Source organism: Bacillus sp. FSL H8-0534, assembly GCF_038005885.1.
In the GTDB taxonomy this organism is placed as follows: domain Bacteria; phylum Bacillota; class Bacilli; order Bacillales; family Bacillaceae_G; genus Bacillus_A; species Bacillus_A pseudomycoides.
Window position 1 is genome coordinate 1 of sequence record NZ_JBBOUC010000002.1, and the last position, 57,671, is coordinate 57,671.

The following is a 57,671-nucleotide window of genomic DNA, read 5'->3' on the forward strand; positions in this document are numbered from 1 at the left end:
AGAAAGAAGAAAAGAGAATTAAGCGAATATAAAGCCATTGGAATGATTCAAGACCATCTATACATTCTTTATCAAGCTATACAGCAAAACACCCGAGAAATAACAAAAATTTTAATCCGCCTGTTCCATCTTCTACAGAAGAACGGACGGAAATCTCACAGATATGAGAAGAAAACTGTCTTTGATATTATGGGTGTTGTGTATGAGTATAGTGGATTGAGGAAACAAAAGAAAATTGCATAATTAAAAAAGTGAGACCCGTTAGGGTTTATTTGGTATGCGCATTTTTAAGAATATACTTTTATTTTAACAATGTTTTAATCCGGCTGAACAAGAGTTCAATTTGTTTACACTCTTAAGTTGATGGGCATGGGTCACCATATCATTGCGGGAAAATTGTACGTTTAGACACATTTTAGACACAAAAAAAACAAGTGTGTAAATTTAGATGATGGTTATAATTTCAAAAGTGGATCTGATTTTTTTATTCTGACTAAAAAATCAGATCCACTTATTTGTGTCCTTAAAAATAATCATCTTTGCAAAAAACATTTATTGATTTTTTCAAAGATGATTAATATGTTCTAAACTTTTATTCTATATAAAAGTAATTGTTTACTTTTCAGTGATATTTACAAAATTGACAGCTCTCTTTTCCTCAGTGCCTAAAGCCGTCTGAACTTTCCTTATTTCCGTTGTTAATTCTGGTGCTTTCCCTTGAGAGGCTACATTAAGATTCCCAAAAGATTTATTAAAAGATAGAAATATTCTTGTTTTTTCTTTCCCATTTATTTCTTTAAATACTGTATCATCTACAATTAATAGGATTACGTTGGATCCATCACGATATGGAGATAACCATACATCCCCTTTGTATTGAACATTCATTTTTTTCTCATCAAATGTTATTTCTTTCAAGTCTTTATATTCTTTATTTGCAAATAAAATGGTTTCATCTTTCTTTACTTTTGGTAACGAGTCAATTGAGACTGAAGATGTGAGCCCCCCATTATTATCTCTTTTACGTATAAGTCCCTTCTTGTACATTTTTTCAGCAGTTGTTCTGCTTATAAATAGTAAATTACTAGGAGTATCTGCCCTAGCATCCCCAAACTGTGTCGGGAGCTTTATGTTGAGCTTGTTATTATCTATGCTCCCTTCTTTTATTTTAAATTGATCTTGTGATAGGGTTATATCTTTGTATAGGTCTATTATAGAATTTCTTGTTTGTTCATTTAACTGCTCTACCTCTATTGAAAGCCCATTTGCTGGGGAGTTTTTTGTACCAAATAATGAACATGCTCCTAATAAGGTAATAGAAATGCCTGTTACTATTAATAATCCTAGTCTTTTTTTCACCCTCTATTCTCCTACTTTTTATTATTTTTGAATTAAAAAATAGTTTTATACATTTTTTTCAAGTATTGAGAACGAACAAAGTAAAAGTATATAATTTGCAAAACTAAGAAACAAATCAATACCATAACTGAACTACCCAAAACTGAAAAATTGGCTAACTTTTGTAAGGCCATAAAAGCAACCGTACTATGTGTAATCGCTATTGAAATTGGTAAAAAGAACAACAATGTAAGTTGACGTGACACAATTTTCTTTAATTCCGGTTTGCTTAAACCGACCTTTGCTATCATTTTATATTGCTGCTGATTTCGTTCTAAGTCTGTGTATAATCGGAAATATAAAAAGCTTGCAGCAAACGTAAAGAAAACAATGCCTATTAATACACTCATGATAGATGCAAGTCCAAACCCTTGCCTCATCACTATCCATGTAAGAATTAAAGTCGAAAATGTATATTTTTCGTTGTCTACTATATGCTCATTTATACCTTTATTATCCTTCTGAAAAGCAGCTACAATATTTTCCGCAACTTTTTTTGTTTTCTCCCAATCTTTCACAATAAAACCATTAATAGTGGTTTCAAAATAGTAATTCTCTGGATCCGCTATCATTTGATTATATACAGCGTCTGGTACAATAATTATCGTTACTCTTGTTTCTTGTAATTCTTTCGGAGTAACTATTTTATTTACATGCATATCTTTTTTTATATTTCTATACAACAATTGAAAGTTATTTTGATTAGATTTTGTATTAGCAACTTTTCTTGAAGGTATGACAACACTATCATTTTCATCTTTTAAGCTTTCTTTTTCAAAACCAAATGCCTTAGCTAACTTATTATAATCACTTAATTTTATAACGGTTGATAATAAATTACTGTTATAGAGAGTATCTCGAATTTGTTTTATTGAATAAGTCACCTGTTTGAAATTAAACTCACCATCATGGAGTTCGCTTTCTATTTTTTTTAGATGTTCTTTTTCTAAATGGTTATTATTATAAGACTGATAAGAAAATGCAAAAGGACTTTCCGATTCAGCCATGGATGAGTTGCCTAATCCCATACAAGTCCCCACTGCAGTGAAGGCAACGGTAGAAATAATAGTGACCATAAAAAACATTTTTGCATTATCTTTTAATTGATACACTAAATCTGAGATGGTTAGTATGTTTGTTTTCTTAAAGAAAATATTTTCCCTTTTCTTTAATGCACGTAACACATACACACTGAGCTGGGTAAATAAGAAATACGTTCCAAGTACAACAAAGCTCACCCCTGCCGCCATCATGAAAAATACATAATTCGCACCCTTGTACTGAATTGCGTTAACACTATGGAAGACAGCCGTATATCCTAATCCCATACAAATAAGTGCGAATAAAGATAGCCAAAAGGATGCTTTTGGTTCAGGCTTTGGCTTTTCCTCTGCTTTTATTAATTCTACTAATTGCTCTACATTTACTAGTCGAGAAGTGAAAAGTGAAATAAATAAAAATAGTAAGAAGAAAGCTCCAAATGTTATTCCAATTGCTTTAAAGGGCATGTAAAATGGGAGTCCTTTATCAATTATTAACAGATTGTTGCTCATAATTAAGATAAACTTAGAGAACGCCATTCCAATTGTAATTCCTGTTAAAATAGAAGCGATACCAATTATTATATTTTCAATAAATACTAATTTATTCAACTGTGAACGTGACATCCCATGTAGCATTAGAATTCCAAAATCTTTTTTTCTTGTTTTTAAAAATGCACTTACAGAATATAGGATAAAGAAGAATGAAAAGAAAAATATTAACCCCTGCGATATCTGTAATCCTGACTTTGCAAATGTATTGATTGTTACACTGGTAGCAAGATCGCCTTGTAAATTAGGATGAAATGCAAGTAATGCATAAGTAAAGAAAATCATTATAGCAAACGTACTACTTAAAAAATGGGCCAAATATGTTCTTTTACTTCGAATGATGTTATTAAACGCGAACTGTCGAAAAGTCATATGCATTTCCTCCTAATAATGCTAAAACTTCTAGAATTTTTCGATAGAATACTTTGCGATTATCTCCGCAATAAATCTCATTGTATAACTGTCCATCTTTGATAAACACGATTCGATCACAATAACTCGCAGCCATTGCGTCATGTGTCACTAACATCATCGTTGTGTCATTTTCTTTGTTAAGCCTTGTCAATAATTCCATCACATCACAAGCAGATTTTGAATCCAAATTTCCTGTGGGCTCATCCGCAAGTAATAATTTCGGATTATGAATAGTAGCACGTGCGATTGCTGTTCTTTGAGCTTGTCCACCAGAAATTTCATACGTACGTTTATCTAATATTTCAGTTATCCCCAGTTTTTCAGCAATAGCTTCAACTTTCCCTTCCATTTCTCTAGGGCTTACACCATCAAGCGTAAGTGGAAGAACAATATTTTCTTTCACTGTCAATGTATTAAGGAGATTAAATGATTGAAAAACAAACCCTAATTCACGTCTTCGAAATAAAGACAACTGATCTGGAGATAACAGATATGGATTTTCTCCATGAATTAATACTTCTCCTGATGTTGGAGCATCTATAGTAGACACCATATTTAATAGCGTTGTTTTACCACTCCCAGATGGTCCCATAATTCCTACAAATTCACCTTTGTTTATTTTTAAATCAATATGGGATAATGCTGTATAAGAAATTTTCCCAGCATAAACTTTCCCTAGATCTGAAACATGTAGTATTTCCAAAGTGTTTCACCTTCCATTTCTCTTTTCGATACATAAAGTGTAACCAATATATAGTATGTCTCATATCGATTTCCCTAACATTTATCTAACAAGTTTGTAAGATTCAAAAGAAAAAACCGATGAAAAATCTAACTTTCATCGGTTAACGAGATGCATATGGGAATACGATTCTAACTTTTGTTCCCTTACCTACCTCAGATTCTAGCTCAATCTTATGATTTAATTTTTCACATACTTCTTTAACAAGATATAATCCCATTCCCGTAGACTCTTTAAATTTCCTACCATTTTCTCCAGTATAAAATGGATTGAAAACACGTGGTAAATCAGCAGTAGGAATACCCACTCCATAATCTCTTACTTCCAAAATAATTGCTCGTCCTTTTGAATACGCTGATACTATTACTTTCTCTTTCTTACTTGATGAATATTTAATTGCATTTGACAGCACTTGATTGAGTATAAATCGAAACCATTTCTTATCTGTTTCTACAATAAGACTCGGATCTACTTTTACCTTTGGATACACATAACTACGTATAAACAGACGTTTATTTTCATGAATAACAGAATCAATCATTCCCAATAATTTCAATCTGTCTACATGGAAATCCTGTTCAAATGTTTCTAAACGAGCAACATATAAGACCATTTCTAATCCTTTTTTTATTCTTTCCGTTTCTTCATTAATACTGTCAAATCGAGAGTCATCTGCATCTTGTGTAATTAACTCAATAACAGAAAGAGGTGTTTTCATTTGATGAACCCACTGATTCATAAAAGTCATTTGTTCTTGTTGTTTTCGTTCCCATTTTTTTAATTGGTTTTGATAATATTGATATTGAGTTTGTAGTAATTTATCTAAGGCCATTGATAATGGAGTCAAATCACTGTCTTTTATTGACTCATTTAAAGTTTCCATTGGAGTTGATAGACGCTTGTAGAATGAACGATGACTATAATAACGATATATTAGATAACCTATTAATAAAAAAACACCCAAAAACACAGAATATAATGCTGTCAAAATATGTGGATAACCATCAAACCAATATATAAAAAGAATGATAAGCAATTGGGCAAATGTATAACAAATGAGTGGAATATGTTCTTGTAAAAATAATTTCATTATTCCTTTCCTTCCTTCTCCCAAGTAGCATGCAAACGATATCCAGCACCACGAACTGTCTCCAGTGCGTTTTCAATACCTAAATCTTGCAACTTCCTTCTAATTCTCCCTATATTTACACTCAATGTATTCTCGTCTATATATGAACTATCCCATAGTTGCTCTAAAATCACTTCACGTTTTACAAGGAGCGGAGACTTTGTTATCAATATTTCCAATAAAGTTGTTTCTTTTCTAGTAAGTAAAATTGTCTTATCATCTAGTTGAAGTTCCATTCTTTCTGGGAACAGGAATAATCCTGATTGCTCAACTATTCGTTCTTTTACTTTAGGAGCATATTCACCGTATGCTCTTCTGAGTTGACTACGGATTTTAGACATTACAACTTCATAATAAAAAGGTTTCGTAATGTAGTCATCACCACCATTTTCTAAAGCCATAACTTGATCCATTTCTCCACTTCTTGCAGATAGAAATACAATTGGACAAGTAGAAATAGCTCGTATTTGGCGACACCAATAATAACCGTCAAAATTAGGTAAATTTACATCTAATAGCACTAAATCTGGTTTAATCTTTTGAAATGTAGCTAAAATATTTTCAAAATCCTCTATAATAACACTTTGATATCCGTATTTTTTAATATGAGTTCCCAGTAATTCAGCGATTTTTATATCATCTTCTACAATCATGATTGTATTCATATCGTACTCTCCTCTAATTTAAGTGTGATTTTTAAAGTTTGTTTGGCTTTTTATATTTAATTTTTAAGTTAATTTATTTAAAAGAAATAATATCTTACATACGCCCTAAAATGCAATTAATATCAAATAAAGCTTATATCTGTTGTTTTTTATTAATAAAAATTTTAAGAGTAAATGGGTTGGGGTTTTTCAGAATATAGATAAGTTTTATTAATAAAATGAATTGATATTAGTAAGGGTATTTGAATAGGTAATAACTCAATATATCCATTAATATTTTTTATCCAATTTACTTTTCTGACTTTTAATTAACATATATTTCTGTACACTTTAATATTGAACAAAAAATTATGAATTTCGCCTTTTTTCGTGTTCAAAAACCTTGAAAACTTATCTATGTTCAGATAAATATATAGAATTAAGTTATTGAACAAAAGGAGAGAAAAAGGAATGAAGATGCTTGTCCAAATATATCTTATACACAATTAGCTTGGATATCGGATTGGTATATAAGGGATGAAAATTACTCCAAAGCTCTTGGAGCAATCACTGATTCTCAGCATAAATACCCGTTCTCTTCTCATTGGGGAGATGGTTCGACTTCATCTTCTGACGGACAATTCTTTAGAGCTGGTGGTCAGTCTAGTCCGTTAGCACAAGTAAATGCAAAACATGGTAGAGATCCAGGATTAAGTTTTTATACACATATCTCAGATCAATATGCACCGTTTTATGTACAAGTTATCAGCTCTTCAGAAGAAGGGCCACATATTATTGATGGCCTACTGTATCATGAAACAGATTTGAAAATTGAAGAACATTATACGGATGCAGCAGGCTTTACAGATCATATTTTTGCCATGTGTCATATGTTAGGATTTCGATTTGCTCCTAGAATTAAAACGTTTAGTAAAAATAAAATTTATACTTTTGACAAGCCCATAAAACAACCACATCTGGAATTTATGATTGGTGGAACAATTCATACAAAGAAAATAAGAGAAAATTGGGATGACTTATTACGATTAACTAGTTCTGTTCGTAATGGGACCGTCACAGCTTCTCTTATTCTAAAAAAACTGGCTGCCTATCCACGACAGAATAGCTTATCTGTAACTTTGCGTGAAATAAGAAGGATTGAAAGAACTTTATATACGTTAGAATGGTTACAGAGTCCCGAACTTAGAAGACGTGTACAGGTTGGTTTAAATAAAGGTGAAGCAAAACATGCACTTGCTCGAGCTGTATTTTTCAATCGATTAGGAGAAATTCGTGATCGTTCTTATGAAGACCAATTACACAGAGCGAGCGGTTTGCAACTTCTTATTTCTGCAATTGTATTATGGAATACAGTATATATATCACGTGCAGTAGATGCTTTGCGTGCAAAAGGCGTGGAAATTCCAGAAGAATATTTACAACATATATCTCCACTTGGATGGGAACATATTACGTTGACAGGTGATTATGTATGGAACTTAAACCAAAAAACAAATTTCAATCATTTAAGACCATTACGAGACAAAAATCCTATAAAAAAGCGGTAAAGAGTGTTTTTTCCCATCCTCCGAAAAGGGGGAATAAGACAAAATGTAATAAAGCTATTCTATCTCTATGGCTTCTTCAATGAATGGACATTATTTTTGAAGAAGAAGTTTCTGGAGTAACAAAGGATTGCGAACAACTCAAAAAAATGCTAGGAGATTTTCGAGAATATGATACCATTTATGTTACCGATCTAACAAATTTATTAAACAGTTATACTTAGGACATATATTCATTTTAGAAAGGATAAATTTAAAAATGGAAATAGAGAATTTACTTAGAGTTAAGACAAGGTGGAAATTAAGAGATTGGCTTGAGGAAAATTCAAAAACTGAAAGATTTTGTTGGGTGATAGTAAGTATAACTGAGCAATCAGAAGTGATTCAGTATTTAGATGCAGTTGAAGAGGCACTATGTTTTGGTTGGATTGATGGCATAAAGAAGAAAATATCAGATACTGAACTTGCTCAAAGGCTTTCCCCAAGAAAGAAAAACAGTAATTGGACAGAATTAAATAAGGAAAGAGTAAGGAGATTATATCAATTAGGTTTGATGAAAGAAGAAGGACTGAGAGTTCTTCCTGATATGCGACCTGAATCTTTTACTATAGATGCAGATATTGAAACTCGTCTGAAAGAAGATGACCAATTATATCAAAACTTCATTAATTTTCCTGATCTATACAGAAGGATTAGAATTGATACGATACAAAGTTATAGAAATGAACCTAATATTTTTAATAAAAGATTGGATAAGTTTATTGAAAATACCAGAGAAAATAAAATGTACGGTCAATGGAATGACAATGGTCGCTTAATCAATTATTAAGGGAAGGAAATGAGAATTGAAATTAGAACGTTTGATATCAATCATATTCAAGCTCTTAAATAATGAAATTTTGTCAGCTTCTAGTTTAGCTGATGAATTTCAAGTATCACCACGGACAATTTATAGGGACATCGAAGCTATTTGTGCTGCTGGAATACCAGTTGTTTCTTACCAAGGGACTAACGGGGGATTCGGTATAATAAAGGGATACAAATTTGATAAAAGCCTAATGGGTTCTTATGACATTCTGAATTTAATTACAGTATTAAGTAGTTTATCGAATATTTTTAAAGATAAAGAAATTGAACATACGATAGATAGGCTAAAATTACTGGATACAAACAGTAATAATAAGTCTTTATTGGTTGACTTGGAAAGCCATAGAACAGAACCCAATTCATTAATGAATCTGCGAAAAGCTATACATAAAAAAAAGGTAATCCACTTTAATTATGTAAGCAATAAAAATGAATTTACATCTCGTGAAGTAGAACCTATTCACCTTCATTATAAGTTCCGTAACTGGTATATATATGGTTATTGTAGAGAACGTCAGAATTATAGAGAATTTAGGTTATCACGTATGATGGATGTCACTCTGACACAAGAAAAGTTTCTACAAAATCACGAAATTAAAGATGAAGCATTTTATTCAAACCGTAACCTGGTGGGGTTTGAGGATGTAGTAATCTGGGTAAGTCCTAATTCTTTAGCAGAAGCATTAGACCAATTCCAGAATTCTTCAAAAACCATTAACGATGACGGAAGTATGACAATTACAATTTCTGTTTATCAACCTCTACAGGCTGGATGGCTTAAATCGATTCTTTTAAGCTTTGGTAGCGGTGCTAAAATTGTAAAACCGATGGAACTGCAATCAATTTTAATAGATGAGGCAAAAAAAATAATAAAAGTTTATGAAGATATATGACAAGCTGCTGTCATATATCTTTTTTTATAATCTAGATATCAACTTTTAAAAAACCAGAACTAAAGGAGTAGCTGTTAAATGAACCATGCAAAAAATATGTATAAGTATCATCTTTGGGCTAATAAGGTGTTACTAGAAAGAATAAAAGAATTACCAAACAATGTCCTATATAAAGAGGCTAATAGTTCATATCCAAATATTGCTCAAACGTTTAGCCATATCTATGTAGTAGATGTAATGTGGTTACAAGTACTTAAAGGAATTGGTATGCAAGAAGCATTGGAAGCTTCTATGTCATTATTAGAAAAGACTAATTTATATTCTGTAGATGAATTTATTAAGTCTTTCGAAGAACTAGCTTCACAGTATGAAGAATGGATGAATAGCCAAAAAGATTTAGAACTAAAAATTAATTTGAATAATCCTTGGTCAGGTGCTAGAGAGACTGCATACTCAGAAATTTTATTTCATGTTGCTAACCATGGTACCTATCATCGAGGTAACATAACAACCATGCTAAGGCAACAGGGGCACGCTTCAACAATGAATGACCTCGCTTTATATTGGTATCAGAGTTAGGGCAAATAGTACTTGTAAATTAATGATAGTTCATATGAGAATCCAATAAAATATTCATCTGTTTTCTATATAAATGTCCTTTAATTAAACTAATGGGGGCATTAGCTTAATAAGCCAAATTAAAAAAATCGGCTCCTTTACGTAAAGGAATCGATTTTTTATGCTGGGTATTTTTGCACATTCCCCCGAAAAAGGGGATTCATGCTAAATTTATTATTTTGGGACACTGTTCAACTTTGCAACAGGACCTGGTTTTATATATTACAAAAATGTAAGGTAAATGTAATGTTAATCCATGGCGGATTATGTCGAAAAAATGCAGAATAGGAAAAGGAAAAACAAGTATAGGAGGATATATATGAACAAACCAGTTGTTGACGTTAAAAACGTCCAAAAAGTATACGGTAAAAAAGGCGAAAGCCAATCACACGCATTAAAAGGTGTGTCGTTCTCGATTCATGAGGGTGAATTTGTTGGCATCATGGGACCATCTGGTTCAGGCAAAACAACGCTACTAAATGTAATCTCAACATTGGATAAAGCAACGGGCGGTACTGTTGAAATTGCAGGCACGGATATTACGAAGATGAAGCAAGGAGCGCTTTCTGATTTCCGTTCTCAAAAATTAGGATTCATCTTCCAGGACTTTAATTTACTAGAGAACCTATCAATTTATGAAAATATTGCATTGCCGCTTTCACTTCAAGGTGTTCCGTCTCGTAAGATTGGACCGAAAGTGGAAAAAGTAGCGAACATGTTAGGGATTTCAGCAATACTTCAAAAGTATCCATCTGAAGTATCTGGTGGGCAAAAGCAACGTTCAGCAGCAGCCCGTGCGCTTGTACATGAACCAGCAATTATTTTAGGAGATGAGCCAACAGGGTCACTTGATTCTAAAAATGCAACGAGTCTTTTAGATGCGATGACAAATCTAAATGAAGAACAAGGTGTTTCCATTATGATGGTTACACATGATCCGTTTAGTGCAAGTTACTGCCGACGTATTCTATTCATTCAAGATGGCGAATTATATAAAGAAATTCATCGTACTGGTACGCGTGAAAAGTTCTATAAAGAAATTTTAGATGTGCTTGCAGATTTAGGTACAAAAAAAGCATAAGAAAGGAGGTTCAAGCATGTTATTTAAGCTTTCCATGTCAGGACTAACAAGTAAGCTAAAAGATTATATCGTCTTACTTGTTGGTCTCGTTATGTCAATTTCAATTTTTTACATGTTCCAAACATTAGCGCAGAATGAAGCATTTCTTAAATCCAATTCTACTATTAGTCAAATTGGATTCGTCTTCCATGCTGGTACGGTGCTACTAGCGATCATCACATTCTTTTACATTTTGTATGCGAATTCTTTCTTACTATCACTTCGGCAAAAAGAATTTGGTATGTATATGATGTTAGGAGCAAAGAAGCATAAGGTTACATTTCTTATGTTTATTGAGACCATAGTGTTAGGTGCGGCGTCCCTTGTAATCGGAATTGCAGTCGGTGTAGGTCTTTCACAAGGGGTTGGACAGTTACTTATGAAGCAACTTGAGTTTACTGGAGGTGGTTATCAAGCCTTTTATGTTCCATCAATCACTGTTACTTGTATTTTCTTCTGTGCACTATTTGTGTTAGCTGCCATTATGAATAGCATTAAATTATCACGTATTTCAGTATTACAACTTGTACATGCAGATGCGCAAACCGAACGTCCTGTGGTTAAAGGGAAAATCACGGGAATAGTTGCAGTCTTTGCAATCATTTTACTAGGCGTTGGTTATCATTCCATGATTAATATATCTAAGTTACAAGAAATGGGAGTTATCATAGCATTAATTACAATAACATCAGGGACTTACATGTTATTTGGATCCGCCCTTCCATTTATGATTAAAAAACTAAAGAGTAATAAAAAACGTAGTGAAAAAGGTCTTAATGCTTTTACATTCGCGCAATTAAACTTCCGTATTAATAGTTTAACAAAAGTACTAGCGACAATAGCGATGTTAGTTGCACTTGGAGCAGGTGCAATTTCAACTGGTATGGCCTTTAAAAATAACGTTATGCGTACTGTAGATACTTTGGCGATTTATGATGTAGCGATTCATAATCCAAGCACAGAGGAAAAGAAAATATTAGATGGTATGACATTCCAAGAGAAAAACGAATATCATTACAAAACAGACGATAAATATGTGTATTATATAAAAGAAGAATTAGAGAAAAATCGTCCTTTAGTACAAGATTCAAAAAATGCTACAAGACTGGCAGATGCCAGTAAAATCAAACGCGTTTCTGAAGAATTACCAGTAGGTGCTACTTTAAGTTATATTAAGAAGATATCTGATAATGTGATTCCTGAGGAGTGGCGTGCCGCATTCAAAAAGATTCAACCACATTATCTATACACTAATCAAACAATCAAAATTGTAGATAAAAAAATGTATGATGGTTTGCAAGGTAAAGAGAACATTGCATTTCTTGGAAAAACAAATGATTTCTTAACATATAAAAAAGAATTGAAAAAAATTGACGAATTGCAATTAGCTAAATATAAAATAGCAGAAGTCGAGTTGACAAGTAAATATTCTATATACACTGAGTTTTACGGCTTTACAAGCGGAACTGTATTCATGGGCTTCTTCCTAGGAATTGCATTCTTAGCGATGATGGCAAGTTGTTTAATGTTTAAGATTTTATCTGGTGCATCAAAAGATATTACACGTTATCAGATGCTTCGTAAAATCGGTGTTCGTCGCGAACTATTAACGAAGTCTATTTATAAAGAGTTATTTTTAGTGTTCTTATTCCCAGCGATCGTGGGTATTGCTCACGTTTTAGTTGGTATGAATATGTTTGGATTTATATTACATGATCCGTATTTCCGTATTTGGGTTCCGATTGTTATGTTCGTAGTCATTTACGCGATTTACTACTTCATTACAGTTCAATTGTATAAAAGAATTGTTCTTCCGAAAGAGGACTAAGAAGGTTCTGTTGCAAAGATCTCTAAACTGAGCTAATTTTTAGAAAAAGTGTGCGGAGGAAAATGATATAAGGAGTATTTTAAAGAAAAACAGTTTGAAAATTTACGTCCATTACGGGAAACTCAAATAAAAAGAAAGTAATAAAAATCCGATTCTTTAAATACATGAGAATCGGATTTTTTATGTGAAATATTTCCTTAAAGTACACTTTTCTTTTTACAACTTCGTAAAAAACGGGATCATCAGGTTGCATATGCCTTTATGAAAAGGTTAGTGAAAATGTTTGGAGAACCAACGGTTCTAACAACAGATAAAGCACCAGCATTACTTTGTGCATTCAAAAAATTAAAGGAACAAGGCTTTTATAAACATACAAATCATTGTACAATCAAGCATTTTAATAATCTCATAGAACAGGACCATAGACATATAAAAGGCCGTTTTGCCAAATCTGCAGGATTTCAAAATCTTCGCCATGCTTCGTGTACCTTGAAAGGGATCGAAGCGATTCATGCCATATATAAACGAAAACACAGTTTGCAACCAAACTGCGTTTTCTCAACATATAATGAATTACAGCAATTACTAACGATTGCATAAAATCCATCTGCAATCATACCAACTTTTTATCTGTTAAGAAACTTTGCAACAGAACCATGCACTTTATTCCCTTATATTTTTGCACCCGAACCGAAACGCTATTACTCCTCAGAAATGGGTGTCACGATATTGAAATTGGGATCTATTTTATCTAGTGCCGACAAGAATAATTGCCATTTATCTTTATCTCCTTGAATAATGATAATGGAACTATTGGATTTATTATTCGTAGTCGCCAATTCATATAATTGGTCTTTCTGCATAGTAACTGTTACCTCTGCATCTGCTGCTAATTCATTATTCAAGTATCTAAATATCCCACGCTTTATTTCAGTAGAAGCTACTTCATCTCGATCTGGAATCACAAAATTAATTTTATAATCATAATTCCCTGCTTTTATTCCATCTAATCGTATACTAAATAAATATAATATATTTTGAAGAGGTAAAGAATCTAACACCTTTTTTGATATGGTTGAAATGGGAATAGGTGTAATACCTGAACGCAGTTCTTGGGCTCCCGTTAAATATTCATTTCTCCATGGACCTGATTCTGCGATATAACCGAGTTGTTCTAAAGCATCCGCACATAACAGCTTTGCATTTTCATTGTTTGGATTTGCATAAATAACTTGTTTCGTTACTTCGGCTACCCATTGATACTCTCCATCTTGGAAGGATTTTTTTGCTTTTTCTAATACGGAATCCTCACCGCCCATATATTCCACGTATTTTTTTGCTGAGTCCTCCGGAAATAATTTATTTAGATCTACCGGATTTCCACTATACCATCCCATATATTTTTGATAGACTGCCTTTGCGTTATGATTAACAGTCCCATAAAATGAGCTATTGTACCATTCATCATGTAAACTCTTTGGAAGTTTTACTATTCTTCCTACCTTCTCTAATGTGTAACCTTGATTTATTAATCGTAAGGTTTGGTCATTGATGTATTGGTATACATCTCTTTGTTTTTCCAAGTAATCATTACACTGTTGATTACCAAAACGCGGCCAATTATGAACTCCAAATACAGTGGTCAAACTATCGCCAAATAAATCAATGGCCTGTTGCAAATAATTTGCCCAAGCTATCGGATCTCTAACTTGTGAGCCTCGTAAAGTATACAAATTATGGAGGGTTGCAGAACAATTTTCTGCAATACATAGAGATTTTTCACTTGGAATATAAATATTCATCTCTGCAGGCGCTTCTGTACCCGGGGTAAGTTGAAACTGTATAATCACCCCATCAATTACCTTTTCTACATACTGCCCGTTACCACTTTTTGATATTTCTTTCACATGATTGGTCAGAGTAATTGTGCCAGTAGAAACCTCTTTTCCTATTCCATTATCTATTACTCCTTTTTCATCATGAGGTAATACTTCTCCGTACATATACACAGCACGTCTAGACATAGCTACTCCTGCAGTAACATTCTCTTCAATGACAGCTTTCATAAAACCTTCTGGAGCATATACGTTTATTTTTTTTTCAGTATCCGAACATAAAACACTCAAGATTCCGCCATAATGGTCTGTATGGGAATGGGTCAAGATGATAGCACTAATGGGCATATTCTCCAAATGTTCATTCACTAATTTGAGGGCAGCTTTTGCAGTTTCTGCAGAAGTTAAACAATCAATGATAATCCAACCCGTATTTCCTCTAATAATGCTCATATTAGCAAGATCAAAACCCCTAACTTGATAAATACGATCTGTTACTTTAAATAATCCTGAATGAAGATTTAATTTACCATGTTCCCACAGCTTTGGATGAACAGTATCAGGTATTTGCTCCTTTAATAAAAAAGAATATCTTTTCAAATCCCATACAGGTGGTAAATTATTTTTTCCGTTAATGATAGGTAAAGGTACCTCGACCAGTGTGTTCTTTCTGGCCAATTCCTGCTCTATTTCTAGTTTTCCCCATTCAACTGATTTATATAAATCATCATGAATTAAACGGGTTTTATTTGTCGCCTGTTTTCTATCTATATTCAGTTCATCGCCTTGATTGTTGTTGTAAACAGTCATTCCGTTTCCTCCTTTTATTGATACTATAATTTGTGTTTTATAAAATTATTAAATACTTCGTTAAGCGATAAAAACCTCCCTAAACTGATGGGGGCACGGCAAGTAATGATAGGATTCTTATTCCTGTTCTTCTAGGTAAAGGTATATGTGCAATTATTTCTATGTACAATAATGCTAGGCAACTACACGAGTGGTTAGCATTGGGACTAATGGTATAACCATTAAATTGGCTAGCCATTACAAGAATAGTAAAATCGTTAGTTTACACGACATAGTGATAGTACGTTCCGTCTTTATAGAAATAAGTAGAGAGAAATTCAATTTCTTCCTCAGGATCTGTTGCAAAATTTTCTAAATGAGGTTCAGCCGAGATACGTGTAAAACTAGGTCATAGTAAGACAATTTTCACCAAATGATATTTTGGGGTGATATTTGTAACAAAAACGACCGTTTTTGTTACGTTTTGTATTTGAAAATATGAAATATCCCAATCATTGAACTGGCTGTAACAAAATACTGTATCAAAAATAATTCGTAACATTAATAGTAAACCACCTTTTTGTTACACCAAATTCTGATAATGGAAATAAAATATAGAATATGACCCAAAATCACATGTATCTCGGCTGAACCCCATGCCCATCAACTTAAAAAATATATACTCCCAAAAAAAGAAAAAAAGAGCTGAATTCTCAAAATAACTAACTATAGAGAAAAAAATCTTCATTTAGGGGTTACTTTAAAACCTTAGATTGGTGGATACGGGATGGTACTCAGTATTGTAAAGAATGCTCTAATAAGTTAGTATAGATTTGTATAAATTGGTCGGTTGACCAAATAAAAAATAAGATGGTGAAATACAATGTCTAGTCCAAAAAAAAAAGCTACTCGGGATCAAATACTAATGGCTACGTTTGAATGCTTAGCTGAAAAAGGTACAACCGCTATTACATTACGAGATATTGCTACAAAAGCGGGAATTACTTTAAGTTTAATTCACTATTATTTTCCAACAAAGGAGGGTTTATTAGTTAACGCTACCTCTTATGTCATGCAAAAACAAATTAAAGAAATTCAGAAGGAACTCTCAAATATACAAGATTTTTCAGAGAAATTAAAAAAACTTATATTTGTAGTACATCACCAATTCAAAAGTTCTGAATGGAGAAAGGTGTATTTTACTTTATTAGCAGCAGCAGCTTGGTCACCGAAAATTATGGAAGAAATTCGAGTTCTACAGAACCAATTGATAGACATAATTCAAGAATATGTTCAAACTTCCAATGTAGAAATCATTGACTTAGCAGCATTTTCAAGGGCCTTATTGGCTTCAGTGAATGGATTAGCGTTACAAGTTATGCATGGGGCTTCAGAGGAACAAATTGCTCCGGCATATGCGCTTATAGAAAAAGCATTTATATCAGCATTTGCCCTTCCAAAAGACGCAATGAGTGATTACTAAATAATCCCGAGATAATTCATGTGCCAATCCATTATTCCATGAGACCAAATGGAATAATGGATTGTAGAACATTATAAAGTGAGGTTACAGCATGACCGCATATGGATCATTTTATTTTTTCGCTATAGTGGGTATTTTATTGATACCTACTATCATAGCTGGATTAAGAGGTAAAATGTTGCGCAAATATAATGCTGTCCTAACGCTAATTATGCTTGCTATTATCTTCTCGGATAAACCAAATCAAGCGATGATGTTAGCAGTATTTATTATTTGGCAATATGTCCTTATTAAAGGCTATTTACTACTAAGAAAACAAAATAATAATACGTTCATGTTTTACATGGCTGTTATTTTGTCGATTTTGCCACTGATTTTGGCAAAAATCGCACCATTTGTACCTGAATTAAAACTCATTGTTTTTACTGGTATATCTTATGTAACATTCAGGGCAGTACAAATGGTATTTGAAATTCGCGATGGCTTAATTAAAGAATGCTCATTTTTTAATTTCTGGGAATTTATTTTGTTCTTCCCTGCCATTTCGACCGGACCTATCGATCGGTATCGCAGGTTCCAAAAAGATATTCAAAAACCACCAGGTGCTGAGGAATATCAAAATCTACTATATATAGGTATTAACCGTATTTTCCAAGGTTTTCTATATAAATTTATACTTGCTTACCTAATAAAAGAACATATTATGGATGCAACATTAGCTCACCAAGACACAATTTTATCAAATATGATTTTCATGTATAGCTATAGTTTATATCTCTTCTTTGACTTCGCAGGTTATAGCTCATTTGTAATTGGTGTCAGTTATATGATGGGGATTAAAACACCAGAAAACTTTAATAAACCGTTTATCAGTCGTAATATTAAAGATTTCTGGAATCGTTGGCATATGAGCCTATCATTCTGGCTCCGTGACTTTATTTACATGCGCTTTGTCTTTTTCGCAACAAAGAAAAAGCTCATTAAAAATCGCCATATGACTTCATATATTGGCGTCTTTTTAAATTTTTTTATCATGGGAATTTGGCATATTACTGGTCATCATATTGCTCAATATATGATTTATGGTCTATATCATATTGCTCTGTTTATTTTATTTGATATTTTCGAGCGAAAAAACAAGAAGCATAAATTTTGGCCTAACAATACGTTCATGCATGTCCTTGCAATTGTGATTACATTCCATTTCGTATGTTTCGGTTTCCTAATTTTCTCTGGTCACCTAAATAATTATTTTTAATAAGTAATTTCTTTTCTTGTAACTAAGAAGTTACTAATAATACATTTCAGATATAAAGGAGATTTTTTTAATGGCAGAATTCAAAAATCAAGTATTAGATATTTTAGAAGAAGTATGTGAAAATGATATTGTAAAAGAAAATCCTGATGTGCAATTATTTGAAGAAGGTATCCTTGATTCTTTTGGTACAGTATCTTTACTAGTAGAATTCCAAGAACGTCTAAATATTGAAGTATCTATTTCTGATTTCGATCGCGATGAGTGGGCAACACCAAATATGATTATTAAGAAGTTGGAAGATATCCGATGAAAAAGCAACCTTGGGTCCGATGCTCCTAGCATTGGACCTTTTTGTGGTTCTGGTACAAAAAATCTATAAAACTTGGACATTTTGATACTCTCACAATCATTTGGGTTCAGCCGCATGTCCATCAACCTAAGATTTTGAAATAACCCCATAACGAGAATTTTACCTTTTTACAATTATTAATGAGAATTTGACTCATTTTTTTCGTTTTGGGGAGCAATCAATTTCTTAAGTTGATGGCGATGTATAGTGACCCCCTTACGCTAAAGATAAGATCGTGTTCCCCGGTCTTATCTTTTTAATTGTAGGTTTTTAATACAAAAAAAGGAATCCTTACAATAAGGATTCTGCAACAGGGAATAACAAAAATATAAATAATAAAAAGAATTACTTATATTATAGTGTATATAGCAATAATATAATATTGAGAAATATTTACATAAATCCAGTATGTATTACGTAGCAATTGTAGAAATGGCTTGTTTATAGACCAGATATTGTTTACCACCAACCATCATTAGGACGATAAATCTATCTGTTGCAAGGATTTGCCCACGTATTGGAACCCCACTCTTTAAAAATAAAGTGACTTCCTCTTTTTTACCTTTCAATTGTTCATACATGCCTTCTTGTAAATTAAACATGGAATGTGCCCCCTGGTTTGTTTGTAGTTACTTTTCTTCTAATACCATCTGCTTTTCATTGTTAGGTATTTGTGATTTCCATTCACTTTCTATTTTTCTAAACCATTTTCCTATTTTGCTTAAATGGGTGTTTTGCACAAATCCCCGAAAAGGGGAAATTGGGGTACGGAAACGATTCAAGGCATGAGGGGACAATGTGGAAAATAAATACAAAAACAAGAGGCTAATAATTAAAATTAGGCTTTTATATCCCTAATTTCAATTATAAATAAAGCATCAGCCCATAAATTGAACTTTGTTTAAATTTCTCTTTATCAATAGAGTATACTCTATTGATAATAGTACAAGTTCTTGATTTTAAAAGCTTTAGAGGTTCTCAATAACGAATTACAGAATTTATTAACGGTTTCATAAAACTTGACCACAATCTTCCCATGTCTCTATGTGTAAAAAAACTTTGCAACAGAACCCTTATTTTCCTCATATAAAGAATTAACTTGCTGTTTTAAATTCTTGATGAATAATAGAATCTCTTGACTAGGCATTCTAGCATGTTGAAGATGAAATATGTTTCCTTTTCCGATTTCTAACTCGTTTGAAACCAAAGTAATAGGGATATTCCTAAAGACATGCCATGGAAAATACAAGTGTACAAAAGTTTCTCTAAAATATATACCCGATTGACAAATTAATACCCCATCGGATCCTTTACTCAAATTACCAAGGACAGATGTATCTAAAAAAGCAATGATTTCTTCTTCTTTTGAAATAATATATCGTGCCAAAATTACCTTTAACTTTTTGTCTGAAATATGAGTGTCTATAAACAACCCATTATCAGGTTCTAATAATTCATCATATGTCTCAAACAAATTACAGATTGATTTTATCTCATCAGTTTTTACAACTGGATGTATATTAGTTTTCTTTGAATTATGGAATGAATTTTTAAGAGCTATAAGTAACTCTTTAAATAACAATGTTGGATAATCACTCCCGTTAATATTAAAACTTTTTTGTGCATCAAAAGATAAAAACCCATCTTTATCAATTACAATTTGCTGCACTTCATCTAATTTATCCCATTTCATAGTTCCTTTACCTAATAGCCAATTTTTCCAATATAGACCTGAGCTTGTAAAGTAGACACCATATTTTCCTGAGCCAAACAAATTACAACTTAAAAAAGCAATAATCTGATCATCCTTTGGTATAGAGAAACGTTTTTTTGCAATTGACAAGAAATCATCAGGTATTCTACCAACATAAAATCTAGACTGTTGATATTCTAAACAAATATCAGTTAAACGATTAATATCTATATTCAGCATGATAATTCTCCGTTTATTATATATTTTCTATATAATAAATTATAATATTATCAGGTAAATATTAACACTCAAAATCCGCTTAAATCGAGGGGAACTCTATTGGATTCTAAAATCAATTATTATTAGATTGAAAAATTTTTGATTTGTTTTTAGCATTTGGGGGGGCGACCAATTTTCCTGGCTTGATGAGCATGGGGTTCAGTCAATAATTTTAAAAACTATCCTCGTTTTCCATTATTATACAATTAAATTATATATATTAATAATAAAAATAGGAGGTTATCATACAATGAATATAGGAATACATTTCCACGCTCCAGAAGATGAAAATTTCAGTTTATCCGTACTGAGTTTATTAGAACCTTTTAATTTCCAAAACTATGTATGGCAAATTGATACGGCTGAAGTATACGTTAAAGATTCTAACGGTGATTTTCCAAATGCATTTTCATTCAATAATGATCGTTTCATAACTGGGAGTGATTTAGAACATACCTTAAACCAGAAATATTATTTATTCTTTTTGACGATGTCTGCTTTTACTGAAAAGGAAAATTATACATCGATAATTACAGCAACGGATTTTATTAATAGTGATTGTGAATTCTTGTTAAATATAGTTGATAGTTATGATATTAGTATTTTATGTAAAAATGAGGAGTTACTACAGAAATTGTATCAACACGTTCAAGACCTTGGTTATGTAGATACCAAATATTTAACGGAAAGTAATGGTGGAACGTTTTTCTAGCATACCTTGAGCAGTAAAATTAGGCCCCCTTTTACGGGGGCCCTTTTCTCTTATATCACATATATATAAGCTTCATTTACTACTATATGGCGTACCGCCAACATTCGTTAAAATGTGGGTGGGATCACATGCCAATCAAGCTAATATTTTGAAGTGCCCCCAAAAGTAAAAAAACTTTATTCTTTCTAAAAAGCTAACTAGAAAGGATGACGTTTTTTATGAATCTTTCGATGTTGAAAAATACATTCTTCCCCAAAATGAAAAAATGTACATCTCCAGATGAAATGTACATTTCTTTGTTTTGAGGATTCTTCAAAATATTATCTTGATAGCAATGTAGCAATACCCCTAAGAGACCTAAAAAACCTCTAATCGATAAATTCATGTTACTATTCTTGATATTACTGTTGAGCCGCCTCCGGTAGGTCATCAAAGATTAGTCTTTTAAAAATGTTAATAATGCTTCATTAAATTCTTTTGCATGAGTTGCGTTTAATCCATGAGGACCACCTTTTATAAGAGCGAGTTTACTACCAGGAATGGAATCATATGTGCGTTTTCCACTTAACTCAAAAGGTACAGTTGCATCAGAGTCACCGTGAATAATAAGAGTAGGTATATTGAACTTTTCCAAGTCTTTTCTAAAATCGGTCATACTAAAGGCAGTAATACAATCGAGTGTTCCTTTAGGGGATGCACTAGCTGCAATATTCCAATTATATAAACGGAATGGCTCACTAACTAAATCTGTTCGATTACCAGCTGCGAAAAATCCCTTAGTAAATTCGTCAAGAAATGCAAGGCGGTCATTTATCACGCCACTTTTGAATTCTTCAATTGCTGCATCATCTAATGCCCCTTCAGGATGATCCTTTGATTTGTATAAATATGGAGGAACTGCTCCAGCAAAAACAGCCTTTTCAATACGATCTGTTCCATATGTACTAATGTACCGAGCTACCTCGCCTCCACCCATAGAAAAACCAACAAGTGTGACATTTTGAAGATCTAAATGTTCTATTAGTTGATGTAAATCAGAAGTAAAGGTATCATATTCATATCCTTCCCACGGCTGAGATGACTTTCCAAAGCCTCGACGATCATATGTTATAACTCTGTATCCAGCCTCAACAAGAGCGGGAACTTGGTATTCCCAAGATCGACCACTTAACGGCCAACCATGAATTAGTACAACTGGTTTTCCTATACCATGATCCTCATAATATATCTCAATTGGTGCTTGATTTTCGGTTCCTACAGTAATTTTTGTCATTCTTCTACCTCCAAAAAATATTCTAATATATATCCTTTTCTTCAATAATCCGGATGAATCTCGTAACCTATTTATGCACGTTTATGTTGTGAATTCTAAGCATGAAACTCTATTGTTCCGATGAATTCATTTTCTGTTTTTGTAGCAATTCCCCATCTAATACCTTTTTCATCATGAAATAATTGCTGAACATTCCTCATATTCAATTCTAATAGCAAAAATAGGTAACTATCAATATTGTTCTATCTATAGAATGTATAGGTAAAACCAATCAATTTTATGGTAGAAATAACTATAGTTACCATCTATACAAATTATAGATAATTTAGAATTGATTAGCGAATTGGTTTTCAAATACTATAAATTTGTATAGCGCTTCATGTTCTGTGAATGGTGCTATAACTAATATTAACGGTCAGTTTAGTTATAAACTAATCGTAACAAACGAAGAAGTTTATGATAATATTCCACTGTTTAAACTTTCTTCGATTACTTAATTTTTAGGAGGAATACATAATGGCTGATCTCTATTCTCGTATTAACAAAGATGATGCTGTCGTTCTTTTAGTAGATCATCAAACTGGTCTTATGTCCGGACTAGTACGTGACTATGGTGTTGATGAATTCAAGAACAATGTTTTAGCTCTTGCTCACACTGCTAAGTTTTTTGATTTACCAGTTATTTTAACAACAAGCTTTGAACATGGACCTAACGGACCTTTAATGCAAGAATTGGTTGACCTCTTTCCTCACGCACCAAAAATAGCTCGACCAGGACAAATTAACGCATGGGATAATGATGATTTTGTAAAAGCAATCGAAGAAACTGGAAAAAAACAAATTATCATCGCGGGCGTAGTTACGGACGTTTGCGTTGCTTTCCCGGCACTTTCCGCTATAAAAGCTGGATATGAAGTATTTGCTGTTACTGATGCTTCAGGAACTTTCAGTAAACAAGTTGCAGATGCTGCCAATACGCGTATGGCACATAGTGGCGTACAACTTATGAACTGGTTTAGCGTAGCTTGCGAATTACAACGCGATTGGCGCAACGATGTCGAAGGTTTTGGCAATTTGCTTGCTAGTAATCTTCCAGGCTATCAAAATATAATTGGAAGCTATATGGGAGCTCAGCGAGATCTTAGTAAACAAAATGCATAAATGTATTCCAAAGAAATAGCTTTAAATCACTTTTTAAAAAGTGGATAGTATAAATTTAGCGCTGATTAAATCAGCGCTCTCTTTTAAATTAAAAAGTATAGCAGAACTTTTATTTTTACGATTACAGTTTTAATTAACAGAAAATAAATTACTTTCTAAAAAATAGGAACGATTTAAAAAGGAGCGTTTTATTATGAGTAATTTAGAATTGTTAAATCCCGAGAACAGTGCCTTAATTTTGATTGATTTTCAGCCTCAAATGACTTTTGGAGTTGCAAGTATTGACAGACAAACATTGATTAATAACGTTATGCTGCTTGCTAAATCAGCAAAAACTTTTAACGTACCTACTATTCTTACTACAGTTGAAACACGCAGCTTTTCTGGTTATTTTTGGCCACAAATTCTTGACATATTCCCAAACCATGAAATTATAGAACGTAGTTCAATGAACTCTTGGGAAGATCCAAAATTTGTTGAGGCAGTTAAAGCAACAGGTAGAAAGAAATTAATATTTGCAGCACTTTGGACTGAGGTTTGCCTTGCATTCCCTGTACTTGAAGCAATTAAAGCTGGCTATGAGGTTTATGCAGTTGATGACGCTTCAGGTGGTACTAGTTTGACAGCACATAACGCTGCTATGCGTCGTGTAGAACAAGCTGGTGCAATTCCAGTGACAGCAATCCAAGTTTTACTTGAATACCAACGTGACTGGGCACGCAAAGACACTTATGATGCTGTTATGGAAATTGTAAAAGAACACACTGGCGCTTATGGTCAAGGCGTAGAATATGCATATACTATGGTACATGGCGCGCTTCCAAGCAGAAAATTATGAACAAAGAAAGAGTGACTGTCGGAGAGACTCATATTGGGAACACGATGGATGCTAGCGGTCCAGTAACAACGATTGTTACATGGAAAATTCAAGAAGGTAGAGAAAAACAGTTTGAAACATGGAGACATGAAATCGAAGCTGCCGCTACTAAATTCCCAGGGCATTTAGGCGTAAATCTAATAGTCCCCAATAACGAATCCAGAGAGTATACTGTTATTTTCCGCTTCGATACGTATGAGCATCTACGTGCTTGGCAAGAATCAGATATTCGTCGAGATTTGTTAAAACAGGCAGAACAATTTCAAGCTACTAATCCAACTTACAAAACGGAAAGCAGTTTGGCTTATTGGTTTGTTACTCCGAAAACGCCAGTTCCACCGTCAAAATGGAAAATGTCTATTGTTACCGTTCTTGGTGTATGGCCTCTTAGCATGTTGGTTCCTAAAGTGATAGGACCTATTATAAAAAATATGAACCCTATTATGTCAGCTTTTTTTGTTTCTGTATGTGTAGTGTCCTTGCTATCATGGGTAGTCATGCCGATTTACGGTAAAATATTTCATCCATGGTTACAAAATAATAGGAAGTAGACGAGGTGTGAACATGAATTTACCGGATATGATCTTATATAACGGAAAAATCACTACCCTTGATCCCTCTCAACCTGAGGTATCTGCTATCGCCATAACTGATGGTTTAGTCACTGCAGTAGGTGGAGATGAGCTTCTTGATAGTGCCACAGAAAAAACAAAAAAAATAGACCTTAAAAGAAAGAGAGCTATTCCAGGCCTGAATGACTCTCATATACACGTTATTCGTGGCGGTCTTCATTATAATATGGAATTACGCTGGGAAGGTGTGCCATCACTTGTTATTGCTCTGGAAATGCTTAAAGAGCAGGCAAGGCGTACACCTGCTCCTCAGTGGGTAAGAGTAGTTGGAGGTTGGTCTGAATTTCAATTTAAAGAGAGACGGATGCCAACTTTGGAAGAGATTAATGCCGTTTCTGAAGACACTCCTGTCTTTGTGCTACATCTTTACGATAGAGCACTTGTAAATCGTGCTGGGCTGCGTGCACTGGGATACACAAAAGATACCCCAGACCCTCCGGGCAGTTTAATTGAGCGGGATAAACGAGGTAATCCAACAGGTCTTTTAATTGCCAATCCTAACGCTTCTATTCTTTATTCAAGTTTGGGGAGAGCTCCAGTACTTAGTTTTGACGATCAGATTAACTCAACTCGTCATTTTATGCGCGAATTAAATAGATTAGGTATCACAAGTGCCATTGATGCAGGTGGCGGATTCCAAAATTATCCTGATGATTACAAAGTTGTTGAACATTTAGCTGAGAAAGATCAATTAACTTTGCGTATTGCATATAATCTATTTACGCAAAATCCAAATCATGAATATGAAGACTTTGCTTCATGGGCAAAGATTGTTTCTCCAGGTCAAGGAAATGATAAGTATAAAATGAATGGTGCCGGAGAAATGTTAGTATTCTCGGCAGCCGATTTTGAAAAATTTCAGATGCCGCAGCCCGAACTAGCTACGGTGATGGAAGCTGACTTAAAGAAAGTAATTTCTCTATTGGTGGAAAACCGTTGGCCATTCCGCTTACATGCAACTTATGACGAGTCAATAACACGTTTCTTAAATGTGTTTGAGGAAGTCAACAAAGAAATTCCTTTTAATGGTCTACGCTGGTGGTTTGACCATGCAGAAACAATCTCGGATCGTAGTATGGAACGTGTTAAGGCTTTAAATGGTGGTATTGCCATCCAAGACCGCATGGCTTTCCAAGGTGAATACTTTGTTGATTTATACGGAAAAGAAGCTGCAAAGCGTACTCCTCCGATTTATCGTATGCTAGACCTTGGTATACCTGTTGGCGCCGGTAGTGATGCAACCAGGGTTTCTAGCTATAACCCTTGGGTTGCTCTTTACTGGATGGTTGCCGGAAAAACCATTGGTGGTCTTTCGATATACGATGAAAAAAATAAACTTGACAGAAAAGTAGCCCTGGAACTATATTCCAAAGGAAGTGCGTGGTTCTCTGGTGATGAAGGTAAAAAGGGAACCCTTGCAGTAGGTCAGTTTGCTGATATTGCTGTATTGTCTGCTGACTACTTTACTGTGCCAGAAGAAGAAATCAAAGACCTTGAATCATTACTCACTATTATGGGTGGGCAGGTTGTTTATGGAAATGATGAATTTAAAAATTTATCACCTGAATTGCCGCCAGCATCACCTGATTGGGCACCGACTGGAGTTTATGGCTATGGTGGTGCTAACCTAGCCCATAATATACTTTCTCACGATGCCAATGGTCACAAGTTACATCGTTGCAGTAACCCTCTCCATCAACACACTCATACCGTAATAGGAAAAGATGGAACTAAATGGGGTATTGGTTGTACTTGCTTTGCTTTCTAAGTCAGAACCACCGATATAATGCCGGTGGTTTTCTTTCTACAATAAGGGTATGGCGCCGAAGACGGACCTAAATAGTAATGGTATTAAGATCATAATGGTAATATGGGCTCTGGTGCAAATAATATGTAGATTCGCAATAGCAGTATATCCCTAACGGAATCTATTACTATGCGGTAAGACCGAAGAGTTGATTGATTATCTTGACTTGTTTTTTGACAGACTTCTCTCCTTGCAAAGTCTGTCCTTTTTCCCTTAAATAAAAGTCAATAGTATTCCCTTTTGAATCGACTACACCACACATATAAATCCACTGCCCATTGACTTTAATATAGGTCTCATCCCAAGACTTAAAGATTACTTTCAATTTTCACACTAGAATCATTATTGTTTCTATTATACTGATACTTTTTCAGGATCATTTAACTTCTGCATAAAGATACGTGCTGCAAAACTTAAAAATTTATCATCAAAGTGAATAAGATTAATATCTTGACTTGGTGTTGGATCAGTAATACGAACTATGCTTAAGGTATCATTATTAACAAAGTCAACCAGTGAAAGAGGTATTATGGCAACCCCATATCCATTGTATACAAGGCTCAATAGAGAAATAGAAGATTTTGTTTCTATATTTGCTTCAGATAAAGATAACCCTAAAATTTCACAATATATCTTAATCGATTCACGACAACTACATGAAACCATTACTCTACTCAGCCCTGCTAATTCTCGAAAAGAAACAAATGATTTTTCATTCAAAGGATGATTTTTTGGAATTACAAGGACGAGCTCTTCGCTATACAAAAGGGTGCTTGTTAATGTGTCTGGAATTTGAGCACTACGTGTGATCCCTATATCAATATTTTTGTCAACGATTTGATTTACAGCAACCTCTGATTCTATAATTTTTACTACAATGTTGGGATAATGTTGTTGAAACTTCATAATATAAGGCGTTAAATAAGTGAGATCTTCTAATAAACCTCCTATAGTAATCACACCTCTTTTCACACCCTTTAATTCAAAAATTTCGTTATAAACCTCATCAAATTGTTGCATGATAAATTTTCCTTTATCAAATAGCAATTTACCTGCTTCTGTAATTTTGATACCTCTTCCAACTCGATGAAATAAAGGTGTATCAAGTTCACCTTCTAACACACGTATTTGTTGACTTAAAGTCGGCTGTGAAATACCTAGAACTTCCGCAGCTTTAGTAAAACTACCATTATTACAAACTTGAATAAAATACTCTAAATGACGTAATTCCATTCTTGATACCCACTCTCCGCTTTATGAAAGATTCACATTTAAAAGAACACTTTGTATGCGTTAGCATAACAACTATCTTTCCTGTTTATACTAATTGTAATTTCATTATTTCTTCATTTTGGATTCCAATAAATGTACTGCCATTTATTGATTTTTTCCTCCTATTTATTTAATTTATATTTAATTAGGATATTACTAATTCGAGATATATTTCTAAAAATTATAGTTCTTGTGCATAATATCCTAATTTCTTCAACTGTTCGATTACCAATTTTTTCTCAATATAATCCAAACCACCAAATATTTGTCGAATCGCCTCTCTATGCTGAGGGAAAATAGTATCCATCAATTCAATACCTTCTGAAGTAATTGACGCATACGTAACACGGCGGTCTTTAGGACATGGTTTTCGTATTAAGAACCTCTTCTTTTCCAACTTATCCACTACATACGTGATACTACTACTTGCAAGTAATATTTTGTCTCCAATTTTTTGTATAGGCTGATCGCCTTTACTGTATAGTAGCTCAAGCACTGCAAATTCAGTTGAATTAAGTCCATAACTTTTAATATCTTCTTCAATACGCTTAGTGATTGACTGTACTGCCCTTGATAATATAACAAATAACTTTAAAGATAAGCTCTCATCGTTAATCACGCTCATAATTACCAATCCTTTGCAAATTATCTTGAATTCGAGATTCATTATATTATCGTCAAAATATTACGTCAATAATTCATTTTAGTTCTATCAAACCACTTATAATTTATTTCTCAACATGAGACATATGGAATCGTAAGAAAATAATTGTTAAAATATAAGCATCTCAATTGCGTTATTTTTTTAAAGAAGGCTTGTTTTCTAACGCAAGCTCTCTTTTGTCATAGTCTAAATGGAATTCGGACACATTTTATATGGTGAGTTTTGTCCTCTTTTAGCGATAGAGACAAAAAATCTGGTTCTGATGTAAAAACTTCAAAATAACCGCAATTAATCTATAAAACTCGGACATACCAATGAATAAGCATTCAAACGAATCCGGGCTGTTTAAATTTGATTATAGAACTATTTCTCTGTGGCAAAATAAAGCAGTGCTATGATCGGAAAAGCGATTCCCATCCATAATGTTGCACTCCATCCACCTGACGCGGCCCACCCTCCGACAGAAGATCCAACAGCACCACCCAAGAAGAAAAGTAGCTTTAAAATAAAGTTTGATTAAATTATTACTAATAACCTTGATATAAAGACAAGTCTAAAGAGCATGTTTTGAAAAAAGGATTGATCAAAACATGCTCTAAATTATTGTGATAGATTAACTTATTTTTAAAAAAGTTTGATCATTTTTGAAATCCTTGTTGCACGAAAGCACCCGTTAATTGAATAAGCACTCTACTAGCTTTGCAGGGTGCATCCATTTTCTTGAAATATTTCCTTTGCATCAGAAGGCAAATTTCTAACATGTTTAAGATATTTAGTCATGTTTCTGTCATCATCAATTGGATATGTGAAATTAAAATGTTCAGCGACATCTTTAGATAAGATTCTAAATAATTCACAAGTAACAAATATTGATTCCCATATATTTTTATAATCAGAATTAGAATAGGTTTCTTTGTACATTCCCCAATATGATTCTGGAAGATACTCCTTAAAATATTTCCCTAACTTTCCTGGTGAAACTTGAAAAGCTTCTTGTATCCCAATCCACCAAGTAACCATTTTATCCAAAGAATTTCTCGTCGTATATTCAAACATTAGTTTTGCATATGGGAGTTCATCACGCCAAATTCCTTTTGCAACGTTTTGTAAACACCACCAAAATTCATTTGTATAGCTATCGTATTCACCTTTGGATGGCTTTTTGACATAGTAATCTATATCGGTAGGATAAGGGATTACTGGCAAAAGATTATCTTTATCCATTAAGGGAAGAGTGAGCTTATCATTTTTATATTCTTCAAACACGGCTTCTTTTGTTTGGATACGAAGGTCTATGCGATTTCCATCTGTAAAGAGCATTAAAAAACCATAAGATCTAGTGAAATCGACATCAATTTCCCTACCAAAATCACTTTTGTCAGGTTCTTGCATCATGATTAAATCTCCAAAAGCTTTAATCCATGTTGTATCTTTTATAAAAGATACTGTTTCTGTTACAACATAAACAACATCATAGTCCTGAAAAATATCTTTTGGTACATTAGGGTTTGTCCTTGAACCATTCATATAGACTGCTCGAATACGTCCATCTTCTTTAGCGATTTTTATTATAAGATCCATCATTTCTTGTTCATTTCTCATTGAATTCCCCTCCGGTATATAGTTGGCTTTACATGAAAGATTCAAAATGGAGGGGCTCGTGGATGATATAAACCTACTCTAATAATTATAATTTATTCAAGTTTTTTTTCATCTAACCTTCCTTCCCTATTTAAAGCTAGCTTTTTTATAAGTTATTTCAACATTTATTCACAGATTAACTCTACTACCCTGTTAGTTCAATAAAGTAAGCCGAAATCCCTTCTTTATATATTTCGATTCATCATTTTTATAAACAATTTAACTTCCCTTTTGTTATCAAGGCCTAAACTGTAAAAAGTCATAAAAAATAAAGGGTGGTACATATTAGACATATATAATATGTACCACCCTTTTATTTCTTGTTAAACAAACGCGCCCTTTAATGGCATAATAATATGTTTCTATTAGCTTGTTTACTTGAACAAGCTAATAGAAACATATAATAAGAAGAATGCGTATTAACATAACAACACATAATCCTCGATAAGATTATAGTTTATCGATTAATGTCTCCCATGTAAGTTCAAGAACACCTGTCATATTTTGTGGTTCATTTGAAATATATGTTATAACTGCATTTTTATCTGGCAGCATTACAACATATTGACCATATAAACCATCCATACGATATGAATTAGAGCAAGAGTTCATCCATATTTGATAGCCGTATCCTTGATGATGGTCTGCCGTAGCAAAATAAGGATTAAAATCGTTGGTCTTTATTTGGACAGATGTTGCTTGTTCAATGTAACTTGAAGGAATCAGTTGCTTACCTTTCCAGACACCTTTATCGAGAATTAATTGCCCGAATCTGGATAATTGTTCTGCTGTTAAATATAAACCCGAGAATCCCTGTGTAATTCCTTTTGGACATGTCTCCCATTTAGGTTTTGGTATGTCTAAATGTTTAAATATTCTTCTATCTAAGTATTCATCCAAGTTACTTCCTGTAGTAATACTTATGATTTTTGAAAGCATATAGGTTGCGGCATTGTTATATGTAAAATGAGTACCTGGTTTAAATACAATCGGTTCATCAAAGAATAATTGTGAAATATCCCATTCCTGACCACTACTCCAATCAGCCTTCATAACTGGGCATTCTGCATGTCCAGTTCCCATGCAAAGCAAATCATGGATAGTCATCTCTTTTAGGTATTCATGATTTGTGTCATGTTGAATATCTGAGAAAAAATCTATAACATGGTCATTAATATTAAAGTAACTCTCCCTAATGGCAATACCGACTGCTATTGATGTAAATGTTTTGCTTACTGAATATAAAAGAGCAGGCCTTTCTTCTTCAAAATCATGTTTTGCAATTATATTTCCATTTTGCCTAACAATTACATTCAGAACATGAAGATTCTTACTATTTACAGATGAAATCAAATTATTCAATAATTCATTATTCATTGTAACTCACTCCATTAAATATATATTTCTTAACAATCCTTAATTCGTATAATCCTATTAATGAGTAGTTTTAAATGTATTGACATAGATAAATTATAACATTAGTGATAACTTGTTTAAATGTAATGCTTCACAAACTTCATACCAATGTTATCAAAAATATTTTTGCTCGAGATTCTTATTCAATTAAATGGCCTGATAGTTGAAGAAGGAGAACAACGTTCTCCTATTGACTATAAATTTTTATAAATATCTGCGTAAGCTACTTTCAGTTGTTCTCTTAGTTCTTTGTTTTCACCATCTAGCTTCTTAATGCAGCGCTGTAAAGAAGCAATCAGGGCATCTTTGTTATTGTCATCCATCTCTCGTTTGATTTGCTTCGATGTAGGTGCTTTCGCTTGTTGTTGTCGCAAGGATTCAATCCTATCACGCAACTCAAGGTTGTTATATAGCGTAGCTTTCGCTATGCCAGCCTCACTTGCCACGCTGTTGAAATTGATGTTCACGTTAGCTCGTACGAGCCGTTGAATGGGTTCATCGACCTTTTGATAGGTGGCAGACTTCCGTGAGGCATGAATCTTTTTTAACTGTTCTCTGCGGTCATAATCAGCCATTTTTTACACCTTGCTTTCTCTTCATGCGATCTTGTCTACCGAAGATGACATGTCCCTCACGGATATTGTCCAATATACCTTGGTATCGCTGTAAGTTCCGTTCGGGCTTTTCTGCCACGCCATCACGGCCATGCTGTTTTGCGACTTCTGCGGCTCTAGACGTTGTTTTTACGTGCATTTCGTATTTCTCTACACCCAATTCTGAAAATCCAATTGCCAAATCTTTGCACGGGCTTCCTCCATTGCACGTGAGGCAAGGTGGGGCTTCCATAAGAGGGCAATTCCCTTTCAACCTTGCATGACACGTCCCGTATGGGTTGTCCATTGCATTCAATTTATGATCCTGCCAGAGAGCTTGAAGGATGTCTTGTGGGATGTCTTCACCTGCTTTAATTTCTTGTACTTCACTGTTCAAGTCGAAACCGAATACACCCTGGTTTATGACAGATTCAAATGCCTTACGCTTTGTATTATCTAACAATTTGGCATACCGTAAGGTCATTTCAGGGCAAGCATGGGTTAATAACTCTTGCACTGTTAGAATGTCTGCACCGCCGTTCAACATTTTTACTGCGCAGGTATGGCGAAATTGATGATTCGTAAAATGAAATAAGTTCCCGTTCTCATCTACAATGTTTTTCTTGTAAGCTAATTTATTTAATTCAAGTCGAACCCAACATTGGGTATAAGGTTTCCCCTTCCTAGATCCACGATAACGTACAAAAATGAATTCCTCTGGATTATTGTCTTTGTTACTGTTTTCCGTGGACTCCTTAATGAGAACTGCGAGAATGTTTGCTAGCTCATCGTCAATTGGTATTCGATGTCCTTGTACATAGGTCTTCTCAATATCTGTAACTATAGAGTATTTACTGTTTAGTCGCTCTAAACAATCAAAGGTTAAGCCTAATACATCCGAAATTCGTAGACCTGTTTTAAAAGCTATCCATATAACTGGAATGACTTCTTTATGTAAATCGTTTCTATGCTTGAAGAGTTGTTTTAACACAAAATCAGGAATATAGTCAATTTGATCGGTTCTGTTGAAAAGTTTTCTAAATGAGGATACACTCTAGAAAAAAAGAAGCCAGGAGAATCAAAAATGAGATATTTTAAAGGGAAACAGTTCAAGAAAGATATTATTTTAGTAGCCGTGGGTTACTACTGTCGTTTTTCTTTAAGTTATCGCGATGTATCTGAACTTTTGAGAGAGCGTGGAATATCGGTTCATCCAACAACTATTATGCGTTGGGTTCATGAGTATGGAAATTTGATCTATCAAATCTGGAAGAAGAAAAACAAAAAGGGACAATCATCATGGAAATTAGATGAGACTTATATAAAAGTAAAAGGAAAATGGTGTTATTTATATCGTGCGATCGATAAAAAGGGATACACATTGGATATTCAACTTCGAAAAACACGGAATCATCAGGCGGCCTATTCCTTTATGAAAAGATTGGTGAAGGTTTTTGGAGAACCAACGGTTCTCACAACAGATAAAGCCCCAGCGCTACTTTGTGCGTTTAACAAATTAAAAGAACAAGGCTTTTATAAATGTACAACTTATTGTACCATCAAACATTTGAATAATCTTATAGAACAAGATCATAGACATATAAAGCGGCGCTTTGCCAAATCCGCAGGATTTCAAAGTCTTCGTCATGCTTCATGAACCTTAAAAGGAATTGAAACTGTTCACGCTTTATATAAACGGAACCGAAATCTGAGTTCAGATTTCGGTTTTTCGACGTACGATGAATTACGAAATTTATTAACAATCCCATAAAAGGAAGCGCTTTTGGCGGAATTCATATATTCTTTAATCAACTTTGCAACAGAACCGAAAAGAGCATACCTGATGGTATGCAACTTAGACAACAAAAGTACTTGAATAACGTAGTAGAACAAGATCATGGCTTTATAAAGAAGCGAATCCGTTCTATGCTAGGGTTCAAATGTTTTGACACAGCTACATCCATTCTTTCTGGAGTAGAAGCCATGCATATGATGAAAAAAGAACAGATTGATTTACAGAATCAGTCTGTTCAAAACCAGAAAGAATTCATCCATCAATTGTTTGGACTTGCAGCATAAGATATGATTCCGTTAGGAACATATGTGCTATATTCTTTTTTGTTTTATTTTTGCACCAGAACCGTCTGTAAAGACGTTAAGTGGTGAGTAGTTCAATTTTGTTTTTTAAAATATTTATCCTTAATTATTTTTATATATTGTTTTCTTTCTGTTAGTTCAAATATAAATAATGCTTTTTTTATGTCATTAAGACCATCTTTTTGAGGGTGTTCAAGCTTTAGTAAATTTGAACCTTTTTCAAAGTATAATTCACCTAGTAAGTATAAACTATTTATATTAATAGCTAACTTAATTCCCATATCACTATATTTTATTGCTTCTTCATGTTCACATATGTTATGTAAACACTTTGTTAAATTATAAATAATTTTTAATTGAATTTCTTTGTTTTTAGGGAAATCTATCTTATTAAAATTATTTAAAATTTTTTTTAATATATTAATGCTTTTTTCATATTCCTTATTTTCTGCGTGTATTACAGCGATTGAATGCACGATATTTATTTCTTTTTCCGATAAAAATTTACTATTGATTGAAGTTAGCTTTAATGCCTTATTTAAAATATCTAGAGCATTTTTTGTTGATCCATTTACATAAAATATAGCGAGTGCTTCATGCCATAGTAGAAATTGTTTATCGTCTTTTTGCAAGAAATTTGTTTTGTTTTTTTCTATTTTTACTATTTCGTAAAGTTCTTTATATTTTTTTTGTTTTACGCAATCTCTCATTACATACTTTACATTTTCTACATATTTTAATTTTTTATTTTTTGTTAGTGCAAATATATAATTTGGATCAATACCAAGTTTTTCAGCTATTTGAATTAACAATATGCTTGATGGATAAATAGTTCCTTTTTCTATTTTACTAATTTGACTTTGGGAACATATTCCTCTACATAATTCAGATTGAGATATGTTTTTTTAAATTCTGAGTTCTTTAATAATAGTACCAAGATCGTAAAATTCCATTTTATCCTCTTAAGTTCACAATTTAGTAGTATAACTCTTATAATAAGAATACACTAATTATTCTATTATTCAAATATTAATTTATCCAAAAGTGCAATTTATTTCTTTTTCTACAATTAACCGAAAGTAAACTTTTGTTTTTTTAACATTTACAATTTATTTTGGGTTGTGGTGCAAAGATAAAATAAAAGGGAATATAACTCATATATTTCTAGCGGCATTCTATTTTATGCTGTAAGCCCAAACCATCGATGGATGAATTCTTTCTGGTTTTGAACAGACTGATTCCGTAAATCAATCTGTTCTTTTTTAATCATATGCATAGCTTTCACTCCTGCAAAAATGGATATAGCTGTGCCAAAAGACTTGAACCCTAACATAGAACGAACACGTTCCTTAATAAAACGATGATTTTATCATGTTCCGACAGAAGTCTTCTTCCTCAAAAATGTGAAGGTGTGAAACACCAATTTTAGGTGGGAGATGAATGGCGGTAGGCGTAAGCCTACGTTTTTTAGTATGCTTTAGGTATCATACCAAAAAGTGAGGTGTAACTCATGTTAATAAATAAGGCATATAAATTTCGTATCTATCCGAGTAAGAAACAAGAAATATTAATTGCAAAAACGATTGGGTGCAGTCGCTTTGTATTTAACCATTTTCTTGCTCTGCCGAGCTAACTCAATTAAAAAACCTCGCAGATGCTTTTTCACGTTTTTTCAAGAAACAGAATGATATTCCACGATTCAAGTCTAAAAAGAATAAAGTTCAGTCATACACGACCAAGCAAACAAATGGCAATATTGCAATTGTAGGCAGCAAAATGAAATTACCGAAACTTGGCCTTGTCCGCTTTGCCAAAAGTCGTGAAGTGGTGAGTAGTTCAATTGAGATATCTAACTTGCCTTAGCTATATGCCTTCAGGCATATGCTTTTCTTCTTTCAACGTTCGAATTGCTACAGGGTAAGCGGGGTTCTTATCTACTGTTATCACGCGAGGTTTAGAAACGTAAGAAAGAGCACTTGGCTGCTTGTTTATCTCTTGATTTACTTAGATAAAAATCAATGGTATTCCCTTCTGAATCAGCGGCACGATATAAATACGTCCATTGCCCTTTTACTTTTAATATAAGTTTCATCGACCCTCCACGATTCATTTGTTGATGTAAGGTGATGTCGTACTTTCTCTTCTAATTGAGGTCCATATTGATGAACCCAGCGCATAATGCTTGTGTGAGCAATGGATAAGCCTCTTTCCTCCATCATTTTCACCAGGTTACGCAGGCTCAAATTGTACTGCAGATACCATTTTACTGTTAATAAGATCAGTTCAGACTGATAATATTTCCACTTGAATACGTTTTGCTTTTTCATACTGATCACGTCATTTTTTTTTAGATTACTAGTATCAGTATGTCTAAGTTCCAGAAGTTAGTTACATAAGTCTTATAGTTTTTGTACCAGAACCTGAATTCTTATGTTGATGGCAACGGGGCACTACCCCATTATATTGATATTTTTCTATTTTTGCTTAATTGACTTTGGGAATATGCTCCTCTACATAATTCAGATTGGAATATATTTTTGAATCGCGTTCTTTAATAATACCAAGATCATGAAACTCAATTTTTTCACTTATTTTTCACAACTTAGTAGTATAAGAATAATTTCTAACTTTCTATGTAATGTAAAATTAATATAGTCACAATGATTATAGTGCGAAAACTTCAAAATAATTGCAAGTAATCTCTTAAACTTGGACGTACTGATAGTATTACTCGAAAAAGGCGTGTGATTGGGGGCTTACAGAAAGGAATTGTGGACGGTAATTCGCATCCATATGGAACAGTGACAGAGGAAAGTCTTGTTGACGTGTTGCAACGTGCGTACAAGAATCAATGTTTTTAATTTAAAGAAAACTTAGAAAAAGGGTGAGGCATGTGAAAAAAGTAGTTGTTTCAGGTATTTGTGCAGCGCTAATGGGAACTAGCCTTCTTGCACAAAGTACATTTGCAGAACAGAATAATAATTCAAGTGAAAAACATGTAAAATCATTTGCGGTTAGTGCATCAACTAGCACAAGCCAAATAATAGATTTTGCCAAGAAACAGGTAGGTAAACCTTATGTGTTTGGTGCATCTGGTCCAAATGCATTTGATTGTAGTGGCTTCATTTACTATGTTTTGAAAAACAATGGAGTTAATATTTCTCGTACAAGTGTAGCGGGTTATTGGGATTCAAATGTAATCCAAAAAGTTTCCAATCCAAGACCGGGGGACTTAATTTTCCTTCAAAATACATACAAACCTGGTCCATCACACGTTGGAATTATGATTAATGATACGGAGTTTGTTCACGCTGCTGATGAAAAGACAGGGGTAACGATTTCTAATAAAAATAGTTCTTATAACAAACAGCACTTTTTGGGATATGGTAGAGTAGCGGGTGTTGTGGATAATGGTGGCGTGGAAGAAAATAAAGAACCATCAGGCTGGGCGAAAGATGCATGGAATTGGGGCCTACACAAAGGAATTGTGGATGGCAATTCACATCCACATGGAATAGTAAAAGAGGAAATTCTTATTCACATGTTACAACGTGTATACAACAACAAGGTATTCTCAGGTAATGGAAGCACAGTATCAGTTGCTGCTGATACTAGTTATCGAAATGGAGAACCATCAGACTGGGCACGAGATGCATGGAAATGGGGATTAGAAAAAGGAATTATCGACGGAAATTCTCATCCGCATGGAGAAGTGAAAGAGGAAATTCTTGTACACATGTTACAACGTGTGTACAACAACAAAGTATTCTCAGGTAATGGAAGCACAGTATCAGTTGCTGCTGATACTAGTTACCGAAATGGAGAACCATCAGATTGGGCACGAGATGCATGGAAATGGGGATTAGAAAAAGGAATTATCGACGGGAATTCTCATCCGCATGGAGAAGTGACAGAAGAGATTCTTGTACACATATTACAACGATGTGCAAATAATGGGGTATTCAAGTAATTAAAAAATCTGTTTCATATTGTATCAACCCCTGTCAGGTAGACAGGGGTTAAAAATCATAGTTAAAAAAACCTGGATTCGATACTCGTATGGGTTCTGTTGCAAAGTTTTCTAAGCGAAATTAAACTATCTAATAATAAAAAAGCTTCAACAGAGTAGAAACATGATTCCTCCCCCAAAAAAACTAGCGACTATAAGCCACTAGTTCAGATTGTCTTGAAGTTATTTTTCTTTCTTCTTTTTAAATGCCAAAACATAAAATAATATTGGGATTAAAAAATATGCCAATAACTGTCCCTTTCCATAAGGACCGCCCTTAATATCTCCTCCTGCTAGCTGCATAATAGATGATATTGTAAACAAAATTGCTACAACTAATGCCCATTTACGTTGAATTAATTTATTATTCATTTTTCTTCACTTGCTTTCATAAAATATTTTTTTCATACAATACCCATTATGGTAGTAATACCTATATTAATTAGGGTTTATTTCGTATGCGAATTTTTAAATAATCTACACTGATCCCCTATAAAAAGCAAAAAAACTCCCCTGAAAATTTCCTAATGCAGTCTTAGCTTGATAGTGATGTGGTTGTACCTCCAAGTATATTGTGTATTTCAATCCAATTACTATTTTACCATATTTAACTATATTGTTGTTAAGAAAGGTGAATTATTCGTACCACCAACATTTTAACGAAAATATACGCTAAGACAGTTTTAGGAAGCGGAAACTGAATTTTTTATAAGCTAAAGATATGCAGGATTTCATGCAGGTTGCGAGGACGATTTGAACTGCCAAATGCTGTTGTGACAGGAATGTATGAAATACTACATATAGAGAAGGGAACGGAAAGCTGGAAAACTTTTGGTATGAATGGTTTTCTGGGATTTAGTTACTGCTGATAATGATGCGTTATGTAAATTAGAAATGAATAGTATATGGGTTTCTTTGCCCATCCCCTCGAAATGGGGGAATAGCAAGCGGATTATTAAAAAATCCTTATAAACAAAGGATTTTAACGTCTTTTAAAAATGATTATGTCAAAACATATACATTTCAATTGAAATATTTCAAATAATTATAAGTTGTATTTTTGAAATGAAAAATTCTAGATTTATAGCTATGTCATAAGGTCTACCTTTTGACATGATGTATAAATTTAGCTAATTCCCCAATCTTGGGGATTTTGGCAAAAACACCCGAGTACAATGAAAAGAATAAAACCAAAAGCTAAAGGCTTATCGTTTGATTCTTTTGATTTAATTTCTTGCCCCTTATCTTTCATCTCCATACTGATACCACACCTTTTTTTATTTTACTCTCCTACTTCTTTTTCCTTTTTAATAAACCTTATAATTAAGTCTTCACCTTTGTATCTAGGGTCTAACTTAATCTCACCTTTATATTCAATTACCTTCACCTTATCCATGACAGTTATACTGTCATACAACTCTTGCTTTACCCATAACTTTTTAACTTTATCATCAACAATCAATTCTAAAGTAGGGTGTTCAAGGATAAGATACTCGGTCTCAACATGCCTCCCAAGAACAGGTGCTTCTATTGGCTTACCTTTCGCAACTAGTTCATCGTTTTGATACCCCTCTATTACTGACAAGACTATACAAAACAATACAAAACAACCAAAGTATATCCAATTTTTCTTTCTTTTTTTTCTTATATGCTTCCAGTTCTACAATATACGCTTCCAATTCATACTCTGTGTACCCCTTAACGTCTGTAGTCAAATAATAGTTTTTTCCAAACTTTTCACTTGTAAATGCTACATAGTCGTTTAAATACTCTGGGTCTTTCTCATAGTTTATAAATTTCTTTTCATCCATACTGCTACCCCTATCTGTCTTCTAGTATACCTACCCCTATTGTTATAAGAAACAAGACAAAGAGTATTAATAGTACTGTCTGTATCCTAAGACTGAATTTATTCTTAGAGCCTTCTAACACGCCCCACAGTATAAGTGGAGAGAGAAGAATACCAAGGAGAATAACAACAAACTTGTTAGTCTCCTTTTCTTTTGGTTTCTCTTCTTCCACTATACGTTCTACCCTGTTTGGTGCTTTTTCTAATGAAGTTGGAGTTTTCTTTTTCTTACGTCTATGATTCACTTCGCATACCCCTTTATTTTGTTTCATAGTTGTCTTTTATGAATACATCCAGTCTGTACTTCAACCCTTCTACTTTCATATTTACATCTACTTTGTCTGAGTAAGTTTTGCCTTTATAAGTGTAGTCTAATTCATAAGACGTATGAAACAAACCCACGAACAAACGCTCTTTCTTCTCTATTACCTCAACTGTTACAGGTTCACCTTTCCGTTGTACTTTAAACTTTTCTCCTGTCAACATGGCACAAATAAGAAAAGAAACAAAGATGCTTATTGCAATTAAAAAGAAAACCCAATACCTTATCTCTCTGTTTTCACTTTTCCGTCTTTCATTACGTGTACGTATATTCATCCCCCTTACTTTGAATCGTAACTATCGTACATAATGTGTAAGGATAATAAAGTTATTTAATTTCATCTCAAAAAATACAGTAGCCTTCTGTCTATTTGAATGACAGAAGGCTTTTAAAGTTGTTTAAAAATCTAGTAATGTCATAGAAAATGGATTTTTAATTAATAATAAAGTTGTTTAATTCTTATTGAATTAATGTTACTTTGTAACAAAGTTTGATTAAAAGGTGGCTGAAAACATTGATCTTATGGCTCAAGAAACCAACGTTTTTTGAAAATTGGGTTTTTAACCAATTCCTCTGGACTTTATCTTAATTGAGTCTATTTTAACTTCAAAATCTTTTGAACCAAAAAGCGAATTTTATTCTTCGATTTTCCAGGCTCGAATCACTTTTTCATTCCCTGTTACATACATCATGTTTTGATTGAAACATATATGACTTATGCTGCCTTTGAGCGCCTTGAAATATCGTGCTTCGCCGTCTAGGCTAAGTTCTATAAGAGTTCCGTTTGCTAATCCTAATACTAGCCATTGACTGTCTGGGTGCCATGTAATCGAATAAATCGCACTATGAAATGTTTTAAAAACTGGGAGTCTGAAAATGAACTTTCCAGTATGGGCATGTATTAAAGAAAATGAACTTGGAGAATACCGATCATCAGCTATACCGCCAATCGCAATATAGTTACCACAAGGGCTTACACTTAAACAATAAACCTTTAAATCCCCACCAAGTTCTGTAATCCATTGGAAGCTTTGGTTAGTTAATTCAATACATCCAATTCTTGACCCACCCATAATGTAAATGCAATTTTCCTGTTGAGAATATACCATAAATTCGATATAACCACTTTCGGAAAGGTGTATATTCTTTAAAAAGTCCTTTTGGGTTAATACAGGTTTCCACTTACGTAAATCTAGATCAACCTCTATGAGATGATACTTTTCGGGATTCAGGGCATCATTTAACCACGGATGTGATTGTACGGCTTCTTCTGAGATTCTTAATTTCGTTCCTTTTACAGTTGCTGGTTTGATATCAAAGTGAGTTTTCTCATGTAAATCTTTCCGAGGAACTAGCGCAATAAATTTATTTTCATTTTCCGATATCCATGTAAATGGCGGAGATAGCGGAAGAATATCAATCAAATTTAATGGATATAGATTACAAATAGCTACATGTGCCCGATATCCTTCTACTAAAGGTCCATCAGCTAAAAGTACGGAGTCATCATCTCTTTTAATCATTTCACGTCCAATATCAGTAATTTCATCAATACAATGAAGAGAACTTCCCTCGCGGATTTGTATTCCGGGTATATCCGAAACATACATTCCACCATCGTATGTATGTATAAATTTATCTTCGAAAAGGTGAACTAGATTGGAGTATCTTTTTCTCGCATTATCTTTCGCACAAAGTATACCTTTTTGCCGGTATAATACAGTGGGTTCAGCTATTTTATATGATAATAAAGAAACAGGTACAGATTGTTTCTTTTCTTCTGACGATAATTTATATAGTGGTTTAAGATCATGTGTATGGATCGGTGCATAAATGTTATCGCTTTGTATATCAAACATATCCCAGTTAAAAGCTCTTGCAATATCAAGACGAAGCTGCGTATAAAACCACAATGATTCGTCGTTGTTCAAATATTTCCAAGGTATACATGTTTCTATACAGTTACATAAATCTGAATCGATGCTATCCCCATTTCCATCAACAAAGGATAAATAAATCTCCATATAATAGTTCCCTTTTTCAAATAACCATTGAAAAGCAGATATTTGTTTGATTTCTAAAATGGAACTGAGGGGCTCGTTGCACTCTTTTAAAGTTTTCGTTTGCTTATAACTTGGGAGGTTGGCAATTCTAACATTTTGACTCACGTATATTTCCTCCTTCTACTAATTGATGTATTTCGCAAGTTAAAATAGAGTCATTTGTTAATTAAAATAGAGCCGGTTAGTATTAACTGCTCTCAAACGATTCTTTTGTTTCTAGCATTCTATAAGTACCAAAGATCATATTAATCACATGTGCACGATTGTCATCCAATCTGTTAATACAGCAGCTAATACTGGATTATGAAATACTTCTTCCCAACGTTCGAATGACTTGTGTTGATTTAGAACAATGTTTGATTAAAGAGTAGCTGAAAATATTTATTTTACCACAAAAAAATCCCTCACCTTTTTGAACAAAGATTGATCAAAAGACGAGGGATAAATTATACTGCATCATCAACATTTATAAAAAAGAGCGATAATTTCGAAAGACGAATAGTCAACCATGACCCTCTATTATTTTCATTTTCTGTATACATTGCTGCTGCTCCCCAACCTTTGGGATATCTTCTTTCGATTAATTCAATTGCCGCTTTATATATTTTTTGTTCTATATTCATTTTATGTCTCCCTGTCCGTTTCTTAATTTAATTAATATCTAAATATTCTTTTTTTCATTATACAAGATAAAAAGAAAAGGTGGGGTGAAATTCCAAACCACACCATCTTTATCACCAATTTTTTATCAAACTTTAATATAAATGATCAATCTATTTTATAAAACCACAACTAAAGCACCCGTTACGCTATTTGGCTAGATAAGTTATTTATCACAAAAATTGTCAATCGCTTGAATAGCTAGTTTCAACGCTTTTATTTTTCTTTCTAAAAGCGTTCTTTGGGGACTACCAGCCTTTGACTTATCATAAATGTTCTCAATTGATGGAAGCAAACTAGTAAGAACATTACAAGCTTCTGCTAAATCTTCCTGGGTGTAATAATGGGATCTTTGATTCCAAACGTTTTCTAGCATTGCTAAGGCGATGCAAACAGCTTTGAGTCGTTTCTTTACTAAGGTAGTATTTGCGCCTTTCTGAGTCATCTGTGACAAGGCATTTTCGAGTTTACTGATTGTCGATTGTAAAGATTTTATTGATTCCAATTTATCTACATTTGATACGTTTTCCATGTTAGTACTGTCCCTTCTTCGTTTCTGAATTATTTTGCTTGATACTTGATAAAATCGTTAAGAACCTGATTTCACTCGCAATATTTCAACATAAATAACCAACTCCCTTTGAGAGTGATTCTCAACGTTCTGGCCCAATTGTTGAGCACAAGTTAACTAACACTCTCCAACTAAGGGGAATGACAGAAATCCTATCACTACCCCAACTAACCTGCCTGTTAATCCAATAAGAATTAAACAACTTTTTTGTCACTTAACAAATAGGTTGTATCTGGGAACAAAAAGTAAGACTATGACCTATTTTTACACGTATCTCGGCTGAACCCCATGCTCATCAACTTAAGAATTTAGAATTACCCCAGAACGATAAAATTTTGCACAAGTTGCTCAATTTTATCGTTCTGGGGTAATTTATTTTTGTTAGGTTGACGGCCATGGGGACCCACCCACATTTTAACGAAAACATACGCTAAGCAAATTTCGACCGTGAAGAGCAACTAAGGCAGCTACACGAAAAAAGGAAACAGACAACTATAGCTAAGGTTGAGGAAGCTATAAAACGTCTAACCAAGAGCTCTAAAGCAATTAACTTCAATAGTGTGGCAGAAGAAGCCGGAGTGAGTAAAGCCACACTGTATAACCATACAGAGCTCAAAGAACCCATCAATTTCTTGCGAAATCAACAAGAAAAAGCATTTGTGAACTCTAGGATTAAACGGGACGAGAACAATCAAAATGCCGTCATCGCTTCTCTAAGTTAGAGAAAAAGAATAAAGAGCTTGAAGAAGAAAATAAGCAATTGCGTGAAAAAGAAAATGAAAAGCTTACTAATTACTTCATGAAGTTATAAAATTAGGACCGTACATATTAGACATATCTAAAATGTACGGTCCTTTTGTTTACTAGTGGTTCACTTATCTAACCTAAAGATAAGTATGTGGCCCTTTTACAATTTGAATTTCTTTTTAAGCTTCTTATATTTTCTATATGAACGTCTAACAATGTTTAACATGAAATACGGTATTTTAACAGGGAAAGGCAATTTATAAATGAAGGGCAAGTAAAATGTAAAATATGCCTTTTCTAGGTCTCTCCACTTACTATCTTCTTTTGTTTTTAAGAAATCAGATACATCGACTACATATCCCCTTCCGTTTTCCATCATCACATTTTTCCCGTGAACATCACAAGGAGTTAATCCTTGTTCCCTTGCATACCCTAAAGCTTCATTGATATCAAGGATTACCTGCTTAGGAATTTTAATCCCCTTATGAATGGCATCGTATAAGGTAATTTCTTTTAAACGTTTCAATACTATAAAATTTTCTCCTTTATATATAAGCTTCGAATAAGAAGGATGATTTCCGATTCTTCGGTATACTTCTGACTCTTTTTCAATTCCTTCTCCTTCTCGCGCGTAAACTTTCACTACCCAATCTTTGTATTCTTTGTGCATAAATACTGCAGCATAATTACCTGTCCCTAAACACTTCCAAAGTCTAGGAATATCTTTAACTACTACAGGCTCGAATTCATCCTCACTTCTTATGCTTATCTCTTTTAATAATTCGTTCTTTATCAATCCCACAAAACTATTTATACTCATCATTTCCACTCCGGTTTTGCTAAAAGGGGTTCCACCCCACATCGCTATCAAGCTAACAAAACAAAATTCCCCCTAAAATGAAAAAATACGCTATTCTTTCTATAGAATCATAGGAAAGGATAACATCTTTTTTGCTTTATAGATAGTGCAAAACCTTAGCTTGATAGTGATGGGACGTCCCCATTTGCTGAATAAGATATTTTACTTGATTATAAAAGCTTTAATTACTGTATAGTTTCATAACTTTGCTCACTATCAACTCAGCAGTATTCTCTTCTGGCGGCATCAATAGATTTGTACTTGGCCCATAAACCACAGGGTTTAGTTCCACTTCATACCCTCCGTATATATATTCCTCTTTTGTAGGTAGATAACCTAGATAACCATTCGTGTATCCACCAAAAAAAGCTAGTTCATTGTTCAGATTTTCTTTAATAGCTAGAGCTGTTTCTGAAAAAGGTTCCATTGGTATTCCAGAGAATGATCCATCATTGATTTGAAATAACTGAATTTCTAAATCAATTGCTAACTGTTTAATATTTTCCTTGTGCTTAGCAACAACAACACTAAGCCACTGATCAGTATTAACACCCCATTTCTTTTGAGCTAGTAGCGCCATTTTTTTTATCTCTTCAAGATCAGGAATATCCTTTAGTTTCATTTTCATTGTAGTTGAAATAGTATTCAGCTTTGAAATTAAATTATAAGTAACTGTTGGTAACATCGTTAGAACATTGCCACTCAATATGTAAGCCATGTGTTTTAACGCTTCCTTAGAACCACGGTATTTGGCATTCACATTTCCAGCTGCCCCCTGAACAATGATTACAGGACAGTTCAATGTTTGTTCTAGAATTTCCCTTGTCAATCCTGGATAATCTGCTGATAATATATCACTATCTGACTTTAAGACATTAGGATGAGCAGTACAAAATACAATAATTCCAGTTAGTTCTTTTGTTTTGTAGTTTCTGATTGCTAAAACGCCAATTCGTTTGTCTACAACTCCATTTTCATTTATACCCATTTTTACTTCTCCATCAGATGTTCTCTCTCTTCGATTCACTCCAATTTCACCCATCGTTACATTCCAACCCACCTCAGATAATTGCATATTATCATTTGCAATTATGGCTCCTTTAACCACATTATTAATTAGAATCGTTTTATAAGACTTTATCAATTGATCATCACCGACTGTTTCCGGACCAGAATGGGTATGAGTATAAACAACGGTTATGTTTTTGAATGGAACATTCAACTCATGTGCAACTTGTTCTCGAATTATTATTGTATCTTCTATTAACATTCCTATATTATCAATACTAACAAATACGGTCTTTGTTTGATTATTTTCAAACACATATACTGTTGTATAAATATGTTCTTCAATTTTACTAATCCCTGTTGGTCTATGATATCCAATAAAATCAATACCTAAAGGAGGTGTAATATCCACCTTACATATTCCTACTTTACTCATTTGAACCTCTCCAGTTATCTATGTAATTTGTTATGTAATTACTTTACGTCTTATTCAGCTAAGCTCTACTATTCTAGAATAAAAAATCTCACAATTTCTATACTTATTTTAACACTAATAATCTAAATATTATGATTAAAAATCCTTTATCACCCCAAATAGCAGTCACAATACATAGCCATCTAGCTAAGGTTTTTATATACCTCAAAAATGAAAAAAATTTTTTCTACAGTTATTTACTTTGAGAAGTCAGCGCATTTTTTTGTTTTGGGGACGTTATAAAATTCTTAAGTTGATGGATATGTATGGTGACCCCATGCCCATCAACTTAAGAATTTTCACTACCCCTAAATACAAAAAAACGGTATTCTTTCTCCTTGCATTCCGAAATTCGGCAGGTATGGGTATGTCGCCAAGCCGAACATACCAAAAACGAGGATTTAGGTAGTACGACTTGGACTAGCAATTGTACCTGCCGAACCGCCTAGATCTACTGTTCAAAAATAAGCTCTTACTCTATATTTTTATAACACGAAAAGGGGCTAGCCCCTCGCTTCGCTTCACCCCAGCTCTTACCTCACACCCAAAAACAAGGGGGATTAAACATAATTAAATAAAATATATGAATTATATTTAATAAAATTAAATATAAGTTTAATATTATTGAAAAATATACTAAGCTTATATTGAAAAAGTAAATAGGGGGACGGAACTGTGGATATTAACAATATTCCAAACTGGATTTCAGCCTTGGAAAATGAGGATTTAGAGTTTGTTAAAAACTTAGTACTTCATTCAGGTTCTTTAAAAGAGCTTGCAAAAATTTATGAGGTATCATACCCAACAGTAAGACTTAAACTTGATCGATTAATCGATAAAATAAAAATGAATGATGCCGTAGAAAACGAGGGATTTATTAAATTTATCAAAAGTCTGTCGATTGATGATCGGATAAGTGTAGAAGATGCAAAATTGATTATTGAAAAATATAAACAAGAAAGAGATGGGGAATAATGGTTCTTATTTATGCTGGTATTTTAGCTATTCAATTTTTCTTATCAAGTAGAAACAATATCTATTGGGGAGCAATTTTACCAGTAGCACATATTATATTTCTGACATGGTTGTTTATAACGAATCGTATTGAAAGTACTATTGGCTTTATCCTTTATCTATTATTAGGGACGCTTTTCTTATGTATAGAATGGAAACTAGGTAGAAAGTATTTTCATAAGAAGATACAAAAAGAATTGGATAAAATAAAAACCCTCAACATGAAATAGGGGTGCTCTACTTCAATAAAGAGTAAAGCGCCTTATTTACTATAGATGGTACCGCCAGCATTTCGGAAAAAAACACGTTAAGCAAAAATAAAATCAGCTGCCGATATGGACAGCTGATTGAGTCGGATAAGCGAGGGGCATCACTGCCCCTAACTCTCCTAAGAACCGTACGTGACAGCTTTCCCGTCATACGGCTCAAGCCTTCTTTTTATCCAAACAACTTCTTACTTGATGCAAGGTACATGTACTAGCTTTGTAACCTTATTTGAGTGTATTGGTAAATCACGTATAATAACCTTTTCTCCATTTTGTAGTGGTTGTCTGCATAACGCACAACGATACCCTTGTTTTTTCGCCAGTTTAATTCTATCTAAGGTATTTGTTCCATCAAAGACCTTACGGTCTCGCTTTTCCCAGTATTCTTTAAGAGTAGGGTCATCGGGACTGTTCTTATATAAGACCATCACATGCCGTTTAATTTTAAACCAAGGCATTTGTAAGAGCTGGATATTTGTTAGAGGACAGGTCGGAGTCCAAGATTCCTTGCCTCCGTGATGAGGCTTTTTGAAGTAAGTCTTCTTTATCCATTTCCATGATTTCTTAGGGTGCAATCGGATAAGATGTTTACATATTTTCTCGAAAATATAATGACCGATTTTATCATATGTCTTTTGAGATACGACATGTCTCCAATATTGTCCATACCCTCTAATAATTGGGTTTAACACTTTAATGAGTTCCCCAATAGGCTGTCCTCTCATGATGCGGAACGTATTCCTTATCTTTTCCTTTGCCTTCTTAACGCTATCTTTGCTGGGTTTAATCAGTAATTTATTCCCTTTCCACGTTTTGTACTGACGTACGGAAAAACCTAGGAAATCAAATCCCTCTTCAATGTGAGTCACCTTTGTTTTTTCAATACTCAGCTCAAGTCCTCTTTTATTCAAGTACGGTTGTATCTTTTCATATATGGATTGAGCCTGTTGTTTCGTTTCTGTTAAGACAACGAAATCATCCGCGTATCGAACAATCGCTATTTTGCATTTAGGATGAATTGCGTAGCTTTCATTGGATTTATATGTCTTTCGATATATAACGCCAAGTTCCTCCTCCATTCCGTGTAATGCAATGTTAGCTAGAAGCGGGGATATAATTCCTCCTTGCGGAGTTCCTTCCTTTGTTTCAGAGAAAGAATGTTGATCTATATATCCAGCCTCCAACCATCGCTGAATCAGTGTTTTTCCTGGAAAACTGTAAGTTTGTTTTCGTATCCAATGATGACTTAGATGGTCAAAGCATCCTTTAAAATCACCTTCAAATATCCACTTTTTCTTACTGTTTGTGTTAATCTTATTAAAGATATTACTAATGGCATCGTGTGTACTCCGCTTCGGTCGGAACCCGTATGAGGCGGGGTCAAATCGTGCTTCCCATTGCGGTTCTAGCGCCGTTTTCACCATATTTTGATAGACTCTGTCTTTGATAGTTGGAATACCGAGAGGTCTCAGTTTTCCGTTTTTTTTAGCGATATAGGTTCGTTTCGCTGGCTTGGGAAGATGTTGAAATATACTGAGCCTCTTTAGCTGTCGGTATAATTCGTTTCTTTTTCCAGAATGAAGTGCTGTATAACCGTCTACTCCAGAGGTACGCTTTCCGTTATTCTGTTGTGTTACTTTTCTAATGGACAACAGTAAGTTAGCTTCACTCCGTAGGAGTAATCGTTGAAGTTTCCTGACTCTTCTAAGTTTCTTTTGTTGTTCGGCACGATAAATTCTTTGTCGTAGCTTCATCACATACTTTTGGACTGTATGCCAATCTACTGAATTCCAATTTGTATATGAAGCGTGCGCCGACGCTCGTTCTGAGGTGTTCATAACTGCACGCTCCTTTTCATCAAAAGTTAACCACAAATGTATTTATGTGTTGAAGACCTATGGGAAGTGGGCCCTCTTTCAAGTCTGTCATAATGTGTTCAAAAGGACGACAGTATCCGTTCAGTTATACATTTTTGCTTTCCTGTTACCTTTCGGTATAACGGCATTTGCTTTCTCCCATATCCCATACCCTCTGTTACATCGTTTGACCTTTCGATCTCTCTACTGTTTATACAGATAACATAGGGCTTACCAAGTTCCACATTCCACAGATGCGATAGGGTTAGGCAGGTTCTTTACTCCGAGCAAGATGCGGGACGCAGCACAGTAGTATTATGACCCTACTTTTCCTCTTGCCAATACCCAAGCAAAGCCATGCATTATCTTGAGCTAACGTTTACGAAGCTTACAAACCTTCACTCTCGTTTACCATACCTATCTTCTCCTAGCAGTGTTCCGGACCATGCATTTGTCCTCTGTTTCCGCATTTCCTCATGCAACCTACATTCCCGTTACCAGAAATACAGTTTCGGATGGAGACCTTCTTTGCGTCTAGAGGGGTAGCGTAAGCTACACTGTGGGAATGCAACTTCTTGTCGCACCATAATGATCGTTATTGGAAGTAATTATTCGCTGGAGGTTTTAGGCAAAAGTAATTTCCCAATCTTTTCAATACATGACGCTTTTGCCTTAGCAGGAGAGCTTTCTTCTATTCCTCCTTCTATCCAAACACCAACTTCTTGATCCAATCCATAGTTTTGTATCTCGTCATTCTTAGGAATCCGCACCCATACCTTTCCATAATCTTCAGTGTAGATGAGTATTCGTTTATGTTCCTTATCTAGTTTGACAATTTTTCCTTGAAAGGTAAATGTGTCTTTTCCTTCGCTTTTATTATTTACCATTGATTTATTACAAGCAGAAAGAAGTAGTATTGCCAATAGTATCAAAATTAGAGCATGGTAAGATGGTTTGTTAAACATGATCAACCTCCATTAAATTTTGTATCACTTGGGGAGAAAATACAGTTGTTAACTTTAAGTGTTATTAGTTAACATTATTCTCGTTATTGGAAGTTAAAGTTAGCTAAAAGCTTTTGAAAACTAAATTTAGTACGACAAATAGGATAACTATGATAATAACGATAAATGCTTCTATGACGTACTTTTTAGCTTCTTTTGCTAATTGTACTTTTTCTCTATATTTCTCTTGTATTTCTTTCTTTTTATCTTCTGATTTCATATAGACTCTTTGAGAAATGATTAATCCATAGCAAACGCCTTTCATTGTTTAAGAGAAGGTTTACTGTTCTTTATATTTTTCTGGATCATTAACAAAGAAACGAACTTCTCCACATGTAGAACAAACATATGGAATTACTTCACTATACGTTGCATTTACAACAGCATGTTGGGATGGTCTATTCAAAATACCAACACTGCCTCCCACAGCTTTCAGAAGGGATTTTGTCAATGGTATTTCGCATTGATTACAAATCTTTTCTTTCATATAGTTTCTCCTTCATATCTAATCATTTTCCTTATTGTACCATTTAGAAAAAGTTATATGTTGTGTAATTTTGGTTGTATATCGTATACAAACTCGGTTAACATAACGTCTCATTATCGGAATTTGTTTAAAAAATATACACTTAATAATATGGTATAATGTGGATATTATTTTTTTTTGAAAGAGGGATCATAATGATAAAGAGAGGACTCATTTCAGGAATACTCCTATTACTTATCGTATCTGTAGTAGCTTATTTTAGTCGGGATTGGAGCTACATTTATTATGTATGTGGAACTTTCGGATTAATTAGTATTGGGTTAGCTTTAGCTTACTTCATTGATAGCTTAATTTTAGGTAATAAAGGAACTCTATTTTCAAAAAAGGAAACGCGTAAAATTGGTCGTATCAACCAATCAAAAGGTTTTTTAATAATGGCTATTCCAAATCTTATAGCAGCACTAGTTTACATCGTTATTTAATGTATATCGTATACAAATCTAGTTACCATAACACTAAATTATCGATAGCAAGGACAAGGAGGATCCCTACTCTCACAAAGGATCCTCCTTTTTTTGTTCTATGGATCTATGCATTTTTTTATACATTCCTATCCTGGCATGGTTTTAGGGTTCTCGTTTGTTACTGGATTAGCCGAAAAACTGTATAAAATCTTACATGCTCTTAGCGTGGTTTTTTTCCGAAATACTGGCGGTACCCCATCGCTATCAAGCTAAGAAATACAAATACCCCCAAAACGAGAAAATTGACATCTTCATGTGAAAATGTACAATTTTTTTGTTTTTGGGGGATTATAAAATTTTTAAGTTGATGGGCATGTGGTGGTACCCCTTACAAGAAGCTTTTGATACATTCCAATATAAATCTCAGGAATTTCATATGTTTCACCTGACTGTAATTGATCAATGAATTGCTCCATATCTAATTGGATGTACTCAGAATGCTTTTTTATTGTTCCATTTTGAAAGTATTCTGGCTCTTTATTCTTCCGATATATCCGTGTATTGAGCTTTAATCTTGAAATAAAATAAGCATCATTCTTGTCTATAGTATGTAGATCTTTTAAATCGAAGTATCCTAAATCCCGTATACATACATCGTTCGGTTGAAGAGTCGTTAAACAAGTAGAACCATAGGCTTTATCATTGTGTTTTCCCGATCCGACATGAACATGTAGAAACTGACCACTTAATAAATCGTATTCTAGTTGAATTTTCACACCAGCACTTTGACCACTACCTCCTGAACCTTGATATGTAGAAGCAAATTTATCTGGAACCTGAAAATGTGTGGAATCCAATATACGAATCCGACGAAAGTAGTTTATATACGATGTTAGAACCTGGCTAGATGAACAAAATTGGTGATGGAGTAACGAGGCTAATATTTGTTGTAACAACTTTACAGCTTGAGAATTAAAGCGCTGATTGAGTCCTTCTGAACTCATAGAAATACCTGTGGTAGCTTCTAATCGACTACATAGTTGTGTCAATGAAGCGTTTGCTATGTTTTCACTTAACCAAACACAAAGAGCTACTAAATCTTGTGCACGATATTTACTTTTTCGTTGAACAAATCCTATCTCTCTAGCTAATTGTTCTAAGGCATCAGGTGACATATATCGTTGTAACTCTTTAGAAAACAATTCTAATTTATCAAAAGTCGATAAGTTCATGCCAAAAACGCCATCCGTTCCTATGATTCTACAGAAAGAATAACGTATTTTTTCATTTTAAGGAAATTTAGTTTTGTTATCTTTCCTTAACAACAAACAAGACGCCACCCAGATCACGGTAGCGCCTACGATAATTACTATTGGTTTAATCATTAACAAGTATATCTGGACCCTTTTTCAACATATACGCAAAACCTGAAATAAATACGATACTAAATATAATAATGGAAGACCACATATTAAAATGAAATTCTTTACCTACAACTAAATAATAGATGTTATGGACCAAGAAATTAGCACCTATGATAATCCCACCTAACATTGAACTAATTACAAGGCTTATTAAATAAAATTTGAGCTTCTGAAACATTTCCCCTCTACTCCTTTTCTAAAATCAACTTTATTTAGGACGGTTTAGAAAATTATACCATTTATTTTTTCTAATATTCTTAAACCTATAATATATTTAAGGTTATTTTAAGAGAAGAAGGATTGCCTACCCAAATGTCCATTTTGGGGTCCCACTACATGCCCATCAAGCTAATGAAACTGGTTGCCCCAGAACAAAAAAATGTATATTTTCACCTGGAGATGCCAATTTTCTCGTTTTGGGGGTATTTGCCTTTATTAGCTTGATGGCGATGGGGTATCGCCATCATTTCGGAAAAAACCCACGCTAAGACTATTTTCTATCCAAAATAATTCCTTACTAATACTAAACTTCATTTCGTTGCAAATCCAATTAATAATGTGTGTGTATTAAATTGATATATTAATAAATTTAAAAACGATCTTCTCTCTAAAAAATTCGTTTAAAAAGAAGATCGTTTTTCTAATTTTTGCATCATATTACAAAACAAATTAAAATACGTAACTATGTTGAGTAACATTGAGCTGAAAAATATTTTTCCGTTTAAATGGTAAATATGCTTAAACTACATGGCGTATTAGCGTGGTAATTGAATTATCTGACGCAAATAATTTCTTCGGATAATTAAGAAATAAATGATCTGTACGCATATAAAACTTGTGAATATAAGAATGGAATTTCCTGTAACAGATAAATCTATATACTTACGCTGCGCTAAATATTGTAATGCTACAAAGGCCACGCTACTATGAATTATCGCAATTACAATTGGTACAAAAAACAATATGCTAATTTGTTGTGTGACAATTTTCTTTAACTCTTTTTGGGTTAACCCTACTTTAGAAAGCATTTCATACTGTTTTTTGTCTCGATCTAAATCTGTAAATAGACGGAAGTACAAAAAGCTGATCGCAAACACAAAAAATACAATCCCTACTAATACACTAATGATAGACAGAAGTCCATTTTCTTGTTTTCCTTCTAACCACTGTAAAAATAAGGATTCAAACTTATAAGGTGGATTCATTTTTTCGCTATCATAAGGGAACATCTTCATGAATTGTTTAGAAATATCTTCCGTTTCTGGCCAATTTTTAATTAAAAATCCATATTGTGTATATTGATTGTGTTCCTGTTTTTGTAATGGTGGCGTATTGATAATTTGTTCGTAAACGGAATCAGAAACAACAGAAATAAAACCAAAAGAAGGGCAAAGTACATTATCCATTAATATTTTTTTACCAGAAACATCGATACGTATATTCCCTTCCTGCAGTGTAAGAGACGAAATTTCTTTTTTAAATTCATCTTGGGATTCCCCTCTAAGCCTACTTTTTGATGGAAGAATGAGGCTGTCTTGTTCATTCTGCAAAGTTTCAACAGGATATCCTAGTATTTTAGCGGATGCATTATAATCAGTAAGCTTCATGATATCTGCCATATTTTCTGTTGTGAAAACAGTAGGAGAGATCAATTTATAGGAAAAGTCAGCATTATTCAATTGTTTTTTTATCTGAGCAATATGAGATGCTTCCTCCACATTTCCCTTATAAGATGTATAACTAAATGCATAAGGAGTCTGAGATTGTGCGAATGTACTGCTTCCTACAGCAAGACAAACACCAATAGAAGTAAAAGCAACAGCAGAAAGAATACTCACTAGAAATAGCGTTTTCGCATTATCTGTCATTCGATACGCTAGCTCTGAAAGGGTTAACAGATTGGTCTTTTTAAAGAAAGTATGTTGACGCTTCTTCAATGTTTGGATGAGATAAAAGCTAAGTTGGGTAAATAAAAAGTATGTTCCTACTACAGTGAAAAAGACGCAAGCTAACATGACATATACAAAACTATTTCCTTTCCATAACGCAGTATATAAATAAAATGCTGATGCATATCCTATACCAATAAAAAGAATAGAGAGTAAAGCTAACCATTTAGATGACTTTGGTTCTGGTTTTGGTTTTTCTTCTGATTTCATGAGTCCGATAAGCTGAGATATTTTCATCATTCGCGTAGTGTACAAAGAAACAACTATAAATAGAATGAGGAACGAGAGACCTGTTATTAGAATCGCTTTGTATGGAAAATAAAATGGAAGACCACCTTTTAATGCCAAAAGGGAAGCGCTCAGTAACAAAACTAATTTTCCAAAAACAAGTCCAAGTCCAATACCAACAAGAATAGAGCAACACCCAATGAACATATTTTCAATAAAGATCAGTTTGTGTAATTGGGAGTTAGCCATACCATGGAGCATTAAAATTCCAAATTCTCGCTTTCTTGTTTTTAAAAACGCAGTGACAGAATATAGAATGAAGAAAAAGGAAAAAAATATAATCAAATATTGAGCTATCTTAAATCCTTGTGTGCCCAAAGCACTCATGGTTGCACTTGTCGATGCAAGTTTCCCAGTGAAATAAGGGTGAAATGCAAGTAACTCGAAAGTGAAAAAAATCATAACAGCAAATGTACTACTTAAAAAATGACCGATATATAATCGTTTATTGCGAATGACGTTATTACATGCGAATTGACGAAAATTCATGTTGATTTCCTCCTAGTAAGGACAATACATCTATAATGTTTTGATAAAACATAGAACGAGTATCACTACAATAAATTTCATTATAAAATGTACCATCTTTAATAAAGACCACTCGGTCGCAGTAACTCGCAGCCATTGGATCATGTGTCACTAACATCATGGTTGCTTGTTGTTCCTTGTTTAATTTCGTTAATAGTTCCATTACATCACCAGCAGCTTTTGAATCTAAGTTCCCTGTCGGTTCATCTGCAAGAACTAATTGAGGAGAATGAATGAGTGCACGAGCAATCGCTGTTCGTTGAGCTTGTCCGCCTGAAATTTCATAGGTTCGTTTATTTAAAATTTTCCCAATACCTAATTGGTTTGAAATTAGTTCTACTCGTTTGTTCATTTCTTTCAGATTTACATTGTCTAATGTAAGTGGAAGAAGAATATTTTCTTTTACTGTTAAAGTATTCAAAAGGTTAAATGATTGAAAGATAAATCCTAATTCACGACGCCGAAATAGTGCTAAGTCATGAGAGGACAAACGATAAGGGTTCTTGCCATTAATCAATACTTCCCCCGATGTTGGCGCATCAATAGTAGAAATCATATTGAGGAAAGTAGTTTTTCCACTTCCAGATGGCCCCATAATTCCTACAAACTCCCCCTTATTTATCGTCAAATCAATATTTGAAAGTGCTTTATAGGCTGCTTTTCCTGTGTAGATTTTACTTAAGTCGCGAACCTGTAGTATGTCCATGTGAGTATGCCTCTTTTCTTGTAGTTTATGTTAATGAGTGTACCTAAACTACAATATTTTTCATATTGAATTATCTTTCATTTGTCTTACACACCTGAAATGCTTCTGAATATTTCGAAATAAAAACAAATTTTAATGGTTATATTTAAACAGATTATCACTTTATATGAAATAACATCTATATATGTTTAAAAGAAACAAGGACTCTTGTTTAGCCTGCCCATACAACACAATTTAGAACAAACCGGGTGATTACTTATGCAACACAACTTACAGAACAGGGTGAGACAGTGAATATAGTAGAAAGATTTTCTTGGTTCTATTGCAAAGTTTGAAAAAAGCATAAACAGGTTGGTAAATGAAGAGCAATGTTTAAGAAGTAGCTAGTAATTGTTGAAGTTCATTGTACGTTGAAAAGGCGGAGTCTCTTTGAAGACTTCGCCTTTGTTTATATAGAGCATGAATGGTTTCAATACCTTTT

The 57,671-nt window shown here is 33.7% G+C and carries 52 protein-coding genes and 12 pseudogenes (1 of these 64 running past the window's edge); 24 read left to right on the top strand and 40 right to left on the bottom strand.

The window, feature by feature from the left end:
- Window positions 1-243, top strand: a pseudogene (locus MHH71_RS26980) (IS4 family transposase); the annotation flags it as partial.
- Between the two features lie 372 nt (window positions 244-615).
- Here the strand turns inward: MHH71_RS26980 and MHH71_RS26985 are convergent.
- The 5 genes from MHH71_RS26985 to MHH71_RS27005 all read right to left on the bottom strand — a co-directional run bounded on the left by MHH71_RS26985 (window position 616) and on the right by MHH71_RS27005 (window position 5,940).
- Entirely contained in the window at window positions 616-1,359 is a 744-nt protein-coding gene (locus MHH71_RS26985) for a lipoprotein BA_5634 family protein (protein WP_006097219.1), read from the bottom strand.
- 32 nt (window positions 1,360-1,391) lie between these two features.
- Window positions 1,392-3,362, bottom strand: a complete 1,971-nt coding sequence (locus MHH71_RS26990) for an FtsX-like permease family protein (RefSeq protein ID WP_033799426.1) — start codon at window positions 3,360-3,362, stop codon at window positions 1,392-1,394.
- Entirely contained in the window at window positions 3,337-4,107 is a 771-nt protein-coding gene (locus MHH71_RS26995) for an ABC transporter ATP-binding protein (protein WP_006097222.1), read from the bottom strand. Before MHH71_RS26995 ends, MHH71_RS26990 begins: the two co-directional genes overlap by 26 nt.
- A 142-nt stretch (window positions 4,108-4,249) precedes the next feature.
- Entirely contained in the window at window positions 4,250-5,236 is a 987-nt protein-coding gene (locus MHH71_RS27000) for a sensor histidine kinase (protein ID WP_006097224.1), read from the bottom strand.
- Complete coding sequence (locus MHH71_RS27005; protein WP_006097225.1) at window positions 5,236-5,940, bottom strand: response regulator transcription factor; 705 nt, start codon at window positions 5,938-5,940, stop codon at window positions 5,236-5,238. The genes MHH71_RS27000 and MHH71_RS27005 overlap by 1 nt, the downstream gene beginning before the upstream one ends.
- Window positions 5,941-6,395: 455 nt before the next feature.
- Between MHH71_RS27005 and MHH71_RS27010 the strand changes: the two are divergent.
- The 7 genes and pseudogenes from MHH71_RS27010 to MHH71_RS27040 form a co-directional block, all read left to right on the top strand.
- A pseudogene (locus MHH71_RS27010) lies at window positions 6,396-7,487 on the top strand (Tn3 family transposase); the annotation flags it as partial.
- A gap of 256 nt (window positions 7,488-7,743) precedes the next feature.
- Entirely contained in the window at window positions 7,744-8,313 is a 570-nt protein-coding gene (locus MHH71_RS27015) for a YdeI/OmpD-associated family protein (RefSeq protein ID WP_006097229.1), read from the top strand.
- A gap of 16 nt (window positions 8,314-8,329) precedes the next feature.
- Complete coding sequence (locus MHH71_RS27020; RefSeq protein ID WP_003209996.1) at window positions 8,330-9,244, top strand: helix-turn-helix transcriptional regulator; 915 nt, start codon at window positions 8,330-8,332, stop codon at window positions 9,242-9,244.
- Between the two features lie 78 nt (window positions 9,245-9,322).
- Window positions 9,323-9,823 carry a DinB family protein gene (locus tag MHH71_RS27025; protein WP_006097232.1) on the top strand — a complete coding sequence of 167 codons (501 nt, stop codon included), beginning with the start codon at window positions 9,323-9,325 and terminating at the stop codon, window positions 9,821-9,823.
- A 358-nt stretch (window positions 9,824-10,181) separates the two neighbouring features.
- The gene (locus tag MHH71_RS27030) at window positions 10,182-10,943 is read left to right on the top strand and encodes an ABC transporter ATP-binding protein (protein WP_006097233.1); all 762 of its coding nucleotides are present in this window, start codon (window positions 10,182-10,184) and stop codon (window positions 10,941-10,943) included.
- A gap of 16 nt (window positions 10,944-10,959) precedes the next feature.
- Window positions 10,960-12,810, top strand: a complete 1,851-nt coding sequence (locus MHH71_RS27035; protein ID WP_006097235.1) for an FtsX-like permease family protein — start codon at window positions 10,960-10,962, stop codon at window positions 12,808-12,810.
- Window positions 12,811-13,026: 216 nt separating this feature from the next.
- A pseudogene (locus MHH71_RS27040) lies at window positions 13,027-13,410 on the top strand (DDE-type integrase/transposase/recombinase); the annotation flags it as partial.
- A gap of 101 nt (window positions 13,411-13,511) precedes the next feature.
- Here MHH71_RS27040 and MHH71_RS27045 read toward each other — a convergent pair.
- Window positions 13,512-15,455, bottom strand: a complete 1,944-nt coding sequence (locus tag MHH71_RS27045; protein ID WP_006097237.1) for an alkyl/aryl-sulfatase — start codon at window positions 15,453-15,455, stop codon at window positions 13,512-13,514.
- A gap of 862 nt (window positions 15,456-16,317) precedes the next feature.
- On the opposite strand from MHH71_RS27045, the gene MHH71_RS27050 reads away from it, so the two are divergent.
- From MHH71_RS27050 to dltC, 3 genes are all read left to right on the top strand, one after another.
- Entirely contained in the window at window positions 16,318-16,917 is a 600-nt protein-coding gene (locus tag MHH71_RS27050) for a TetR/AcrR family transcriptional regulator (protein WP_033799427.1), read from the top strand.
- A 91-nt stretch (window positions 16,918-17,008) separates the two neighbouring features.
- On the top strand, window positions 17,009-18,175 hold the full coding sequence (dltB, locus tag MHH71_RS27055; protein WP_033799428.1) for a D-alanyl-lipoteichoic acid biosynthesis protein DltB: 1,167 nt from the start codon (window positions 17,009-17,011) through the stop codon (window positions 18,173-18,175).
- A gap of 70 nt (window positions 18,176-18,245) precedes the next feature.
- The gene (dltC, locus tag MHH71_RS27060) at window positions 18,246-18,485 is read left to right on the top strand and encodes a D-alanine--poly(phosphoribitol) ligase subunit DltC (RefSeq protein WP_006097242.1); all 240 of its coding nucleotides are present in this window, start codon (window positions 18,246-18,248) and stop codon (window positions 18,483-18,485) included.
- Between the two features lie 452 nt (window positions 18,486-18,937).
- On the opposite strand, the gene hfq is transcribed toward dltC, so the two are convergent.
- Window positions 18,938-19,126, bottom strand: coding sequence for an RNA chaperone Hfq (hfq, locus tag MHH71_RS27065; RefSeq protein WP_006097244.1), 189 nt, complete (start codon window positions 19,124-19,126; stop codon window positions 18,938-18,940).
- A gap of 440 nt (window positions 19,127-19,566) precedes the next feature.
- Window positions 19,567-20,457 carry a hypothetical protein gene (locus MHH71_RS27070; RefSeq protein WP_006097247.1) on the bottom strand — a complete coding sequence of 297 codons (891 nt, stop codon included), beginning with the start codon at window positions 20,455-20,457 and terminating at the stop codon, window positions 19,567-19,569.
- Window positions 20,458-20,746: 289 nt separating this feature from the next.
- Here MHH71_RS27070 and MHH71_RS27075 point away from each other — a divergent pair, with 289 nt between their 5' ends.
- Complete coding sequence (locus MHH71_RS27075) at window positions 20,747-21,208, top strand: DUF2691 family protein (protein ID WP_006097248.1); 462 nt, start codon at window positions 20,747-20,749, stop codon at window positions 21,206-21,208.
- 436 nt (window positions 21,209-21,644) lie between these two features.
- Here the strand turns inward: MHH71_RS27075 and MHH71_RS27080 are convergent, their stop codons facing one another.
- On the bottom strand, window positions 21,645-22,481 hold the full coding sequence (locus MHH71_RS27080) for an alpha/beta fold hydrolase (RefSeq protein ID WP_006097249.1): 837 nt from the start codon (window positions 22,479-22,481) through the stop codon (window positions 21,645-21,647).
- Window positions 22,482-22,997: 516 nt separating this feature from the next.
- Between MHH71_RS27080 and ycaC the strand changes: the two genes are divergently transcribed.
- The 4 genes from ycaC to MHH71_RS27100 all read left to right on the top strand — a co-directional run bounded on the left by ycaC (window position 22,998) and on the right by MHH71_RS27100 (window position 26,919).
- A complete protein-coding gene (gene ycaC / locus MHH71_RS27085; RefSeq protein ID WP_006097251.1) occupies window positions 22,998-23,642 on the top strand; it encodes an isochorismate family cysteine hydrolase YcaC in 645 nt (214 codons plus the stop codon).
- Window positions 23,643-23,835: 193 nt separating this feature from the next.
- Window positions 23,836-24,480, top strand: coding sequence for a hydrolase (locus tag MHH71_RS27090; RefSeq protein WP_018767758.1), 645 nt, complete (start codon window positions 23,836-23,838; stop codon window positions 24,478-24,480).
- The gene (locus MHH71_RS27095; protein ID WP_033799429.1) at window positions 24,477-25,070 is read left to right on the top strand and encodes an antibiotic biosynthesis monooxygenase; all 594 of its coding nucleotides are present in this window, start codon (window positions 24,477-24,479) and stop codon (window positions 25,068-25,070) included. The genes MHH71_RS27090 and MHH71_RS27095 overlap by 4 nt, the downstream gene beginning before the upstream one ends.
- A 13-nt stretch (window positions 25,071-25,083) precedes the next feature.
- Window positions 25,084-26,919, top strand: a complete 1,836-nt coding sequence (locus MHH71_RS27100; protein ID WP_006097255.1) for an amidohydrolase — start codon at window positions 25,084-25,086, stop codon at window positions 26,917-26,919.
- Window positions 26,920-27,085: 166 nt separating this feature from the next.
- On the opposite strand, the gene MHH71_RS30715 is transcribed toward MHH71_RS27100, so the two are convergent.
- From MHH71_RS30715 to MHH71_RS27140, 8 genes and pseudogenes are all read right to left on the bottom strand, one after another.
- Window positions 27,086-27,220 carry a hypothetical protein gene (locus MHH71_RS30715; RefSeq protein WP_006097256.1) on the bottom strand — a complete coding sequence of 45 codons (135 nt, stop codon included), beginning with the start codon at window positions 27,218-27,220 and terminating at the stop codon, window positions 27,086-27,088.
- 92 nt (window positions 27,221-27,312) lie between these two features.
- The gene (locus tag MHH71_RS27110; protein ID WP_006097257.1) at window positions 27,313-28,191 is read right to left on the bottom strand and encodes a LysR family transcriptional regulator; all 879 of its coding nucleotides are present in this window, start codon (window positions 28,189-28,191) and stop codon (window positions 27,313-27,315) included.
- 220 nt (window positions 28,192-28,411) lie between these two features.
- Window positions 28,412-28,855 (bottom strand): MarR family winged helix-turn-helix transcriptional regulator, encoded by a 444-nt coding sequence (locus MHH71_RS27115; protein WP_033799430.1) that lies wholly within the window; start codon window positions 28,853-28,855, stop codon window positions 28,412-28,414.
- A 402-nt stretch (window positions 28,856-29,257) separates the two neighbouring features.
- A pseudogene (locus MHH71_RS27120) lies at window positions 29,258-29,389 on the bottom strand (MFS transporter); the annotation flags it as partial.
- A gap of 198 nt (window positions 29,390-29,587) precedes the next feature.
- Complete coding sequence (locus MHH71_RS27125) at window positions 29,588-30,496, bottom strand: aminoglycoside 6-adenylyltransferase (protein WP_006097260.1); 909 nt, start codon at window positions 30,494-30,496, stop codon at window positions 29,588-29,590.
- 489 nt (window positions 30,497-30,985) lie between these two features.
- Complete coding sequence (locus MHH71_RS27130; RefSeq protein WP_006097261.1) at window positions 30,986-31,912, bottom strand: serine hydrolase domain-containing protein; 927 nt, start codon at window positions 31,910-31,912, stop codon at window positions 30,986-30,988.
- A 233-nt stretch (window positions 31,913-32,145) separates the two neighbouring features.
- The gene (locus MHH71_RS27135; protein ID WP_033799431.1) at window positions 32,146-32,526 is read right to left on the bottom strand and encodes a DUF6262 family protein; all 381 of its coding nucleotides are present in this window, start codon (window positions 32,524-32,526) and stop codon (window positions 32,146-32,148) included.
- Window positions 32,519-33,559 (bottom strand): annotated as a pseudogene (locus tag MHH71_RS27140) (tyrosine-type recombinase/integrase); the annotation flags it as partial. The gene MHH71_RS27135 and the pseudogene MHH71_RS27140, both read right to left, overlap by 8 nt.
- A 69-nt stretch (window positions 33,560-33,628) precedes the next feature.
- Between MHH71_RS27140 and MHH71_RS27145 the strand changes: the two are divergent.
- Together MHH71_RS27145 and MHH71_RS27150 are read left to right on the top strand one after the other, a co-directional pair.
- Window positions 33,629-34,315: pseudogene (locus MHH71_RS27145) on the top strand (IS6 family transposase).
- Window positions 34,316-34,365: 50 nt separating this feature from the next.
- A pseudogene (locus tag MHH71_RS27150) lies at window positions 34,366-34,623 on the top strand (DDE-type integrase/transposase/recombinase); the annotation flags it as partial.
- A gap of 92 nt (window positions 34,624-34,715) precedes the next feature.
- Here MHH71_RS27150 and MHH71_RS27155 read toward each other — a convergent pair.
- On the bottom strand, window positions 34,716-35,540 hold the full coding sequence (locus MHH71_RS27155; protein ID WP_240517025.1) for a helix-turn-helix domain-containing protein: 825 nt from the start codon (window positions 35,538-35,540) through the stop codon (window positions 34,716-34,718).
- A gap of 281 nt (window positions 35,541-35,821) precedes the next feature.
- Window positions 35,822-36,007, bottom strand: a pseudogene (locus tag MHH71_RS27160) (DDE-type integrase/transposase/recombinase); the annotation flags it as partial.
- Between the two features lie 144 nt (window positions 36,008-36,151).
- On the opposite strand from MHH71_RS27160, the pseudogene MHH71_RS27165 reads away from it, so the two are divergent.
- Window positions 36,152-36,468, top strand: a pseudogene (locus MHH71_RS27165) (helix-turn-helix domain-containing protein); the annotation flags it as partial.
- Window positions 36,469-36,507: 39 nt separating this feature from the next.
- On the opposite strand, the pseudogene MHH71_RS27170 reads toward MHH71_RS27165, so the two are convergent.
- Window positions 36,508-36,968 (bottom strand): annotated as a pseudogene (locus MHH71_RS27170) (IS6 family transposase); the annotation flags it as partial.
- Between the two features lie 566 nt (window positions 36,969-37,534).
- Between MHH71_RS27170 and MHH71_RS27175 the strand changes: the two are divergent.
- Window positions 37,535-38,611, top strand: a complete 1,077-nt coding sequence (locus tag MHH71_RS27175; RefSeq protein WP_276307160.1) for a C40 family peptidase — start codon at window positions 37,535-37,537, stop codon at window positions 38,609-38,611.
- Window positions 38,612-38,833: 222 nt separating this feature from the next.
- Here the strand turns inward: MHH71_RS27175 and MHH71_RS27180 are convergent, their stop codons facing one another.
- The 9 genes from MHH71_RS27180 to MHH71_RS27220 all read right to left on the bottom strand — a co-directional run bounded on the left by MHH71_RS27180 (window position 38,834) and on the right by MHH71_RS27220 (window position 44,076).
- Window positions 38,834-39,022, bottom strand: a complete 189-nt coding sequence (locus MHH71_RS27180; protein ID WP_003202969.1) for a hypothetical protein — start codon at window positions 39,020-39,022, stop codon at window positions 38,834-38,836.
- Between the two features lie 754 nt (window positions 39,023-39,776).
- Window positions 39,777-39,908 (bottom strand): hypothetical protein, encoded by a 132-nt coding sequence (locus tag MHH71_RS27185; RefSeq protein WP_006097020.1) that lies wholly within the window; start codon window positions 39,906-39,908, stop codon window positions 39,777-39,779.
- Between the two features lie 24 nt (window positions 39,909-39,932).
- Window positions 39,933-40,250, bottom strand: a complete 318-nt coding sequence (locus MHH71_RS27190) for a hypothetical protein (RefSeq protein ID WP_244268558.1) — start codon at window positions 40,248-40,250, stop codon at window positions 39,933-39,935.
- Complete coding sequence (locus tag MHH71_RS27195) at window positions 40,204-40,461, bottom strand: hypothetical protein (RefSeq protein ID WP_006097022.1); 258 nt, start codon at window positions 40,459-40,461, stop codon at window positions 40,204-40,206. The genes MHH71_RS27190 and MHH71_RS27195 overlap by 47 nt, the downstream gene beginning before the upstream one ends.
- A 10-nt stretch (window positions 40,462-40,471) precedes the next feature.
- Entirely contained in the window at window positions 40,472-40,744 is a 273-nt protein-coding gene (locus tag MHH71_RS27200; protein WP_033799764.1) for a hypothetical protein, read from the bottom strand.
- A 13-nt stretch (window positions 40,745-40,757) separates the two neighbouring features.
- The gene (locus MHH71_RS27205; RefSeq protein ID WP_033799364.1) at window positions 40,758-41,096 is read right to left on the bottom strand and encodes a hypothetical protein; all 339 of its coding nucleotides are present in this window, start codon (window positions 41,094-41,096) and stop codon (window positions 40,758-40,760) included.
- A 360-nt stretch (window positions 41,097-41,456) separates the two neighbouring features.
- On the bottom strand, window positions 41,457-42,989 hold the full coding sequence (locus MHH71_RS27210) for a hypothetical protein (protein WP_006097025.1): 1,533 nt from the start codon (window positions 42,987-42,989) through the stop codon (window positions 41,457-41,459).
- 341 nt (window positions 42,990-43,330) lie between these two features.
- A complete protein-coding gene (locus MHH71_RS30720; RefSeq protein WP_006097027.1) occupies window positions 43,331-43,507 on the bottom strand; it encodes a hypothetical protein in 177 nt (58 codons plus the stop codon).
- A 203-nt stretch (window positions 43,508-43,710) separates the two neighbouring features.
- Window positions 43,711-44,076, bottom strand: a complete 366-nt coding sequence (locus MHH71_RS27220) for a hypothetical protein (RefSeq protein ID WP_006097028.1) — start codon at window positions 44,074-44,076, stop codon at window positions 43,711-43,713.
- 476 nt (window positions 44,077-44,552) lie between these two features.
- Between MHH71_RS27220 and MHH71_RS27225 the strand changes: the two are divergent.
- A pseudogene (locus MHH71_RS27225) lies at window positions 44,553-44,926 on the top strand (DUF6262 family protein); the annotation flags it as partial.
- A 96-nt stretch (window positions 44,927-45,022) separates the two neighbouring features.
- Here MHH71_RS27225 and MHH71_RS27230 read toward each other — a convergent pair.
- Both MHH71_RS27230 and MHH71_RS27235 read right to left on the bottom strand, forming a co-directional pair.
- Window positions 45,023-45,682, bottom strand: coding sequence for a serine/threonine protein kinase (locus MHH71_RS27230; protein ID WP_033799765.1), 660 nt, complete (start codon window positions 45,680-45,682; stop codon window positions 45,023-45,025).
- A 220-nt stretch (window positions 45,683-45,902) separates the two neighbouring features.
- Window positions 45,903-47,165, bottom strand: coding sequence for a neutral/alkaline non-lysosomal ceramidase N-terminal domain-containing protein (locus MHH71_RS27235; RefSeq protein ID WP_006097030.1), 1,263 nt, complete (start codon window positions 47,163-47,165; stop codon window positions 45,903-45,905).
- Window positions 47,166-47,879: 714 nt separating this feature from the next.
- On the opposite strand from MHH71_RS27235, the gene MHH71_RS27240 reads away from it, so the two are divergent.
- Entirely contained in the window at window positions 47,880-48,179 is a 300-nt protein-coding gene (locus tag MHH71_RS27240) for a DUF2089 family protein (protein WP_006097031.1), read from the top strand.
- The gene (locus MHH71_RS27245) at window positions 48,179-48,448 is read left to right on the top strand and encodes a hypothetical protein (protein ID WP_006097032.1); all 270 of its coding nucleotides are present in this window, start codon (window positions 48,179-48,181) and stop codon (window positions 48,446-48,448) included. Before MHH71_RS27240 ends, MHH71_RS27245 begins: the two co-directional genes overlap by 1 nt.
- Before the next feature lie 224 nt (window positions 48,449-48,672).
- Here the strand turns inward: MHH71_RS27245 and ltrA are convergent, their stop codons facing one another.
- The 4 genes from ltrA to MHH71_RS27265 all read right to left on the bottom strand — a co-directional run bounded on the left by ltrA (window position 48,673) and on the right by MHH71_RS27265 (window position 51,831).
- Entirely contained in the window at window positions 48,673-50,322 is a 1,650-nt protein-coding gene (gene ltrA / locus MHH71_RS27250) for a group II intron reverse transcriptase/maturase (RefSeq protein ID WP_006096946.1), read from the bottom strand.
- 626 nt (window positions 50,323-50,948) lie between these two features.
- On the bottom strand, window positions 50,949-51,305 hold the full coding sequence (locus tag MHH71_RS27255; protein WP_078212160.1) for a DUF3221 domain-containing protein: 357 nt from the start codon (window positions 51,303-51,305) through the stop codon (window positions 50,949-50,951).
- 103 nt (window positions 51,306-51,408) lie between these two features.
- Complete coding sequence (locus tag MHH71_RS27260) at window positions 51,409-51,564, bottom strand: hypothetical protein (RefSeq protein ID WP_006097670.1); 156 nt, start codon at window positions 51,562-51,564, stop codon at window positions 51,409-51,411.
- Window positions 51,565-51,624: 60 nt separating this feature from the next.
- Entirely contained in the window at window positions 51,625-51,831 is a 207-nt protein-coding gene (locus MHH71_RS27265) for a hypothetical protein (protein WP_033799569.1), read from the bottom strand.
- Window positions 51,832-52,025: 194 nt separating this feature from the next.
- Here MHH71_RS27265 and MHH71_RS27270 point away from each other — a divergent pair, with 194 nt between their 5' ends.
- Window positions 52,026-52,313 (top strand): DUF5316 family protein, encoded by a 288-nt coding sequence (locus MHH71_RS27270; RefSeq protein WP_006097672.1) that lies wholly within the window; start codon window positions 52,026-52,028, stop codon window positions 52,311-52,313.
- A 368-nt stretch (window positions 52,314-52,681) separates the two neighbouring features.
- Here MHH71_RS27270 and MHH71_RS27275 read toward each other — a convergent pair.
- The 5 genes and pseudogenes from MHH71_RS27275 to MHH71_RS27295 form a co-directional block, all read right to left on the bottom strand.
- Window positions 52,682-53,527: pseudogene (locus tag MHH71_RS27275) on the bottom strand (IS4 family transposase); the annotation flags it as partial.
- Between the two features lie 145 nt (window positions 53,528-53,672).
- Window positions 53,673-53,897, bottom strand: coding sequence for a hypothetical protein (locus MHH71_RS27280; RefSeq protein ID WP_033799409.1), 225 nt, complete (start codon window positions 53,895-53,897; stop codon window positions 53,673-53,675).
- Window positions 53,898-54,474: 577 nt separating this feature from the next.
- Window positions 54,475-56,445 carry an ABC transporter permease gene (locus tag MHH71_RS27285; RefSeq protein ID WP_033799408.1) on the bottom strand — a complete coding sequence of 657 codons (1,971 nt, stop codon included), beginning with the start codon at window positions 56,443-56,445 and terminating at the stop codon, window positions 54,475-54,477.
- A complete protein-coding gene (locus MHH71_RS27290; protein ID WP_006097161.1) occupies window positions 56,420-57,190 on the bottom strand; it encodes an ABC transporter ATP-binding protein in 771 nt (256 codons plus the stop codon). Before MHH71_RS27290 ends, MHH71_RS27285 begins: the two co-directional genes overlap by 26 nt.
- Before the next feature lie 372 nt (window positions 57,191-57,562).
- Window positions 57,563-57,671, bottom strand: partial view of an IS6 family transposase gene (locus MHH71_RS27295; protein WP_006097157.1) — the end only. Its footprint extends 578 nt past the window's final position; 109 of the gene's 687 nt are visible here — the last part of the coding sequence; its start codon lies beyond the right edge, outside the window; it ends in the stop codon at window positions 57,563-57,565.

Bases quoted from the DNA above. Each gene is read 5' to 3' on its own strand.
- MHH71_RS27050 (WP_033799427.1), top strand. From the start codon at position 16,318: ATGTCTAGTCCAAAAAAAAAAGCTACTCGGGATCAAATACTAATGGCT.
- MHH71_RS27000 (WP_006097224.1), bottom strand. From the start codon at position 5,236: ATGAAATTATTTTTACAAGAACATATTCCACTCATTTGTTATACATTT.
- MHH71_RS27025 (WP_006097232.1), top strand. From the start codon at position 9,323: ATGAACCATGCAAAAAATATGTATAAGTATCATCTTTGGGCTAATAAG.
- MHH71_RS27090 (WP_018767758.1), top strand. From the start codon at position 23,836: ATGAGTAATTTAGAATTGTTAAATCCCGAGAACAGTGCCTTAATTTTG.
- MHH71_RS27070 (WP_006097247.1), bottom strand. From the start codon at position 20,457: ATGCTGAATATAGATATTAATCGTTTAACTGATATTTGTTTAGAATAT.
- MHH71_RS27135 (WP_033799431.1), bottom strand. From the start codon at position 32,526: ATGGCTGATTATGACCGCAGAGAACAGTTAAAAAAGATTCATGCCTCA.
- MHH71_RS27280 (WP_033799409.1), bottom strand. From the start codon at position 53,897: ATGTTTCAGAAGCTCAAATTTTATTTAATAAGCCTTGTAATTAGTTCA.
- MHH71_RS27100 (WP_006097255.1), top strand. From the start codon at position 25,084: ATGAATTTACCGGATATGATCTTATATAACGGAAAAATCACTACCCTT.
- MHH71_RS27230 (WP_033799765.1), bottom strand. From the start codon at position 45,682: ATGAGTATAAATAGTTTTGTGGGATTGATAAAGAACGAATTATTAAAA.
- MHH71_RS27045 (WP_006097237.1), bottom strand. From the start codon at position 15,455: ATGACTGTTTACAACAACAATCAAGGCGATGAACTGAATATAGATAGA.
- dltC (WP_006097242.1), top strand. From the start codon at position 18,246: ATGGCAGAATTCAAAAATCAAGTATTAGATATTTTAGAAGAAGTATGT.
- MHH71_RS27235 (WP_006097030.1), bottom strand. From the start codon at position 47,165: ATGAGTAAAGTAGGAATATGTAAGGTGGATATTACACCTCCTTTAGGT.
- MHH71_RS30720 (WP_006097027.1), bottom strand. From the start codon at position 43,507: ATGAATATAGAACAAAAAATATATAAAGCGGCAATTGAATTAATCGAA.
- MHH71_RS27180 (WP_003202969.1), bottom strand. From the start codon at position 39,022: ATGAATAATAAATTAATTCAACGTAAATGGGCATTAGTTGTAGCAATT.
- MHH71_RS27265 (WP_033799569.1), bottom strand. From the start codon at position 51,831: ATGAAAGAAAAGATTTGTAATCAATGCGAAATACCATTGACAAAATCC.
- MHH71_RS27285 (WP_033799408.1), bottom strand. From the start codon at position 56,445: ATGAATTTTCGTCAATTCGCATGTAATAACGTCATTCGCAATAAACGA.
- MHH71_RS27130 (WP_006097261.1), bottom strand. From the start codon at position 31,912: ATGAATAATGAATTATTGAATAATTTGATTTCATCTGTAAATAGTAAG.
- MHH71_RS27015 (WP_006097229.1), top strand. From the start codon at position 7,744: ATGGAAATAGAGAATTTACTTAGAGTTAAGACAAGGTGGAAATTAAGA.
- MHH71_RS27185 (WP_006097020.1), bottom strand. From the start codon at position 39,908: ATGGAGATGAAAGATAAGGGGCAAGAAATTAAATCAAAAGAATCAAAC.
- MHH71_RS27290 (WP_006097161.1), bottom strand. From the start codon at position 57,190: ATGGACATACTACAGGTTCGCGACTTAAGTAAAATCTACACAGGAAAA.
- MHH71_RS27195 (WP_006097022.1), bottom strand. From the start codon at position 40,461: ATGGATGAAAAGAAATTTATAAACTATGAGAAAGACCCAGAGTATTTA.
- MHH71_RS27115 (WP_033799430.1), bottom strand. From the start codon at position 28,855: ATGAGCGTGATTAACGATGAGAGCTTATCTTTAAAGTTATTTGTTATA.
- MHH71_RS27005 (WP_006097225.1), bottom strand. From the start codon at position 5,940: ATGAATACAATCATGATTGTAGAAGATGATATAAAAATCGCTGAATTA.
- dltB (WP_033799428.1), top strand. From the start codon at position 17,009: ATGACCGCATATGGATCATTTTATTTTTTCGCTATAGTGGGTATTTTA.
- MHH71_RS27205 (WP_033799364.1), bottom strand. From the start codon at position 41,096: ATGAATATACGTACACGTAATGAAAGACGGAAAAGTGAAAACAGAGAG.
- MHH71_RS27095 (WP_033799429.1), top strand. From the start codon at position 24,477: ATGAACAAAGAAAGAGTGACTGTCGGAGAGACTCATATTGGGAACACG.
- MHH71_RS27255 (WP_078212160.1), bottom strand. From the start codon at position 51,305: ATGTTTAACAAACCATCTTACCATGCTCTAATTTTGATACTATTGGCA.
- MHH71_RS27110 (WP_006097257.1), bottom strand. From the start codon at position 28,191: ATGGAATTACGTCATTTAGAGTATTTTATTCAAGTTTGTAATAATGGT.
- MHH71_RS27270 (WP_006097672.1), top strand. From the start codon at position 52,026: ATGATAAAGAGAGGACTCATTTCAGGAATACTCCTATTACTTATCGTA.
- MHH71_RS27125 (WP_006097260.1), bottom strand. From the start codon at position 30,496: ATGAGAAATGAACAAGAAATGATGGATCTTATAATAAAAATCGCTAAA.
- MHH71_RS27035 (WP_006097235.1), top strand. From the start codon at position 10,960: ATGTTATTTAAGCTTTCCATGTCAGGACTAACAAGTAAGCTAAAAGAT.
- ycaC (WP_006097251.1), top strand. From the start codon at position 22,998: ATGGCTGATCTCTATTCTCGTATTAACAAAGATGATGCTGTCGTTCTT.
- MHH71_RS27030 (WP_006097233.1), top strand. From the start codon at position 10,182: ATGAACAAACCAGTTGTTGACGTTAAAAACGTCCAAAAAGTATACGGT.
- MHH71_RS27245 (WP_006097032.1), top strand. From the start codon at position 48,179: ATGGTTCTTATTTATGCTGGTATTTTAGCTATTCAATTTTTCTTATCA.
- MHH71_RS27080 (WP_006097249.1), bottom strand. From the start codon at position 22,481: ATGACAAAAATTACTGTAGGAACCGAAAATCAAGCACCAATTGAGATA.
- hfq (WP_006097244.1), bottom strand. From the start codon at position 19,126: ATGTTTAATTTACAAGAAGGCATGTATGAACAATTGAAAGGTAAAAAA.
- MHH71_RS27260 (WP_006097670.1), bottom strand. From the start codon at position 51,564: ATGAAATCAGAAGATAAAAAGAAAGAAATACAAGAGAAATATAGAGAA.
- ltrA (WP_006096946.1), bottom strand. From the start codon at position 50,322: ATGAACACCTCAGAACGAGCGTCGGCGCACGCTTCATATACAAATTGG.
- MHH71_RS30715 (WP_006097256.1), bottom strand. From the start codon at position 27,220: ATGTGTGGTGTAGTCGATTCAAAAGGGAATACTATTGACTTTTATTTA.
- MHH71_RS26990 (WP_033799426.1), bottom strand. From the start codon at position 3,362: ATGACTTTTCGACAGTTCGCGTTTAATAACATCATTCGAAGTAAAAGA.
- MHH71_RS27220 (WP_006097028.1), bottom strand. From the start codon at position 44,076: ATGGAAAACGTATCAAATGTAGATAAATTGGAATCAATAAAATCTTTA.
- MHH71_RS27075 (WP_006097248.1), top strand. From the start codon at position 20,747: ATGAATATAGGAATACATTTCCACGCTCCAGAAGATGAAAATTTCAGT.